General features: G+C 45.6%; 54 protein-coding genes and 2 pseudogenes (2 of these 56 running past the window's edge). 22 read left to right on the top strand and 34 right to left on the bottom strand.

Going from position 1 to position 57,671, the window contains the following annotated elements; translation table 11 throughout:
- The 5 genes from B2337_RS08770 to B2337_RS08750 all read right to left on the bottom strand — a co-directional run.
- Positions 1 to 1,300, bottom strand: the 5' portion of a protein-coding gene (locus B2337_RS08770) for an amidohydrolase (protein WP_292413324.1). Its footprint begins 698 nt before the window's first position; 1,300 of the gene's 1,998 nt are visible here — the first part of the coding sequence; its start codon is at positions 1,298 to 1,300; its stop codon lies off the left edge, out of view.
- Between the two features lie 82 nt (positions 1,301 to 1,382).
- Positions 1,383 to 2,066 (bottom strand): hydrolase, encoded by a 684-nt coding sequence (locus B2337_RS08765; RefSeq protein ID WP_292413322.1) that lies wholly within the window; start codon positions 2,064 to 2,066, stop codon positions 1,383 to 1,385.
- 71 nt (positions 2,067 to 2,137) lie between these two features.
- Positions 2,138 to 2,539 (bottom strand): RidA family protein, encoded by a 402-nt coding sequence (locus B2337_RS08760; protein WP_292413320.1) that lies wholly within the window; start codon positions 2,537 to 2,539, stop codon positions 2,138 to 2,140.
- A complete protein-coding gene (locus B2337_RS08755; protein ID WP_292413318.1) occupies positions 2,539 to 3,438 on the bottom strand; it encodes a pirin family protein in 900 nt (299 codons plus the stop codon). Before B2337_RS08755 ends, B2337_RS08760 begins: the two co-directional genes overlap by 1 nt.
- A gap of 16 nt (positions 3,439 to 3,454) precedes the next feature.
- A complete protein-coding gene (locus B2337_RS08750; protein WP_292413316.1) occupies positions 3,455 to 4,051 on the bottom strand; it encodes a helix-turn-helix transcriptional regulator in 597 nt (198 codons plus the stop codon).
- A 393-nt stretch (positions 4,052 to 4,444) separates the two neighbouring features.
- On the opposite strand from B2337_RS08750, the gene B2337_RS08745 reads away from it, so the two are divergent.
- Positions 4,445 to 5,341 carry a LysR family transcriptional regulator gene (locus B2337_RS08745; RefSeq protein ID WP_292413314.1) on the top strand — a complete coding sequence of 299 codons (897 nt, stop codon included), beginning with the start codon at positions 4,445 to 4,447 and terminating at the stop codon, positions 5,339 to 5,341.
- Positions 5,342 to 5,407: 66 nt separating this feature from the next.
- Here B2337_RS08745 and B2337_RS08740 read toward each other — a convergent pair whose 3' ends face one another.
- The 9 genes from B2337_RS08740 to B2337_RS08700 all read right to left on the bottom strand — a co-directional run bounded on the left by B2337_RS08740 (position 5,408) and on the right by B2337_RS08700 (position 15,206).
- Entirely contained in the window at positions 5,408 to 6,046 is a 639-nt protein-coding gene (locus B2337_RS08740) for a response regulator transcription factor (protein WP_292413313.1), read from the bottom strand.
- Between the two features lie 4 nt (positions 6,047 to 6,050).
- Entirely contained in the window at positions 6,051 to 9,077 is a 3,027-nt protein-coding gene (locus tag B2337_RS08735) for a sensor histidine kinase (protein ID WP_292413312.1), read from the bottom strand.
- Positions 9,078 to 9,142: 65 nt separating this feature from the next.
- A complete protein-coding gene (locus tag B2337_RS08730; RefSeq protein ID WP_292742514.1) occupies positions 9,143 to 9,907 on the bottom strand; it encodes an alpha/beta hydrolase in 765 nt (254 codons plus the stop codon).
- Positions 9,908 to 10,122: 215 nt separating this feature from the next.
- On the bottom strand, positions 10,123 to 10,743 hold the full coding sequence (gene ycaC / locus B2337_RS08725) for an isochorismate family cysteine hydrolase YcaC (protein ID WP_292413309.1): 621 nt from the start codon (positions 10,741 to 10,743) through the stop codon (positions 10,123 to 10,125).
- A 389-nt stretch (positions 10,744 to 11,132) separates the two neighbouring features.
- Positions 11,133 to 11,732 (bottom strand): NAD(P)H:quinone oxidoreductase, encoded by a 600-nt coding sequence (wrbA, locus tag B2337_RS08720; protein WP_292413307.1) that lies wholly within the window; start codon positions 11,730 to 11,732, stop codon positions 11,133 to 11,135.
- A gap of 73 nt (positions 11,733 to 11,805) precedes the next feature.
- Positions 11,806 to 12,150 carry a nuclear transport factor 2 family protein gene (locus B2337_RS08715; RefSeq protein ID WP_292413305.1) on the bottom strand — a complete coding sequence of 115 codons (345 nt, stop codon included), beginning with the start codon at positions 12,148 to 12,150 and terminating at the stop codon, positions 11,806 to 11,808.
- 39 nt (positions 12,151 to 12,189) lie between these two features.
- The gene (locus tag B2337_RS08710; protein WP_292413304.1) at positions 12,190 to 13,200 is read right to left on the bottom strand and encodes a zinc-binding alcohol dehydrogenase family protein; all 1,011 of its coding nucleotides are present in this window, start codon (positions 13,198 to 13,200) and stop codon (positions 12,190 to 12,192) included.
- A 16-nt stretch (positions 13,201 to 13,216) separates the two neighbouring features.
- Positions 13,217 to 14,182, bottom strand: a complete 966-nt coding sequence (locus B2337_RS08705) for a TIGR03571 family LLM class oxidoreductase (RefSeq protein ID WP_292413302.1) — start codon at positions 14,180 to 14,182, stop codon at positions 13,217 to 13,219.
- Between the two features lie 52 nt (positions 14,183 to 14,234).
- Complete coding sequence (locus B2337_RS08700; RefSeq protein ID WP_292413299.1) at positions 14,235 to 15,206, bottom strand: zinc-dependent alcohol dehydrogenase family protein; 972 nt, start codon at positions 15,204 to 15,206, stop codon at positions 14,235 to 14,237.
- A gap of 448 nt (positions 15,207 to 15,654) precedes the next feature.
- On the opposite strand from B2337_RS08700, the gene B2337_RS08695 reads away from it, so the two are divergent.
- The 3 genes from B2337_RS08695 (at position 15,655) to B2337_RS08685 (ending at position 18,862) form a co-directional block, all read left to right on the top strand.
- A complete protein-coding gene (locus B2337_RS08695) occupies positions 15,655 to 16,608 on the top strand; it encodes a serine hydrolase domain-containing protein (protein WP_292413298.1) in 954 nt (317 codons plus the stop codon).
- Positions 16,609 to 16,745: 137 nt separating this feature from the next.
- Complete coding sequence (locus tag B2337_RS08690) at positions 16,746 to 17,231, top strand: REP-associated tyrosine transposase (protein WP_292413297.1); 486 nt, start codon at positions 16,746 to 16,748, stop codon at positions 17,229 to 17,231.
- Positions 17,232 to 17,452: 221 nt separating this feature from the next.
- Positions 17,453 to 18,862, top strand: coding sequence for a TonB-dependent receptor (locus B2337_RS08685; protein WP_292413296.1), 1,410 nt, complete (start codon positions 17,453 to 17,455; stop codon positions 18,860 to 18,862).
- A gap of 68 nt (positions 18,863 to 18,930) precedes the next feature.
- Here B2337_RS08685 and B2337_RS08680 read toward each other — a convergent pair whose 3' ends face one another.
- Positions 18,931 to 19,497 (bottom strand): CGNR zinc finger domain-containing protein, encoded by a 567-nt coding sequence (locus B2337_RS08680; RefSeq protein ID WP_292413294.1) that lies wholly within the window; start codon positions 19,495 to 19,497, stop codon positions 18,931 to 18,933.
- Positions 19,498 to 19,603: 106 nt separating this feature from the next.
- Between B2337_RS08680 and B2337_RS08675 the strand changes: the two genes are divergently transcribed.
- Positions 19,604 to 20,755, top strand: coding sequence for an alpha/beta fold hydrolase (locus B2337_RS08675; protein ID WP_292413293.1), 1,152 nt, complete (start codon positions 19,604 to 19,606; stop codon positions 20,753 to 20,755).
- Positions 20,756 to 20,885: 130 nt separating this feature from the next.
- On the opposite strand, the gene B2337_RS08670 is transcribed toward B2337_RS08675, so the two are convergent.
- On the bottom strand, positions 20,886 to 21,482 hold the full coding sequence (locus tag B2337_RS08670; RefSeq protein ID WP_292413292.1) for a TetR/AcrR family transcriptional regulator: 597 nt from the start codon (positions 21,480 to 21,482) through the stop codon (positions 20,886 to 20,888).
- Between the two features lie 250 nt (positions 21,483 to 21,732).
- Between B2337_RS08670 and B2337_RS08665 the strand changes: the two genes are divergently transcribed.
- From B2337_RS08665 to B2337_RS08625, 9 genes are all read left to right on the top strand, one after another.
- The gene (locus B2337_RS08665; protein WP_292413290.1) at positions 21,733 to 22,977 is read left to right on the top strand and encodes an efflux RND transporter periplasmic adaptor subunit; all 1,245 of its coding nucleotides are present in this window, start codon (positions 21,733 to 21,735) and stop codon (positions 22,975 to 22,977) included.
- 6 nt (positions 22,978 to 22,983) lie between these two features.
- Positions 22,984 to 26,166 (top strand): efflux RND transporter permease subunit, encoded by a 3,183-nt coding sequence (locus B2337_RS08660; protein ID WP_414673668.1) that lies wholly within the window; start codon positions 22,984 to 22,986, stop codon positions 26,164 to 26,166.
- The gene (locus tag B2337_RS08655) at positions 26,159 to 27,541 is read left to right on the top strand and encodes an efflux transporter outer membrane subunit (protein ID WP_292413286.1); all 1,383 of its coding nucleotides are present in this window, start codon (positions 26,159 to 26,161) and stop codon (positions 27,539 to 27,541) included. Before B2337_RS08660 ends, B2337_RS08655 begins: the two co-directional genes overlap by 8 nt.
- Before the next feature lie 250 nt (positions 27,542 to 27,791).
- Positions 27,792 to 28,226, top strand: a complete 435-nt coding sequence (locus B2337_RS08650) for a hypothetical protein (protein ID WP_292413284.1) — start codon at positions 27,792 to 27,794, stop codon at positions 28,224 to 28,226.
- Between the two features lie 184 nt (positions 28,227 to 28,410).
- Positions 28,411 to 29,046, top strand: a complete 636-nt coding sequence (locus B2337_RS08645; RefSeq protein ID WP_292413282.1) for a hypothetical protein — start codon at positions 28,411 to 28,413, stop codon at positions 29,044 to 29,046.
- A 301-nt stretch (positions 29,047 to 29,347) separates the two neighbouring features.
- A complete protein-coding gene (locus B2337_RS08640; protein ID WP_292413280.1) occupies positions 29,348 to 31,456 on the top strand; it encodes an EAL domain-containing protein in 2,109 nt (702 codons plus the stop codon).
- A 33-nt stretch (positions 31,457 to 31,489) separates the two neighbouring features.
- Positions 31,490 to 32,275: a nuclease-related domain-containing protein gene (locus B2337_RS08635; RefSeq protein ID WP_292413278.1), complete on the top strand. Its 786-nt coding sequence runs from the start codon at positions 31,490 to 31,492 to the stop codon at positions 32,273 to 32,275.
- Positions 32,276 to 32,335: 60 nt separating this feature from the next.
- Positions 32,336 to 33,079, top strand: coding sequence for a dienelactone hydrolase family protein (locus B2337_RS08630; RefSeq protein ID WP_292413277.1), 744 nt, complete (start codon positions 32,336 to 32,338; stop codon positions 33,077 to 33,079).
- A 139-nt stretch (positions 33,080 to 33,218) separates the two neighbouring features.
- Entirely contained in the window at positions 33,219 to 33,554 is a 336-nt protein-coding gene (locus tag B2337_RS08625) for a hypothetical protein (protein WP_292413276.1), read from the top strand.
- 98 nt (positions 33,555 to 33,652) lie between these two features.
- Here B2337_RS08625 and B2337_RS08620 read toward each other — a convergent pair whose 3' ends face one another.
- The 8 genes from B2337_RS08620 to B2337_RS08585 are packed head-to-tail and all read right to left on the bottom strand — an operon-like array spanning position 33,653 to position 41,856.
- Positions 33,653 to 34,603 carry a hypothetical protein gene (locus B2337_RS08620; RefSeq protein ID WP_292413275.1) on the bottom strand — a complete coding sequence of 317 codons (951 nt, stop codon included), beginning with the start codon at positions 34,601 to 34,603 and terminating at the stop codon, positions 33,653 to 33,655.
- Complete coding sequence (locus B2337_RS08615) at positions 34,600 to 35,670, bottom strand: VWA domain-containing protein (RefSeq protein WP_292413273.1); 1,071 nt, start codon at positions 35,668 to 35,670, stop codon at positions 34,600 to 34,602. The genes B2337_RS08620 and B2337_RS08615 overlap by 4 nt, the downstream gene beginning before the upstream one ends.
- A 6-nt stretch (positions 35,671 to 35,676) precedes the next feature.
- Complete coding sequence (locus B2337_RS08610; protein ID WP_292413271.1) at positions 35,677 to 36,465, bottom strand: MotA/TolQ/ExbB proton channel family protein; 789 nt, start codon at positions 36,463 to 36,465, stop codon at positions 35,677 to 35,679.
- A 2-nt stretch (positions 36,466 to 36,467) separates the two neighbouring features.
- Complete coding sequence (locus B2337_RS08605; RefSeq protein ID WP_292413270.1) at positions 36,468 to 36,611, bottom strand: hypothetical protein; 144 nt, start codon at positions 36,609 to 36,611, stop codon at positions 36,468 to 36,470.
- Positions 36,611 to 38,617 (bottom strand): PEGA domain-containing protein, encoded by a 2,007-nt coding sequence (locus B2337_RS08600; protein WP_292413269.1) that lies wholly within the window; start codon positions 38,615 to 38,617, stop codon positions 36,611 to 36,613. Before B2337_RS08600 ends, B2337_RS08605 begins: the two co-directional genes overlap by 1 nt.
- Entirely contained in the window at positions 38,604 to 40,046 is a 1,443-nt protein-coding gene (locus B2337_RS08595) for a hypothetical protein (RefSeq protein ID WP_292413268.1), read from the bottom strand. The genes B2337_RS08600 and B2337_RS08595 overlap by 14 nt, the downstream gene beginning before the upstream one ends.
- A 9-nt stretch (positions 40,047 to 40,055) precedes the next feature.
- Positions 40,056 to 41,240 (bottom strand): hypothetical protein, encoded by a 1,185-nt coding sequence (locus B2337_RS08590; protein WP_292363970.1) that lies wholly within the window; start codon positions 41,238 to 41,240, stop codon positions 40,056 to 40,058.
- Between the two features lie 43 nt (positions 41,241 to 41,283).
- The gene (locus B2337_RS08585) at positions 41,284 to 41,856 is read right to left on the bottom strand and encodes a hypothetical protein (RefSeq protein ID WP_292413267.1); all 573 of its coding nucleotides are present in this window, start codon (positions 41,854 to 41,856) and stop codon (positions 41,284 to 41,286) included.
- Positions 41,857 to 42,247: 391 nt separating this feature from the next.
- Between B2337_RS08585 and B2337_RS08580 the strand changes: the two genes are divergently transcribed.
- Both B2337_RS08580 and B2337_RS08575 read left to right on the top strand, forming a co-directional pair.
- Positions 42,248 to 42,976 carry a dienelactone hydrolase family protein gene (locus tag B2337_RS08580; RefSeq protein WP_292413265.1) on the top strand — a complete coding sequence of 243 codons (729 nt, stop codon included), beginning with the start codon at positions 42,248 to 42,250 and terminating at the stop codon, positions 42,974 to 42,976.
- A gap of 253 nt (positions 42,977 to 43,229) precedes the next feature.
- Complete coding sequence (locus tag B2337_RS08575; RefSeq protein ID WP_292413264.1) at positions 43,230 to 43,949, top strand: SDR family NAD(P)-dependent oxidoreductase; 720 nt, start codon at positions 43,230 to 43,232, stop codon at positions 43,947 to 43,949.
- Positions 43,950 to 43,959: 10 nt separating this feature from the next.
- Here B2337_RS08575 and B2337_RS08570 read toward each other — a convergent pair whose 3' ends face one another.
- On the bottom strand, positions 43,960 to 44,415 hold the full coding sequence (locus B2337_RS08570) for a hypothetical protein (RefSeq protein WP_292359699.1): 456 nt from the start codon (positions 44,413 to 44,415) through the stop codon (positions 43,960 to 43,962).
- Positions 44,416 to 45,131: 716 nt separating this feature from the next.
- Between B2337_RS08570 and B2337_RS08565 the strand changes: the two genes are divergently transcribed.
- Positions 45,132 to 45,503 carry a DUF4870 family protein gene (locus B2337_RS08565; RefSeq protein WP_292359701.1) on the top strand — a complete coding sequence of 124 codons (372 nt, stop codon included), beginning with the start codon at positions 45,132 to 45,134 and terminating at the stop codon, positions 45,501 to 45,503.
- Positions 45,504 to 45,627: 124 nt separating this feature from the next.
- Positions 45,628 to 47,034, top strand: a complete 1,407-nt coding sequence (gene dacB / locus B2337_RS08560; protein ID WP_292413263.1) for a D-alanyl-D-alanine carboxypeptidase/D-alanyl-D-alanine endopeptidase — start codon at positions 45,628 to 45,630, stop codon at positions 47,032 to 47,034.
- 118 nt (positions 47,035 to 47,152) lie between these two features.
- On the opposite strand, the gene fae is transcribed toward dacB, so the two are convergent.
- The 4 genes from fae to B2337_RS08540 all read right to left on the bottom strand — a co-directional run bounded on the left by fae (position 47,153) and on the right by B2337_RS08540 (position 49,953).
- The gene (gene fae / locus B2337_RS08555; protein WP_292413260.1) at positions 47,153 to 47,704 is read right to left on the bottom strand and encodes a formaldehyde-activating enzyme; all 552 of its coding nucleotides are present in this window, start codon (positions 47,702 to 47,704) and stop codon (positions 47,153 to 47,155) included.
- Between the two features lie 140 nt (positions 47,705 to 47,844).
- Positions 47,845 to 48,753 carry a KPN_02809 family neutral zinc metallopeptidase gene (locus tag B2337_RS08550; RefSeq protein WP_292359705.1) on the bottom strand — a complete coding sequence of 303 codons (909 nt, stop codon included), beginning with the start codon at positions 48,751 to 48,753 and terminating at the stop codon, positions 47,845 to 47,847.
- A 493-nt stretch (positions 48,754 to 49,246) separates the two neighbouring features.
- Positions 49,247 to 49,537 carry a hypothetical protein gene (locus tag B2337_RS08545; RefSeq protein WP_292413259.1) on the bottom strand — a complete coding sequence of 97 codons (291 nt, stop codon included), beginning with the start codon at positions 49,535 to 49,537 and terminating at the stop codon, positions 49,247 to 49,249.
- 107 nt (positions 49,538 to 49,644) lie between these two features.
- Positions 49,645 to 49,953 carry a CBS domain-containing protein gene (locus B2337_RS08540; protein WP_292413257.1) on the bottom strand — a complete coding sequence of 103 codons (309 nt, stop codon included), beginning with the start codon at positions 49,951 to 49,953 and terminating at the stop codon, positions 49,645 to 49,647.
- A 322-nt stretch (positions 49,954 to 50,275) separates the two neighbouring features.
- Here B2337_RS08540 and B2337_RS08535 point away from each other — a divergent pair, with 322 nt between their 5' ends.
- Genes B2337_RS08535 through B2337_RS08525 form a run of 3 tightly spaced genes read left to right on the top strand, consistent with a single transcriptional unit; the run spans position 50,276 to position 51,542 of the window.
- A complete protein-coding gene (locus tag B2337_RS08535) occupies positions 50,276 to 50,755 on the top strand; it encodes a hemerythrin domain-containing protein (RefSeq protein ID WP_292413255.1) in 480 nt (159 codons plus the stop codon).
- 25 nt (positions 50,756 to 50,780) lie between these two features.
- The gene (locus tag B2337_RS08530; protein WP_292359713.1) at positions 50,781 to 51,137 is read left to right on the top strand and encodes a hypothetical protein; all 357 of its coding nucleotides are present in this window, start codon (positions 50,781 to 50,783) and stop codon (positions 51,135 to 51,137) included.
- 30 nt (positions 51,138 to 51,167) lie between these two features.
- Positions 51,168 to 51,542: a hypothetical protein gene (locus B2337_RS08525; RefSeq protein ID WP_292413253.1), complete on the top strand. Its 375-nt coding sequence runs from the start codon at positions 51,168 to 51,170 to the stop codon at positions 51,540 to 51,542.
- A 617-nt stretch (positions 51,543 to 52,159) separates the two neighbouring features.
- Here B2337_RS08525 and B2337_RS08520 read toward each other — a convergent pair.
- From B2337_RS08520 to B2337_RS14450, 5 genes and pseudogenes are all read right to left on the bottom strand, one after another.
- Complete coding sequence (locus tag B2337_RS08520; protein WP_292359717.1) at positions 52,160 to 52,408, bottom strand: hypothetical protein; 249 nt, start codon at positions 52,406 to 52,408, stop codon at positions 52,160 to 52,162.
- A gap of 353 nt (positions 52,409 to 52,761) precedes the next feature.
- Complete coding sequence (locus B2337_RS08515; protein ID WP_292413250.1) at positions 52,762 to 55,056, bottom strand: ATP-binding protein; 2,295 nt, start codon at positions 55,054 to 55,056, stop codon at positions 52,762 to 52,764.
- Positions 55,053 to 56,069, bottom strand: coding sequence for an ABC transporter substrate-binding protein (locus tag B2337_RS08510; RefSeq protein WP_292359720.1), 1,017 nt, complete (start codon positions 56,067 to 56,069; stop codon positions 55,053 to 55,055). The genes B2337_RS08515 and B2337_RS08510 overlap by 4 nt, the downstream gene beginning before the upstream one ends.
- A gap of 112 nt (positions 56,070 to 56,181) precedes the next feature.
- A pseudogene (locus tag B2337_RS14455) lies at positions 56,182 to 56,556 on the bottom strand (methyl-accepting chemotaxis protein); the annotation flags it as partial.
- A gap of 159 nt (positions 56,557 to 56,715) precedes the next feature.
- Positions 56,716 to 57,408, bottom strand: a pseudogene (locus B2337_RS14450) (PAS domain-containing protein); the annotation flags it as partial.
- Between the two features lie 232 nt (positions 57,409 to 57,640).
- Between B2337_RS14450 and B2337_RS08500 the strand changes: the two are divergent.
- Positions 57,641 to 57,671 carry the start of a YkvA family protein gene (locus tag B2337_RS08500; protein WP_292413246.1) on the top strand. The gene runs 356 nt beyond the window's last position, so 31 of the gene's 387 nt are visible here — the first part of the coding sequence; its start codon is at positions 57,641 to 57,643; its stop codon lies off the right edge, out of view.

Here is a 57,671-nt window from a genome sequence, read left to right as displayed (position 1 = left end):
GCGCTTTAATACGTTCAAGGTTGTGTTCGCTAACTGTCTCAGCGTGGTCGATAATAAAGCGTGTCTGGAAGGGAGTTTTGCCGTTGACTCGCTCAAAGACACTAAGGAAACGGTCGATTGACTCGTCATAGGTGGCGTGAATACGAAACGGCCACTTATTGGTTGCCAGCAATTCTACGATAGGCTCAAGTTCGCTCTCCATATGAGGCGCCAGATCTGGGCGCGGCTCCAGAAAGTTTTCGAAATCAGCCGCCGACCAGGTGAGGTTTTCCCCGGCGCCGTTCATACGCAACATTGCAGAACCAGCGCCCGGCGCAGTCATCGCGACCCAGCGTTCATAGTCAGACAACTCATCATCCACATTTTGAGCAAATAGATTGTAGGCGATTCGTACTGTGAGTTGATCTTCGTCGTGCAGCCGCTGAATAACGTCATAATCTTGTGGGTAGTTCTGCCCTCCGCCGCCCGCATCAATGACGCTGGTTATGCCAAGGCGGTTCATCTCGCGCATGTAGTGACGCGTTGAATTGATCTGATCCTCGATGGGAAGTTTCGGGCCTTGTGAAAGTGTGGAATACAAAATAAGCGCTGAGGGTTTCGCAATCAGCATACCGGTGGGCTCACCTTTCGCATCCTTCTGGATCAAGCCGCCCGGTGGATTTGGTGTATGTTTGGTAATTCCTACCGCTTTCAGGGCGGCGCGGTTCAGCAGTGCACGTGAATATAGATGGAGAACAAAAACCGGGGTCTCAGGCGCCGCTGCGTTGATTTCATCAAGTGTCGGCATTCGCTTTTCAGCGAACTGAAATTCCGACCAGCCTCCTACTACTCGCACCCATTGTGGTGCGGGTGTCCTGTCAGCTTGATTCTTCAGCATGCGAAGTGCGTCCGATAGCGAGGGCACGCCCTCCCAGCGTAATTCCATGTTGTAATTCAGCCCGCCACGAATAAGATGTGTGTGACTGTCATTCAAGCCCGGAATCACCCGCTTTCCTGCAAGGTCGATAACTTGAGTTTTATCGGTTGCCAGGCGCATTATTTCCTTAGTCAAACCTGTTGCAACAACTAATCCCCTGCCGATAGCAATTGCTTCAACTTCCGGGTTTGTTCGATCGAGGGTTGTAATGCGTCCATTCATTAAAATCATATCAATCATTTTGCCCTCCTCCTGTTGTTGAGCTCCTACCCATCGCGGTCCGAGCAGGGCAAAAAGCCCTGCTGTTGACGCGCCTTTAAGCACTTTCCGCCGAGCGGGAGAATCAATCAGGGGGTTCTGTTTTGGTTTTGAATCATCAGACATAGATCCCTCTCCTAGAAGTTTCTAAGTTGTGTTGAGCAGGCGTTTTCCCTATGCAAAGTACTTACGCCTCCTCGATTGTTATTTATTGAGCTGGTACAGGATCGAGTAGCGGACCATGTTTCACACGTTCATCAGCCTTGTGAACCATGGTGTAGGCATAGTCAACACCCATGCCATAAGCACCAGAGTGCTCTTTCACCAGTTCCATCACAGCATCATAAGTATCGCGATGAGCCCAGTCGCGCTGCCATTCAAGCAATACTTGTTGCCATGTAACAGGCACCACACCTGCCTGAATCATTCGCTGCATCGAATAATCATGGGCGTCTTTTGACGTACCCCCAGACGCATCTGCCACCATATAAATTTCATATCCAGCATCGTGCATCGCAGATAAAGCAAAGGTGTTGTTACAGACTTCGGTCCACAGACCGGAAACAACTACTTTGTTACGTCCATTCTTCTTCAGAGCGTCACGTACTTTCTGGTCATCCCAGGAGTTCATTGATGTCCGTTCCAATATCGGAGAATCTGGGAACACCGACAGCAGCTCCGGGTAGGTGTGGCCGGAAAAGGACTCCGTTTCCACAGTAGTAATGATGGTAGGGATATTGAAAATCTTCGCCGCTTTGGCCAGACCGACGGTGTTATTTTTCAAAGTCTGACGGTCAATGCTCTGAACGCCAAACGCCATTTGTGGTTGTTGGTCGATAAAGATTAATTGGCAGTTTTGCGGGGTTAATACTTCAAGTTTTGGGTTACTCATGTTGATTTCCTTTAGGTTTACCAATGTTCAGGATCATTGATTTCATAATTTTCAAATTCTCATGCTTGTGGTCAGTGAATAATCGCAGTTACACGAATTTCGAAGCGCATTGTCGGCAAACCCAATGCCTCAACACCCAGCTGTGTCCAGATCGGTGCGTGGGAAGGCATGTACTGTCGGTAAAGTTTGACAATGGTTTCGTTGACTACTGGAGGAAATCCGCCGACATGGTAGGTGTTGACGTGAATAACATGCTGCCAGGTCGCACCTGCTGCCGCCAAGACCAACTCAATGTTGCGAAAAGCGGCGGCAATTTCTTCTTCGATAGCTTTGGGGATTTGCAAGTCATCATTCCAGCCACCCTGACCGGATGTCTCTACCCGATTCCCGATCTTGACTGCGGTTGAGAAATGCAGGGTTTGGCGGAAAGTCTCACCAAACCCCGGTGTGACGATAAATTCAGGCTTTTCCATCACACAAACCTTTCCGGTGACATAGGTGGGGCTGGCTCTTCAGGCAGTGGGATGAACTCTGCATCATCGGCATCCGGCAGTTTCATCTTGCCCGCCTTCCAGTCTGCTGCAGCCTGTGCGAGTCGATCTTTCGATGAGGAAACAAAGTTCCAATAAATGAATCTCTCACCGATGGGCTCACCACCAAGAACCATCACATTTGAATGTTCTAATGCTAGTAAACGTGATGCTGCCGAGCCGAGCACTAACATCCTGCCGCTCTCGTAGCGCATTCCACCCAACTCCACCGCACCGGTCGCTATGTAAAGCGCACGCTCGCTGTAACCGTCTGGAATCTCAGCAGTCGATCCCGGTGACATGTCGAGATGTGCATAGAATAACGGCGAATGTGTTTCAGCACTGGCAGTCAAACCATAGGCGCTACCGGCAATAAGTTGCCCGACCACACCTTTATCATTCCATTGCGGTAAATCGCTTCCTGCATGGTGAGAGAAGGACGGAGCACTCTCCTCGTGTTCAACTGGCAGTGCGACCCATGCTTGTATTCCATGCAGGTGATCGCCATGTGCCCGAGCGTGTTCGAACCGCTCGCTATGTGTAATGCCTCGTCCCGCAGTCATCCAATTAACTTCCTGAGGGCGGATTGTCTGTTCGTAGCCAAGACTGTCGCGATGCATTACCTCGCCTGAAAACAGGTAAGTTACGGTTGAAAGGCCAATATGTGGATGAGGACGAACATCGATGCTCCGATCCATACCTGGCATGATATCGAGGGGCCCCATATGGTCAAAAAAGATAAAGGGGCCAACCATACGATGCTTTGCAAACGGCAGGACGCGGCCAACTTCCAAGCCGCCACCAAGAGCGCGACGTCGTTGTTCAATGACAATTTCAATCATATGATTTGTTCCTGACCTAGGCAGCTTGTTTGGATAATGCTTCAGTAAACGCCGACGATGACTGAGAGCTGGCACTATGCAGCTTTCGCCAGCTTTGCGGCGACATGCCCGTTTTGAGTCTGAATACACGGCAAAAATGTGATTGGTCGTAGAACCCATTACTGAGTGCGATTTCACTCAAGGATAACCTCGTACACATCATTTCCTTCCTTGCGGCCTCTATTCTTAAGGCAGTGACATACTTCTGCGGAGTGACACCTGTCGTGTGTTTGAATGCGTGGGAAAAATGACTCACACTCAAATCCAGTAGGGAAGCGAGTTCAGTTGTCCTAATACAATGTTCGAGATGATCCTTTATGTAGTCGTTTACACGAGAGATCTGCCAACGAAGCAAGCCTCCCGTGTTTTTAGATGGCAAAGCTCCATTCTCACTTTCAACTGCCAGTAAGTTGATTGCCTGATCCAGAAACATTGAAGCGATGTCAACATCACGATGGATGACTCGCTCGGTCTCCTTCAATAACATCAGCAGTTGCCTCGACTGTTCCATACCGTTAGCAACCAGAAAGTCTGAGTTGTCCAATAAGTTAGCTGTGCTAGCATTGCGGTTCATAGATCACACTCCATGGATTGAATAAGATCCTGCTGGCATACTTAAGTCGTCGCATTGAGCACAGGATGATGTTTTTACGACGTCTCAAACAGGCCCAAACGAGTAGGCATTAACCAACACTAAAGAGGTGGTAATTCATGGCTATTCAGGTTGGCGAGTTGGTAGGGCTGGTGGTCAGTCAGTACGAGCACCGGGTCTTCGGGACGAAGAAGAGAAGTCAGGCCGTTACAAAAAGTCATGAATATATCCTCCGTTTTCATTGTGAGTGAGATAATTTTTTCAGGAGACACACGTTAGTGAAGACGTTTCCTTGAATAACATTGTGCTGTGCCTATACTCGATTCGGTAGTACCATTCGGGGGCAAGCTGTGTCGCTAATTGGGGAACGCTGAAATGGACATGGAAGAGCTAGAGACCTTCGTGCAAGTAGCTGATGCCGAGGGGATTTCGCCTGCTGCACTCCGGCTAGGCGTATCCAAGTCGATCGTCAGTCGTCGGCTCGTCCGGCTAGAAGCAGAACTTGGTGTCCAGCTGCTTGCACGAACCACACGCGGAGCTGCTCTAACAGAAGCCGGAGCCATATTCCGAGTCTATGCTGCCAGAATCTGTAACGAGATCGATGAGGCTAAAGAGACGATTCTGCCCGCCGGTGACCTTCGCGGCCGCTTACGTATTTCTATGCCACAGTCTTTCGGCTCGACGCATTTCGCTCCCGTACTTGCGGAAATGGCGCGACGTCACCCCCAGCTTTATATCCAAAGTAGCTACACTGATCGCAGAGTAGACATGATTACTGAGGGGTTTGATTGTGCGATCCGAGTGGGCTACCTTCAGGATTCCAACTTGATAGCCAGACGCATTGGACCTATCTATGGAAAGCTCGTCGCGAGTCCGGAATATATCAAAGCGCACGGGTCACCTGAGACGCCTGAAGAGCTCGTTACCCATCAAGCCCTGATGCAGGGCACCGAAGCCTGGAAACTCATGGATGGCAATAAGATTATCACCGTCCATCCACAGGGTCGCTTTAAGGCCGACAACGGCGCGGCGCTGGTAGCAGCAGCAATAGCAGGACTTGGTATTGCTAATCTCCCGAATGGCCTTACCGATGAGTATTTAAACTCGGGGGCGCTTGTTCCGATCATGACCCGCTATCCACTACCTCCAGCAGGTGCATATGTGATCCGACCACCAGGCCAGCATCCCGCTCGAAAGGTTCGGGTTCTTACCGAACTCCTGATCGAATATTTCGACCAGCCTCCGCATATAGGTGGAGCTGCTTCTACCTGAGTGGGGCATTGACTATGCCAGGTGATTACTTTGATCTCTGGTGATGCCCACAACAAACCTATCAATCTATTGAGAAAAATCGATAATTCCTCGCTGAATACCAATAGTCACTGCATGCGTCCGGTTATGAGCTGTCAGTTTTTCCATAATGTTCCTGAGGTGCCCTTTAACCGTGTCCTCGCCTATCGCCATCGCGAGGGCTGCCTCCTTATTCGACAAGCCGTTGGCGACATGTTGGAGTACCTGAACTTCTCTGTTGGTAAGACCATTCTGGTCCACATAAGCGGCTAACTCAGCCGCAATCTCCGGCGGGAAGCGACGTTTCCCGGCCGCCAATACGCGAATGGTTTCAATAAGTTCATGGCGCAACGAGCTTTTCAAAAGATAGCCCCGCGCGCCTGCTTTGATAGCTTTTAAGGTTCTGATATCCCCACGGTAGGTAGTAAGCACAGCGATACAAGCTTGCGGGAACTCCGAAATGATGGAGCTGATTGCGCCAATACCATTAAGTTCAGGCATTTGCACGTCCATAAGGGTGACATCTGGTTGAATTTTTCGGTATAAATGGATTGCCTCCAGACCGTTAGAGGCTTCCCCCACCAGAATAATATCTTCAGAACTTTCTATTAATGATTGAATGCCCTCCCTTATCAAGGGATGATCATCTACTATCAAAACAGTGATGGGCCTATTGGTATCTGCCATAGGTTTACCCTACTCTTTTCGAATGGTTTTGTTTTTCGTCAACATCATTTTCATAGGCAAGTAAGCCAGGTAATGAAAGTTGTATGTGTGTACCGTCATTACCGTTACTAACGATCATCAGGCTTGCGTCGATTCTACCGGCCCGTTCGTACATGCCTCTAAGTCCGCCATGTTCAGGCCTCCCTTGTATTCGCTGATAAAGTGGATCAATGCCAACCCCATCATCAACAACAAGCATCTCGAAAGTGCGTGGAGAATATATGAAGGAAACTCTAATCTGAGTAGCCTCTGCGTGGCGAAGCGCATTGAAGACTGCTTCTCTCCCTACCTGATAAAAAACATCACGAACTTCATTTCTAAGTACTCTTGGTTCGCCCTTATTACTAACCTGATAGATCGCAGAAAAAGGGGCGCCAGCCTCCAGCTTTAAAGACTGAAACGCTACGGCTAAATCCTCAGTTGGAGCCATCTGTCCACGCAAACCCGTAATTCGGTCTCGACCCTCAGCAATGACATGCTCGGCCCGGTCCATCGCCTTTTCCATGGAATATCGGGCATGAGATTGCTGAGGCAGACTATTAGCGATAGCCTGAAAGCTGAGCATCATTCCCTGAACACTTTGTAGCAAGGTGTCGTGCAGTTCGCGCGCGATGCGCTCGCGCTCCTGAAAGCGCTCTTCAAGACGGTTTCTAAGAATTGACTTTTGTCGATGCGTATAAGCGCGGGACATCCATAACACAAGCATGAGAATTGTTAACAAAGAGAGCAGCTGGAACTCTGGGCGCAGATAGAAAACTTGTGGAACAATTATATTTAAAGCCTCATCAGGGAGATGTAAATGCCCATTTTCACCAAGTGCACGTACCTGGAATTCGTAATTCCCCGGACGCAGACGTGTGAAAACCGCTTGCCTTGAGCGTCCAGCGTCGACCCATTCCGAGTCATGACCGTTAAGCCGGAATTGAAAGCGCATGGCCTCTGGCGCAAGCAGGTTCAATGCTGAATAGGTAATCACGAGTTTATCCGGCTCAGTTGATAACCGAACGGGCGCGGCGGTGATATCTAAGTCAACGCCATCGACTGTCAACTCCTTGATTTTAACGACGGGTGGCTGTGCCATTCCCCTTGGTTGGTATGGATCAACGCGAACAACCCCATTACCGGTGGAAAACCATAGCATGCCTTCTTGCGTGAAGACCGCTGTGGGCACCGGCATTACCTTATACAGGTCCATAGGCAGCCGGCCGATGTGATCATGCGAGCTGTACATGAGTGTGTCGCCACCGGCTATTACGCGTTCGATCTCAGCTGCGGGCAGTTTATAGATGCCACCACGGCTATGTACCCAGATATCCATCCCGGATTCTTTTTTGTCTTTTTCAGCTGGCACAGCGACTAACCCGTAGATATTCTGAAATGGCCCAGCAGCCGGCAGCTCAAGGGAATGAAACCGTCCGTCCTTGAAATATGCCAAGCCATGCTGGCCACCTATCCATGTGCGTCCGCGCAAATGCAACATTGCTGTGACATGGCCAATGTTCAAACCTTGCTGATCACTCCAGTGAGAGATCTTCTGCTCATCAACAGACACGAGAAGATTATCCCGGTAGCCGAACCACAGCTTGCCTGCTAAATCTCGTGAGGCAGTGACAGGCATCACTTGCCGATTGGAATCACTCACTGGCTCTATGCGTCGCCATTTCTGATCAGACCAGACGAAAAGACCCGCCCGGTTAATTGAGACCCATATATCACCATTCTTACCAACCGCTATGGCCCTTACCGCAGATTCGCGGGCAGACTCGACCGGTAATGCCGCGATGTGCCGTAGTTCGTCGTCTTCAAGCGAAAAAATCCCCCGGTGCCCACCAACCAGCAAGCCGTATTCCTGACTATTTATCAATGTGGTGATCGGCATGTCCAACTCAAAGATGGCCGGACTATTCTCACGGATGTTCCCTAGCTGGCCATTATCTGAGCCAATCCATAACGAACCAGTACCATCCACCGCCAACGCGTGACCGCCTGGCCCCCCGGGCAAAGCGAAGGGAGTCATTGTTTTTCGTGTGAGTCTATCTAATCCCGAATCCGTCCCCACCCACAAAGTGCCATCACGGTCGATAAACGTAGCCATGACATTATTAGAGCTGAGTCCGTCACGAACCGTGAATGAGTTAATTACACCCTGCTCTTCGATAGACCTGGAGCGCGCCCCGGCAGCAATGTGGTGCACACCGTAGCCTAGCGTGCCGAGCCAAGCGCCGCCCTGTTGGTCCAGAACAATACTAATTGAGCGTGAGGAAGGTGTCTCTTCAACCTCAATATTGTCATAAGCGTTTTTTTTCAAATGGAGCAAATGATCCTTGGCACGATCAGTTATCCATATATCGCCTGCAGAGGATGACGTTATTTTGCTGATTGATTGGCTATTGGTGCTGATTTGTGTGAACGACGATACCCCTGGAGAGAGCATATATAATTGCTCTTCGCTTGCTGCCCAGACATAGCCATCTTTATCTACGTGAACCGCTTGGGCATGAGGTTCATTAAACCCCTCCTCCTTACCAACTGAGTGCCAATTTGTGCCGTCATGTCGGGCGAGACCACCATTCGTTGCAGCCCAAACTTGTCCTCGCTGGTCTTCGGCAAGGCTGAAAACCACCCCGCCCGGGAGACCTGGGTCAATCGGTTGAATCACTCCATTTGCCTTGATCAAGCGGACTCCGCCGGCACGCAAACCTACCCACAGGCCATCGGTGGAGCTTAGCAGCGAAGAAACCGCACCGAGCTGCTCACCGTTAGCAGGATCGAATTTCTCAAACTCAAAACCATCGAAGCGATATAAGGAATCCTGAGTACCTAACCAAAGGTGTCCATCAGCAGTTTGTTCAAGCGCTAACACAGAGCTGGGGCTTTGGTCGCTGCCACTCCAGCGGCGATGATCCATTTCGTCAGAGATGCTTGCCAATACACTTGAGCATAGTAAGCTTCCAAGTAAGAGACTCAGCAGCAAACTCATATATTTCCGCATGGAGTACCACCTCCATAATGCGCCATCACACGCTTTGAAATGTTGGCCTACAACCACTAGAGGTATCAAAACCTACCTACCTGCTGTTGGAGCCATTCAATAATTTGATCCGCTACATGCTCCCAGCCCGGCTGCATCATAAGCAAATGCCCATAACCAGGAAACGAGATGTAGTCAGTAGGCGCTAACGAGCGTCTCTGATGATAATAATTGGCTAAAATTACAGAACTATTTACCAAACGATCGTCACCACCAGAAATCAATAATAACGGCCCTCGTTCCTGATTAAACAACAATCTGCTTCCCAGTCCCAATGATATTGCGATCATTAGTTTTCTTGGAATCTTAGAAAGAATTTTATTATAGGGTAGTTCTATTGTGTGTGGCGACACCGGATGTGCGATATGCCGTAAAAACTGCGCTGACGTCATTTGCACAAAGCATATGCCATTCAACTGATCAGTTTTTGCAGTAACTATATGTAACAGTGAACGTAAATTCGGGAAAGATCGTTTTGGCGGTCGTGAAGCAATTGCGACACCGGCTAAGCCAATACCTCGGTCAAGCAGCAGTTGAACGACCATTCCGCCCAGTGCATGGCCAATCAGAATTGGTGGTGAAGGTAAGGCCGTTATCTGGAGCGCATAGAAATCTACCAGACGTGTTAATACATCTTTACCATTCAAGATGTTATACCACCCTAGTTCACTTTGGTCTGGTAGCGAGAGTAGACTGCAGGTATATCCGCAGGCCTTGAAATGACCCTCGAACTTTTCCCATATCACCGGAGCTAACAAGTCGCCTGGAACAAAACATATATAGTTGCCCATGATCTGAAATCAGTCCCGCCCTACATGCATCTGATAGCGATTTATCTCAATCTCCAATTCTATTGCTGCTAACGTCTCGCAGTTGATTCGATACGCCGCTCTGCCTTGGTGATACTCAGATGGCTCCAGCCCAGGCATGTTCACAAGTATTGGACGCCAAGATAGGAACCTCAAAGAGGTTGGGCGGTATGCTCACCATTAACGTACTCAGGAAGTTATTTCTGTTGTGAGTCGAAGCTCTGCATCAAATTAGCGTAATGGGGGACATGGCTAGCGAGAATTCCACCAAAGCCCTCAATATCGTTGCGCCAATCACGATGTAATTCCCCTGCTACAGCAAACCAGTTAACAAGTTGAGCGCCGGCAGCCTGCATTCTGCTCCATGCACCATCCCGTGTTACTTGGCTGTGAGTACCCGACGCGTCAGTGACAACAAACACATCAAAACCTTCTTCAATTGCTGATAGCGTTGGAAACGCCACGCAAACCTCTGTGACAATGCCTGCGATGAGCAACTGTTTCTTACCCGTGGCTTTTACCGCATTTACGAAGTCTTCGTTGTCCCAAGCGTTTATCTGGCCGGGACGAGCAAAATAAGGCGCATCAGGAAATGCCGCTTTGATCTCCGGAACCATGGGACCATTGGGGCCATCTTCGAAGCTGGTGGTTAGTATGGTTGGAATATTGAAGAACTTGGCGATGTCTGCCAAAGCCAGAACGTTGTTCTTGAACTCATCAGGGGAGAAATCTCGCACCAAAGTAAGTAGTCCAGCCTGATGATCTACCATCAGCAGGGCTACGTCGTTTTTATCCAAACGTTTATATTGAAAAGCCATCGTCATTTCCCTTTAAAGTTACTGGTTGAGTTTTCCGACCAGAAGTACCCAATCTTATGAAATACCAAATTGAATACCGTGCATGCTGAATGTTGCGGATGGTGTAAGAATTCATTTCGAGCTCTGAATCACACCCTAAATTAAGTCTCAGTTATCGTGAAACTCTAATGCACCCACCTTAGCTAAACACCGCCGCTGATTATTGGATGAAAATGAGATTTTTGTATGGTTGTGTGATTATCGAAAGTTTAGGGTAGCGTAGTACAACTACCCATAATCTTTCGAACAAGTGCTTAAACCGATTGGCTTGGCAAGAACATTAATTCGTAAAACGCAAATAGAAAGTCGCTTAAGATTCTATTTCGTTCCAGCGAAAGCGAATTGAACATCTAGCTTTTGAGTTTAACCGCAATGGTGGCGACATATTCGCCCTGGTGGCGGGCAATCTCCAGCTCACGATCATCAGGTTGCCGAGAGCTATCAGCGCCCGCAATGGTCGATGCACCATAAGGCGTACCGCCACTCACCTTCGAGATATCAAATAGCGCGGGCGTGGTGTAGCCGATCGGTACAATAACCATGCCGTGGTGCGCCAATGTGGTCCAGGTAGAGGTAATGGTCATTTCCTGACCGCCCGTTGTCCCGGTTGAGGTGAACACGCTCGCTACTTTACCTGCCAGGCTTCCCTTGGCCCAAAGACCGCCAGTCTGATCGAAGAAGGTACGCATTTGCCCTGACATATTGCCGAAGCGGGTTGGCGTACCGACGATGATGGCATCATAGTCACTCAGCTCTGCTGGCGTCGCCACTGATGCGTCCTGGTCGACCTTTCCACCTGCTGCCTTGAAGGCTTCGTTATCCATGGTTTCAGGGACACGTTTCACAGTGACCTCTACGCCATCGACGCTACGAGCGCCCTCAGCAACTTTGTTCGCCATGGTTTCGATATGACCATACATGGAGTAATAGAGAACAATTACCTTTGTCATTTTCGCTTCCTCTTTAGATGAAAAGTGTTTTTCGTTTGCTTTGCCCGTCCTTCGGGCGATGAGCGCAATGTGTTTACTGATTCAAAACGATCGAGAAGCTTGCTGTCTGACGCGTGATGAAGCCATTGGTCACTATGAACGTATCAGTTCCAAATTCGACCTTTGACCTGCCAGACTCACATGCCCATTCCACATAAGCCAAATCTTCGTGGATCACAGCCACGTCAGTGCGCCATGTTGCGTCGGGGAGATCATTCAACAACCTGGCATACATCTCCGCGATCTCTTTCGGTCCACGATAAGTGTCGCCATTCACCACGACCACGGCGTCTTTGGCATAGTGGGTTGATACTTTTTCGGCATTCTGCTCACCCAAAGCGGCTTCATGACTGGCAAGAACTTGTTCGGTCGTCGGCATAGCGTTCTCCCTCGTATAGGGTTTGGTGGTTGCCTGTTTTCAGCTCAGTGAAACACTGAACACCCTTTTTCCCACCGCCGTTCCTGCACGAAACTCCTTATGCGTAGCTTCCAGAGTTTCAACATTGAGACTGCGTACTGGCCCGTTCACTGTGCTCTGCAAAACCCCGTCATCTATTAGCTCTGCAACGCGTTGAAGCAAGCGCCCTTGCTCGTTCATGTCATCTGTTTCAAACAGGGATCGGGTGAACATCAGTTCCCAGTGAATTGAGATACTCTTGCGTTTGAATCCCCGGATATCCAATTGTTCAGGATCATCAATTAAACAGAATGCACCCTGAGGAGTTAAGATGTCAGCGCTTTTAGCAAGATGCTCTCCACTGGCCGTCAAGCTCGCGATGTAGTCGACCGAGTGCACGTTCACCTTGTTGAGTTGCTCACGCCAGTCGGCGCGGGGATCAATGACGTGGTGAGCCCCCATGGAACGCGCCCATTGAGCACTTTCTGGTCGAGATGCCGTGGCAATCACCTTTAGATTGGCGACCTTGGCGGCAAGCTGCGTCAGGATTGATCCAACGCCTCCACCGGCTCCAATGATCAGAATTGATTTCTGCTGTGTTGGCGGCGCTAACTGGACCTTAAGTCGGTCAAATAAAATCTCCCAGGCAGTGATGCTGGACAGTGGAAGTGCTGCTGCTTCCTCATAGCCAAGGCTTGAAGGCATATGACTGATGATTCGTTCATCAACTGCCTGGAATGCGGCATAGGCGCCGTCTCTCGAAATGTTTCCGGCGTACCAGACTTTGTCGCCTGGTTTGAAGCTCTGCACGTTATCTCCGACGCTGTGTATCACCCCGGCGGCATCCCAGCCAAGGATTCGTTTGTCACCTGTAGCCATGCCATCCCTGACTTTGTAGTCCACAGGGTTTGCAGCTACCGCCTTTACCTGCACCAATACATCTCGCGGACCGAGTGTGGGCATCGGGACATCAATCTCGATAAGACGGGTGGCATTTTCGCCTACTTCATAGATCGCCGTGATTGATTTCATCCTATGGTCCTTTACTTTATTCATGTGAGGGAAAATGTGGCAGCACATGCTCTGTAATCTCTTCAATCACCTCTAAAGCGGGTCTTGAGCCATACTTTAGGTTGAGTGCGACATGTGCGATACCCGCTAATCTGAGCAGGGCCAGAAGTTCCTTCAGGCGGTTACGTCCAACTCTATAGCCAAGGTGAATAGGAGTAGCTGCTGCATTCGGATCGCTGGTGAGATCCAAATAGAGAGACTGCATGACTGGTTTTATCCGCCCTTCCCTTGTGCTATCGACAGCCTCATTCCATTGATTCACAATCATCTTTTGCTCTGGCGGGTTTCGGTGATACGTCATCCAACCGTCTGCGTTTTTGGCCAACCAGTCTAGGTTCTGTTGAGCGAAACCTGTAATTAGAATAGGCACGCTGGAACCAACGCTTGGCTTGGGCAGGAGTTCAAGAGGATAATCCAAGGTGTTTCGAATGTCCTCAATAGGTCCTTCGTTCAGGTACAGTCCTCGAATATCCGTCAGTCGAGTGCGAAAGTCCTCCCCTCTTATGGCGTGTTCATATCCGTATAGAGAAAACTCGACTGGACGGTCGCCGGATGCCACGCCGAACAGAAACCTTCCCCCCGAAAGAACGTCAACGGAAGCGCTCGCCTTAGCAAGGTCCACCGCTGCCCGCAGTGGCAGAATCACTGAACCCGTGCCTATTGCAATACGGTGGGTTACCGCAGCAACATAAGCAGTGAAGACCCAGGCATCATAGATCTGGCCTACATCACCAAAATATGGGTCACGAACCGGAACATCACGTGTCCAGAGAGCAGCGTAACCCGCCTCATCTGCAACACGAGCCAGTTCCAGCTGATTTTGCATTTTTGGCAGATCCCCAGAAAATGCTTCTATAGGAAAAAAGATCCCCAGAGTGAGATGGCCTTTCCGGAAGGTTCGGCGAAATCCGGGATGTTCAGAGAAATCGTGTTCGATTGTCATAATGAATATGCTCAGTTGACCCTAAAGGTGAAACTAGCAGGGCGTATTTTGATCAAGAGACTGAAATGACCACTTTTCCTTGAAGCCGCTTGCCATTGACCTCTCCTCGCTCCAAAGCGGTGTGCGCTTCTGGGATTTGTGCAAGAGAGAACTTGGCACCAATAATCGGGCGGATCTGGCCGCTTTCCAATAATGTCTTGAGAGCCTGTAATTTGCCCCGGTTTTGGCGAGTAAATACAAAGTGGTACTCTGCATTTACGCCCCAGGCTGCAATGAGGTTCTGTGGGGTGGCCAGATCGACAATGGATACAACTCGGCCGGCGTCACTGAGTACATTAGGTGACTGACTCAGCGTCTGCCCTCCAATTGTGTCGAACACCACATTTACACCTTTGTTGCCCGTCAGGCTGGCGATTTCCTCTATGTAGTTTTTGCTGGTGTAATCAATGGCATGGTCTGCGCCCAACTCGCGTACAAACTCCTGGTCACTGCCCCGGCAAGTCGTGTAGACAATTGCACCCATCGTTTTTGCCAGTTGAATCGCAATGGAACCTACGCCGCCCGCTCCTCCGTGAATCAGGATGGACTCGGCCGGATTCAATTTTGCCCGCGATACGAGGGCTTCCCAGGCTGTTCCGCCGACCAGCGTAGTGGAAGCCGCTTCTTCGTGTGACAGGTTCGCAGGCTTGTGAGTCACCAATGATTCCGGCACGACATTGTACTCAGCATAAGAGCCACCTTTTGGGCCAAAGATTTGGGGCGTGTAGAACACCTCGTCGCCCACTTTAAAGTCAGTTACCCCAGGGCCCACCTTTTCGACTACCCCGGAGACGTCATGTCCGGTAATGGCAGGAAGAGGAACATATTCCGGATAATCACCCCGGCGAATCTGGAAGTCGAGAGGATTGATAGCGGTAGCCATTACGCGCACCAGCAGTTCGCCGATACCCACTTCAGGTACTGCCACATCCTGCAGCTCAAAGCTTTCAGGGCCGCCAAATGATTTCAATATTACTGCTTTCATTGAATATTCCTTTTTTCGATATAACGAAATTATGTGTTGAATAACACAGAGACTGTCACTTACCTTAACTAAACATCACCTCTTGTTATTGGATGAACGTGCGAGTTTTGTATGATTGTGTGATGGATAAAAGAGGGTCGAAATAAACAAAGACCTATGATGTGATGTGCAGGAGTAATGACGACATTGAAATGTTTTACAACACCAAAAGGCTTCATCGTTTCAATAAAAAACTATCGACGTTGGCGTTTAAAGTGGATTTTCAAAACGGCTGATTAGTGTCTCAAGTATTAGCAGCGTTTCATTTATTTTTTTTGGGTTAAGCTAAATTATTAGATGAATGAGTAGTCCTACTGAATGATTGACTGTTATCAAAACCAAATAGGATTGTCTCTTGCCAAAAATCTCCCTACGAAAAATTCTAGTCACCAGCACAGCACTACTAACCATGGCCCTGACGAATGGGACCGCCCTGGCAAAGCCTGATTTGAAACCAATTACAGTAAAGGCGAAAAGTCTCGAACAGCTTCATTCGTTGGTGATACATCAAAATGGTGAACGAGTATTCGCTAATGCTTTTCGTGGTGCTGCTCTCAATACGCCTGTTAATATCAAGTCGGTTTCAAAGACCATTTTGGCCCTGCTGACGGGGATCGCCATAGACCGAAGCATCATAGAAGGACCGGATCAACGTGTATTGCCGCTTCTTGGAAAAGATAATTTTGGGGATGATCGGGACAAGCTGACTATCGACCATTTATTAACTATGCAGAGCGGGCTGAAGAGCACATCAGGCCGGAATTATGGGCCATGGGTCAACAGCAACAACTGGGTCGACTTTGCTCTGAATAGTCCCTTAGTGAATAAGGTTGGTGGCCAATTCAGCTACTCCACCGGCGACTGGCATATTCTTGGGGCGGCACTCACACAAGCCTCCGGGTACAGCCTGCATCGTCTGGCACAAGACTGGTTGGGGAATCCGCTTGATATTGTTATTCCACCCTGGGTTGCCGATCCGCAAGGGCGTTACATGGGCGGTAACGAGATGACAATGAGTCCGCTTGGACTGGCTAGAATTGGCGACATGGTACTAAATGGTGGAAAAATTGATGGTCAGGATGTGGTCAGCCCAAATTGGCTTAAAACGTCCTGGCAGCCTCGTGGTCGGTCACCCTTTTCAAATGATCTGTATGGTTATGGCTGGTTCCTGACGGAATATGCGGGTCAACAAGCAGTTTATGCTCGGGGATATGGTGGTCAGATGCTGGTTCTTGTTCCAGAACTGCAGTTATCGATTGTTATAATCTCTGACCCCACTCTTCCGGCCCGCAGTGATGGTCACTTTGGTGACTTGGAGCAGTTGCTTGAGAGCATTATCGAGACTATCGAAAATGGCGGATGATAGGATCTCAGGTTGGGCTGAAGAACGAAGCCCAACAATTTATAAATGACATAACATTATCGAATCGTTGGGTTTCGCAAGCTCTGCCCAACCTACCCTACATTTATTTATTTTTATAATCACATGGATGGTGATTGATGCAATATCGACGGGCTTTTGTTGCCGGTGGTAAGTATTTCTTTACAGTTAATCTGCTGGAACGAGATAAATCATTATTTACTGATCATATTGATCTGCTTAAAACTGCATTTTGCAGAGTTAAACTCACCCACCCTTTTGATATTGATGCGATCGTGGTGTTACCCGATCATCTGCATACTATCTGGACACTCCCTGAAAATGACGCCGATTTCGCCACACGTTGGCGTTTAATCAAATCACATTTTTCTCGCGGCCTTCCCTCTACCGAGCTAATCAATAATTCACGAAAACAAAAATCTGAACGCGGCATCTGGCAGCGCCGTTATTGGGAACATTTAATCCGTGATGATTTGGATTATCAAAGACATGTTGATTACTTTCATTACAATCCGGTGAAACATAGTTATGTGGATAAAGCAGTTGATCGGCCTTATTCCAGCATTCATCGGTTTATTGAGAAAAATATCATTTCAATTGATTAGAGTGTTGGTGAAACGATGATTTTTACCAATATAGGGGAACATTGAGTTGTTGGGCTTGGTGTCTCAGCACAACCTGCTAATTAAATTCATCGATTGCTCGCCAAAGCCTAATTTGTGTTCATGCCCAAAGGCGTTACAATCGAAACACATCAACTTTGTTGCTAACTCACAAACACTGCGGCATCACTTCAAACGCAATACAACAATCTCTAAGAGTGGTTATGGAAAATAAAATCTTATCGACTGGCGCTAAGGCGCTTGCAGTAAACCTTGATGCTATCCGCTATGGTTCATTTGCTGAAATAGGTGCGGGTCAGGAGGTAGTTCGCTGGTTCTTTCGGGTTGGCGGTGCAGCAGGGACGATTGCTAAAAGCATCTCGGCTTACGACATGAAGGTCAGTGATGATATTTATGGCAAAGCCTCCCGGTATGTCTCGCGTGAGCGTCTGGAAGACATGCTTGAGCATGAATATAACTTGATTGTGGATTGTTTAAGCGAGCAACGTGGTGATAACACGGCCTTTTTTGCATTTGCTAACACAGTATCCGCTCGTAACTATCATGGCACCAACGAATGTCATGGCTGGTTGGGGATTCGTTTTCAAACTGAACCTCATGCCGCGCCAAGTGAAATCATTATTCATGTCAGAATGCTCGATCATGAAAACGCGCTGCAACAGGAAGCCCTGGGTATTTTAGGTGTCAATCTGGTTCATGGCGCATTTCATCTCAGCCAAAACCCGGACATGCTGGTGAAATCACTGCTGGATAATTTGACTACTGATCGTATTGAAGTTGATATGGTCGACTTTCATGGTGATGCTTTCCTGCATGTTGATAACCGCGTCATCAGTCTACGACTTGTTCAGCTTGGCTTGAGCGGTGCAGCGATGTTTTCGGCAGATGGCAAAGTGCTGCAACCTTCAGAACATTTGCGTAAGAAGAATGTACTAGTCGAACGGGGCCGTTTCCGGCCTGTTACTCACGTCAACATTGATATGTTGAATGCGGCCAGAAAACAATTTGAAGCCGAGGATGATTCCGGCCCGGAAGATACTATTTCTATCATGGAAATCACTATGCATCACCTGCGGGATGATAATGATAGTGTCGATCTCGAAGATTTTATCAGTCGTGCCGAAGTGTTAGAGGCCACCGGTCATACCGTGATGATTTCGGACTATCCTGAATACTACCGTCTGGCCACCTATTTATCCCGTTACACCAACCGTCGAATTGGTATGGCAATGGGCGCGCATAGCTTGATTGACCTGTTTGACGATCGGTATTACGCAACATTACACGGCGGTATTTTGGAAGGCTTTGGCCGGCTGTTTAAGAATAACGTCAAACTCTATATCTATCCTTACAAAGATGCGGCGACCAATACCCTGTTTAAAGTCGACAATCTCAACGTGGATGAAAAACAAACCTATCTATACGACTATCTGAAACAAGGTGATCACATCAAGCAGATTGAAGCGTTTAATGAAGATTATCTGCACATTTTTTCACCGGATGTACTGAAAATGATCACCAGCAATCAGATGGGCTGGGAGAAATTAGTGCCTGACGTGGTGGCACAGAAAATCAAAACACAGCAGTTATTTGGTTACAAAGCTGTTGAGTAGATCATAGGTTGGGCTGAATATTTCTGCCCAACCATTCAGATATTTTCTAAACCAGCCAGTTACTAAGCTTAGGATTTTACTTTTCGATAGTGTTTGGAGACCTTCGCCCTATTCCCACAAGTGTCCATACTGCACCATCTGCGTTTATGACTGCGTGAGTTGTCGACAAACATCAAAACACAATCCGGATTTAAACAGCGTTTAAGATACATTCTTTGCTCGCTGGCGAGCAAAGTAGCGACTTCGAATGCAAACAGGCCGATAAGCTCTTCCGTTGAGCTATAGGTTTTTGGATTATTTAGCTGATACCCCTCAGAGGACATCTCAAGCTGATAATGCGTTTTGTAGTTTTTCAGGTCGTCATTCAGCGATGTAATAGCTTCGTCATCCAGGCTTTCATTATCAATAATCCGGGTAAGAATATGTCTTGCCTTTTTCCTGAATTCAAGCAATTTTCCTAGCTCAACCCCCTTGCCGAGATCAGCGTCAATGTTGGCTTGATCCAGCCATTCCATCACATCACTGTCGGACATCAGTAAATCCATTAACTCCCCTTTTACATTGACTTCAGTATTAATGAAATCAACACCCAGGTTGTTACCCACAAATTCGTATTTCTGTTTCACTTTATTCATATAACCACTATACATGCATTTGACAGGTTAGTTAAGTGCTGTTAATTTATAACCTGTATAAATAATTTATACAGGTTAGTTTTTTATTTTATAACAGGAGATGACGATGAAAAATCATGTATTAAGTAGTTATAACCAGAGCGCGCATTGGAATAGAACAAAATTTACATGGGGGAATGTGTTAATAGATGGTGGAGAACGCGATAACAATGGGAAAACACATATTTCAAATATGAGCCAGGGAGTGATGGCATGGCTGACAAAGACTGGGAAAATGATGAAGCGTCTGCCGTTTTTATTGCTGTTAACCCCTCAATTGGCGTTAGCCACACAAGCTGAGGCTCATAACAAATCGAATGAAGTGACTAAGCCCTACTCCGCTGAGAGTTCACCAGTGAGTTATGGTTATGAAACGGTAGAGGGACTGGATATCTTTTACCGGGAAGCTGGAAAAAGAGACAAGCCCGTTCTTGTTTTGCTTCATGGCTTTCCTGCTTCGTCACATATGTACCGGGAGGTTTTGGCTGGTCTGGCAGAAGATTACTATTTAATTGCGCCTGACTATCCTGGTTTTGGCAATAGCAGCTTTCCCGCTCCTGAAAGTTTTGACTACACATTTGATAATCTCGCCCGGGTGATGGAGCTGTTTTTAGCACAAAAAGGCATTGATCAATTTTCAATGATGATTCAGGACTATGGTGCTCCCGTGGGCTTCAGACTGGCGGTAAAACACCCTGAGCGTATTCAAGCCATCATTACACAAAATGGAAATGCCTATAAAGAAGGCTTGTCGGTAGAAGGTTGGGGACCGATATTCGACTACTGGAAACAAAAAACGCCAGAGCTGGAAACGACGATTGCTGAAAACGTTTTCACATTTGAGGGAATGAAATGGCAGTTCACGCATGGAACTCAACAACCGGAATTCGTCCTGCCAGATAATTGGGTATTGGCTTATGCTAATCTGACTAAACCCGGACAAACCAGGGCTCAGTTGGATCTGTTTTATGATTACCAAAACAACGTGTTGAAATATCCCGAATGGCAAAATTACTTGCGTACTCATCAACCGCCAGTACTGGTGGTATGGGGCAAAAATGATGCTTTTTTCCCTGAAGAAGGGGCTGAGGGATTTAAAAAAGATGTGAAAGATATCGACTATAACATTTTAGATACCGGACACTTTGCGCTTGAGGAAGAGGCCCCGTTTATCATCAACAAAATCCGGGGGTTTTTATCTTCAAGAAATATTCGTTAGTTCTTTTATTTATGACCGTGGATTTCAAATGTAATTATTGGGCAAGGATGCCCTGTTTTTGCTGTTTTTCTGTTTTTGCCGTTTTTAGTTTTCTATTAAGTTAAGAACCATACTTAAGCGAAACATTTGATCATGCGCTGTTTGACTTTAGCAAACCAGAAACCAGTAGCAAAAAGCCATCTACCGCTCGGCGTGATGCAGCGTGTGGGTCCTCTGCATTAGCAATCCATAAAGATGCACCAAACAAGGCACCATTAATCAGACGTGCCATCGCCAGCGAGTCAACGTCTCGCAAAATGCCCTCTTCCATCAGCTTTTCAATACTGAGCTGTGTACTGCGAATACAACAGTTTTTACGTGGCCACTGCGAGGGATCACCTAATACAGCAGGACCATCTAAAAGCGTGATGCGTTGAATTTCCGGTTCACATGCCATATTGAGATAGGCGATGGAGCCATTGATAAAGGCATCCCAGGTGGTAGGACTCTCCGACTTTATAGCGGACAGACGTGTCGTCATTTCTTCTTCAATCTGTTGAATGACGGCTAGAAGTAATCCTTTTTTACCGCCGAAATGATGGTAAAGCGCGCCACGTGTTAAGCCGGCTTCTGCCGTCAGATGGTCCATGCAACTCTCCGCGAAACCATGTTGAGCAAAAGATTCTCTCGCAGATTTAATGAGCTTAGCCTGGGTTTCGGCAATCATCTCTTCACGTCTTTGTGCCATTTTTTTCTCCAAATCTTTTACATACGTAGCGCATGCAATTTGACATACAGTACGTATGCGAAATACTATACATCACATACGTCTCGTATGAGTAAGTATTTCCGCACTAATTTTAAGGCAATTATACATACGTTACTTACGCTATCAGACATACGAAACGTATGTTAGTTGCCATATGACAGAAACAACCGGGCAAGCCTTTTGTAGCAACGTCCTGAAACGAGTGGAAACAACATGGAGGAACAAGATCATGAGTACAAGAAATACCATCAGAATGTTTATGTTAGGAAGTATTTCCGCAATGGTGTTGTCCGCCTGTGGGAGTCCGGAAGCTGCTGGCCAGCCAGAAGAACCCGCAGCTCCTCAGGTCAGTGTGGCGCAGGTCGTTAACGAACGAATCACTGAATGGGATGAATTTACGGGTCGCTTACAAGCACCGCAAACGGTCAATCTTGTACCACGCGTATCCGGTTATATCGAACAAGTACATTTCCGTGAAGGTGCTTTGGTAAACAAGGGTGATTTATTAGTACAGATTGACGCAAAGCCTTTTGCGGCCGAAGTCGCCAGACTCAAAGCTGACCTGCAAAGTGCACAAAGCGCCGCAGAACTGGCTGAAAGCGAATACCAAAGAGCAGAAAAACTGAGCGTGGCACGCGCGATTTCTGAGGAGCTGCTTGATACCCGTTTAGCTCGTAAACAGCAAACCGCTGCAAGTGTTGCCTCTGTGAAAGCGGCACTGCATCGTGCTGAGTTGGATTTAAGCTATACCCGTATTACCGCACCTATTAACGGCCGTATGTCGTATGCACTGATAACGGTAGGTAACTACGTTAATGCCGGTCAAAGTCAGTTAACCAGCTTAGTGTCGACCGACAAAATGTACGCCTACTTTGATGTCGATGAGCAAAGTTATCTGAAATATCTCCGCTTAAGTGAAGACGGAAAACGGGCTGATACCCGTGATGCCACAGCAAATCCGGTATATATGGCCCTGGCCGACGACAGCGATTACCAGCACACGGGCAACATTGATTTTGTCGACAATAGTGTGAACCAGCAAACCGGCACGATCCGGATTCGCGCCACTTTTGCCAACAGTGACAATAGCCTTCTACCAGGCTTATTTGCTCGTATCAAATTGGTCGGCAGTGACTCCTATCAAGGCATTCTGATTGATGAAAAAGCTATCGGTACAGATTTGAACAACAAGTATGTGCTGGTCGTGACTGCTGAAAATCAGTTGGAATACCGCGCAGTTAAGCTGGGGGAAAAGGTAAACGGGCTGCGAATTGTGCGTGAAGGTTTATCTGCAAATGACAAAATTGTTGTGAATGGCTTACAACGCGTGATGCCGAATATTCAGATAGAACCCAAACTGGTGGATATGGCCACTAAAGAACAATTAGCAGATTTGCGTAAAACTCAACAGTTATTGGATAAAACCAACACCGAACTGGCTGCTGAGACTGACAACACAGCAGATCAAGGATAAGGAAAGATCATGTTCTCGCAATTTTTTATCAAACGCCCTATTTTTGCAGCGGTTATTTCACTATTCTTTTTAATAACCGGTGCTATTGCGGTCTGGCAGCTGCCGATCACCGAATACCCGGAAGTAGTTCCCCCTACTGTGGTCGTAACGGCTAATTACCCAGGAGCTAACCCTAAGGTAATTGCTGAAACGGTGGCATCGCCATTGGAGCAGGAAATTAACGGCGTAGAAGAGATGCTCTATATGTCATCTCAATCCACCTCCGATGGCCGGATGACACTGACTGTGACATTTGCCATCGGAACCGATGTTGATTTGGCCCAGACGCAAGTTCAGGCACGGGTGGATCGTGCCATGCCAAGGTTGCCACAGGAAGTGCAACGCTTAGGTGTCGTCACCGAGAAATCATCACCCGATTTAACCATGGTGGTGCATTTAAGCTCACCGGACGATCGCTACGATATGCTCTATTTGTCTAACTATGCGCTTTTAAATGTCAAAGATGAACTGGCACGGATTGATGGTGTGGGTAATGTAGAGCTATTCGGCGCTGGTGATTACAGTATGCGGATCTGGCTGGATCCAAATAAGGTGGCGGCATTAGGCTTATCTCCATCACAAATTACGGCAGCAATTCGCGAGCAAAACCAGCAGGCTGCCGCCGGGAGTTTAGGTGCACAGCCCAGTGCTGAAGCAGAATTTCAACTGCTGATCAATGTTAAAGGACGGTTATCAACCGTTGAAGAATTTGGCAATATTATTATCAAGGTCGGCGACAACGGTGAGGTCAGTTACTTAAAAGATGTCGCCCGTATTGAGCTGGGCGCCTCCACTTATGCACTGCGCTCGTTATTAAACAATAAAGATGCCGTCGCGATTCCTATTTTTCAGGCATCCGGTTCTAACGCGATCCAAATCTCTGATGATGTACGGGCGAAAATGGCGGAGCTATCAAAAGGCTTTCCGGACGGTCTGGCCTACGATATCGTCTACGATCCGACGGTATTTGTACGCGGCTCTATTGAAGCGGTAATAAAAACCCTGCTTGAAGCATTGCTGCTAGTCGTTTTGGTGGTCGTGCTGTTTTTGCAAACCTGGCGCGCGTCGATTATTCCATTGGTTGCCGTGCCGGTCTCATTAATAGGTACCTTTGCTTTTATGCATTTGTTAGGCTTTTCGCTTAATGCCCTATCATTATTTGGTTTGGTATTAGCCATCGGTATCGTCGTCGATGACGCTATCGTGGTGGTCGAAAATGTAGAACGTAATATCCGGGAAGGCTTATCGCCGGTTGCGGCTACACAAAAGGCGATGACAGAAGTCACCGGACCTATTGTTGCTACCACCCTGGTTCTGGCAGCGGTGTTTATCCCTACCGCCTTTATGTCAGGCTTAACCGGACAATTTTATAAGCAGTTTGCCTTAACCATTACGATTTCTACCTTTATCTCGGCGATTAACTCGTTAACCCTCAGCCCTGCCCTGTCTGCACTGTTGTTAAAAGCACCTGGCGAGAAAAAAGATCTGTTAACACGTGCCATGGACAAACTCTTAGGCGGTTGGTTATTTGGTCCGTTTAATCGTTTCTTTGCTCGTCTATCCAAAGGCTATGGTTGGTTAGTTAAAAAGGTGATTCGCTTTGGGGCACTGGTTGGCATTATGTATGTTGCAATGCTTGGCTTAACCGGTATGCAGTTTGCCACTACTCCTTCCGGATATGTGCCAGGGCAGGATAAACAATATCTGGTGGCCTTTGCTCAATTGCCAGATGCGGCGTCGTTGGAACGCACCCAGTCAGTGATTAAAGAAATGTCGAGTATTGCGCTTGAACAACCTGGCGTCATCAGTTCTGTTGCATTCCCTGGCCTGAACATTAATGGTTTCACCAACAGTCCGAACTCGGGCATCGTGTTTACCACCTTAAGCGATTTCAACGAGCGTACTGATCCATCCATGTCGGCTGATGCGATAGCTGCAGCGTTGAACCAGAAATTTGCCGGTATTGAAGATGCCTTTATTGCTATCTTCCCTCCTCCGCCAGTACAGGGTCTTGGCACGATTGGTGGCTTCAGGTTGCAAATACAAGACCGCGCTAGTCACGGTTACGAAGAGCTCTACAACGTGACTATGCAGGTTATGCAAAAAGCCTGGGCTACACCTGAACTGACCGGCATCTTCTCCAGTTATCAGGTCAATGTGCCACAACTGGATCTGGATATCGACCGGACTAAAGCCAAGCAACAAAATGTGGCCATCGATGAAATATTTCAAACACTGCAGGCTTATATGGGCTCGGTCTATGTCAACGACTTCAACCAGTTTGGCCGTACCTATCAGGTGAATATGCAGGCTGACGAGCAGTACCGTCAGAACGCCTCACAAATCAGTCAGTTAAAAGTGCGTAACGGTAATGGCGAGATGGTTCCACTGGGTTCCTTTATCAATGTAACTGATACCGCAGGTCCTGACCGGGTCATGCATTACAACGGCTTCACCACGGCTGAAATTAATGGTGGCCCCGCCCCCGGTTACAGTACCGGTGAAGCTCAGGCTGCCATTGAAAGAATACTGGCTGAAACGCTGCCCAATGGTATGACCTATGAATGGACAGAGCTGACCTACCAGCAAATTCTTGCCGGTAACGCCGGGGTATTTATCTATCCTTTGGTGATTATGCTGGTGTTTATGGTGCTGGCAGCCCAATACGAAAGCTTAAGATTGCCATTGGCGATCATTCTGATCATTCCGATGACCTTGTTATCAGCGTTAAGTGGCGTATTAATTTATGGCGGGGATAACAATATCATGACCCAGATAGGATTAATTGTTCTGGTGGGGCTGGCGACCAAAAATGCCATTTTAATTGTCGAGTTCGCCAAAGAACTGCAGGATCACGGCATGAGTGCAATGGAAGCCATTTTAGAAGCGGGACGTCTCCGGTTACGACCGATTTTGATGACCTCTATTGCCTTCATTATGGGCGTGGTGCCAATGGTATTTTCAACCGGTGCCGGTGCCGAAATGCGTCAGGCAATAGGTGTGGCGGTGTTCTCCGGCATGATTGGTGTCACCTTCTTCGGATTAATCCTGACGCCTCTGTTTTATTACATGCTGGCTAAACGTGGCGAGAAAAGAACACTGCCATCGTCAACTGCAATAACCGATAAGGTGGAGACTACACATGCGTAACTCACTCAAACTTACGACAATTGCCGTGTTGGTGATGTCATTAAGCGCCTGTGCTGTGGGGCCGGATTATCGGGCTCCTGCAAAAGTAGCAGATATAAATATTAATAGCCCTTACCAGCAAGCAGCGTTAGCACAAAGCTGGTGGCAAGCCTTTGATGATGAATCACTAAATCGGCTGATTCAACGTGCCCTGAACGAAAACCGAACTTTGGCGCAAGCCAGAGCCAATGTAGACAGAGCGTATGCTGTGTTTCAAGATGTTGATAATGACATTCTGCCAAAAGGCACGCTGGATGCCGGCTATCAGGCCAGTGAAAACGCTATGTTGCAGCCGAATAATGACAATGTTATCACGCGGAGTTATAGCACCGGTGCCAATTTAAGTTGGGACTTGGACTTGTTTGGCAAATTACGCCGCGCCGCAGAAGCCGCAGAAGCCCAAGCTCAGCAGGCTGATATTTTGTGGCGCGACGCACAAGTGCAGTTAATTAGTCAGGTAGCAATCAGTTATGGTGAATACCGTGGTGCTCAGCTGCGTTTAGATGTATCAAAACAAAACCTGCAAAATCTTCAGCAAAGCCGTGATATTGTCATGGCTCGACTAGAGGCCGGAATGGCTTCAGAGCTCGAGCTGACACAAATTGACGTGCAACTGCATCAAGTGAATGCTTCTATACCGGCCTATCGCGTAGCCCTGTTAACTGCAGATGCCACTTTGTCCGCTTTGTTAGCACAACGGCCCGGCCAGCTGGATCTCGATGATGTACCCCGTTTACCGCAGTTAAAACAACCCGTAGCTGTTGTTGAAGGTGAAAACTACCTGCGTTATCGCGCGGATGTGGCTAGCAGCGAGCGGTTATTGGCAGCTAGAACAGCAGAGATTGGTGTGGCTACCGCCGATTTATACCCGAATGTATCGATAAGCGGTTTTTTAGGCTTTTTATCTGGCCCCGGATTATCGCTGGGTAGCGATACTAAAAGCTGGTCGATTGCCCCCAGTTTAAGTTGGCAGGCAGCCGATTTAGGATCCGTCAGGTCGCGTATTCGTCAGGCTGAAGCCAGCTCACAAATGGCACTCGCAGAGTTTGAGCAGCAAGTGTTTAACGCGATTAATGAAATGCAACTTGCTCTCAATAGTTACAACCTGAGTCGTGAACAGCAATTAAGCACCGAGCTACAGTGGCAGGCCAGTAGCAAAGCGGTAGAGATTTCCCGCGAGCGTTATGATGCTGGTACTGGCGAATTTCTCGACCTGCTCGACTCAGAACGAGAATTGCTACGCAGCCGCGATCAGCTGGCACAATTGCAACAACAAAGCTTTATCCGTTTAGTTGAGATTTACCGAAGTTTTGGTGGCGGGATACAGTTGATTTAGTACTGGTTGTTATAGCTTTTATTCCGAGAGCGATTTCTCCAGCAATTTGCGTATAACGGAACATTTTTGATTATTGGAAAGTTTGTCTCTGCTGAGACGGCAATTGATTGCCTATCGACGGCAAAAATTGCCTGTGGTGAAAACTCACTCTGCTGCACTTCACTTATTAGAATCTTCAGCATTCGGCTCATGGAACATGTTTTGCTTTATATCAGGTGGACTCTCTTAAAACATAGGAATGGATTCAACCATGATCATTAATAATGTAGTCAATCAACAAAACCTCAGCCAAAAGCTGAACAGTAATTTGTATAACGACTCAGTCTCTTTCACCAGTATTATGCAATCTCAGACGGAACAAGCTCAGCAAACCGATGCGATTGATGCTAAAGATCGTGATCAAACTGATTTTACAAACATGACTCGGCAAGAGTTGTTTGATTGGATGAATAATCAAATCCGCAACGGAAAAATGACGTTGGACGAGAGCTCACCTTTCCTGGGGATGACAATGAAAATATCGGTAGAAACAGGACGCCCCATTAACATGGCTACTGACCCAACACGCATCAACTTTATTGAACGTGCTCGCTTGGGAGTAGATGGTGCGCTTTCGCGTAACGATCAACAGCTAGCCAATAGATTACAAACCGTATTGGATATCATGCAGAAACATCTGGCGTAGCTGGATAAATTGGCTGCGTAATTATGGGGCTTATGATAATCCTTAACCGACTATTGGAATTTGCTGGTATTTGTTTCCCACAGTGGCCGAACTCCCGGATTAATTTGTTAGGCTTTGTGCATCGCAGGTTTCAAGGTATCCTCTGCTCTGCTTATTTTTATCTGACACAAGGGAATCCAACTCGATGAGACATTTTGCATGGCTGCCTGCCTTTATCCTGCCCATTCTGCTCACCGGCTGTGGCTATGATGAATTTGAGGGCAGATTTATCAGTGCGGATGGTAATGTGAGTTATGAGTTCCAGCCGGATGGGACGCTGGAAATCATTCAGGGAGAAGATATCACGACGGCTGATTATCAATATAAAAGCCGTGAGCAAACCATTAAATTGCTCGGTGCTCAGGAGTTACCTACTGATACACTCGCTGTTGAAGATGAAAATCATCTGCAAAGTGGTGATCTCATCCTGACTCGCGGTGTTGATTATGCGATGTTGACTGACACTACCTGGATAGGCAGCCAGGGCCAATACACATTTGCGTTAACCTTCACCATGACTGAACAGGGCTTGGAAACCGTTTCTGAGCTAGTGTCTTATTATGATGAAAATATGATGTATTTGTCACAGACTGATGACAGTATTACCCGCCTCGATGGCAATAAACTGTTTCTTGATCAAACTCAATACACCGTTTCAGACGTGACACGGGATAGTTTCAAAATATCAATCGGTGAAAACAGTATGGTGCTTGAAAAACAGCCTAAAGGCACTGAAATCACGATTCGCGATGGTTATCAGGCGATAGATGATCAGCTCTGAGCATTTTCATTTCCTGTTGAAAAATAAAGCAATGGCAACAAATAAAACAACACTTAAAATCCCTGCTTTTGAGTCGATATATTCAGCATGACCAACGGTATTATCGCCTTGCAGATGTCGATTGAGTCACATCTTTGAATATGAATTATCCTAACCATCCAGATAGTTAGGAAACTAAATTGCCTGTGATTTAAATTCTGTGTAAATATACTTGGGAAAACAGGTACAAGGCGAAATAATGGATATTATCTTTCAGATTATCAGCCTGGAAAACCTGATAAGCTGAACAAAGGAGCCAGGGTTGAAGGAAAGATTGTTTTTATGGATGATAGCGACAAGAAACAGCTTTGTAGCACTTTTACCTTTGACTTTCCTGCGTGTTATCGGTGAATTAATCCTGAATTTACCCTGGCCAGACTATCAACAATCAATGGATCTCTGGTTCGGCACAGAATGGCGTGTTCTGTTAAGACAAATGATCGACAGTTCTTTTGCATTATTTGGATTGTTGTTAGCCGTTATTGTCTCGGTACAACTGGTTTATCGTCTTCCCAGCTCGACCCGGCAAAGAGAAATTGCCCCTCCCCTGATGGTCGCAATTAGTGCGGTCATTAACTATCTGATCATAACCGTTTTACTGCCCAATACTTCTCCAATAGAGTTCAGTGCGGATATCATGGTTTTAGGTATTGTCATTGGAATACTCTCAGCAGAATTCATTATTTTTGCTGTTAAACGCCCTTATCTCGACCTGCTCAACTTGCCTGTGGATTCTGATACCACCTTTTATCACGCTATGCGTATGAGCCCTTCCATCATTTTCATTGGCATCACCTTTTTTATGTTGGGTTTGGCCCTGGCGGCAACACCTGCCTTTCCAAGTATTTCACAGCTGATTATCGACTGGGCAAACGCTAGTGGCAATGCCACCTGGATAATCAGTACGTTTTCTGTGTTGGTCAATCAGTTGTTCTGGTTTTTTGGTGTTCATGGCAGTGTTTTTCTGGAAGGAACCGCTCTGGCACAAGGCGCTTTAAATGGCACGGCTACTGGAGAACTCAATTCCAACCTTGCTTTAATAAAAGTGCTGTTCAGTAATTTTATTTTGTTAGGGGGATCAGGTGCTACGCTGGGTTTAATCATCGCCATTTTTATCGTCACAAGACATGGCACTCAGAATAAAATTGCCAAAGTGTCTGTTATCCCCTCTGTATTCAATATTAATGACATTCTGATCTATGGACTGCCAATTGTCTTAAACCCGTTTTACCTCATCCCGTTTATTTTAGTACCGCTCCTGCTTATGGTGATTACGCTACTGTCAGTTCAGATTGGTTTTATTCATATCTATAACTCTGCGACTGTAACCTGGACCACTCCGCCTTTGATGTCAGGCTGGTTGTTAACGGAGTCCTGGCGAGGCGTTGTTCTGCAATTTATGTTAATTGCTCTCAGCACAGTGTGCTATTTGCCTTTTGTCAGAAAAGCAGAAAAAAACCATCGACAAAAAACCGTGGAAGCATTTCAACTGGCATCAGATACGATTATTAAGGTGGGCCATAACAGACAAAGAATTGTGTCCAGGCAAGATAAGGTTGGCATGATCGCCCGCGATCTGATTGTGGATCTGCAAACAGCGATAAAGCAAAACTCACTGACACTGGCCTATCAACCCAAACATGATCGTCAGGGTAACGTCGTCGGTGTTGAGGCACTGCTCCGCTGGACACATCCCCGATACGGCATGATCTCACCGATTGTCATTGTCACGGTGGCCGAAGACGGTGATCAGATAAATCAACTTGGCAGATGGGTTATTCAACAGGCCTGTGCCTGTAAAGCCCGCTGGAATAAAGCCGGTTATCAGGCATTGACTATCGCCGTCAATATTTCACCCAATCAGTTAACCGACAAAGATTTACCGTTTTATCTGATGAAATATATTCAGGAATATGGCATCACCGCTGAGGAAATAGAGCTTGAAATCACTGAATCATCCGAGATCCCCGATACCAATCTGACCGATATCATTTTGCAACAACTTGTCGATACCGGTGTGCAGCTGGCAATGGATGATTTCGGTATGGGCTATTCATCGTTACTCTACATGCGCCGTTTTCAGGTGAATGCGATCAAGATTGATGGTTCCATCACACGCGATGTGCTGCTCAACGATACCAATGCCGATATTGTCAGGACGATATGCTCGCTGGGGCAGGCCCAGAAAGTTCATGTGGTTGCCGAATATGTTGAAACCGAAGAGCAGCGCGAGGCGTTGGCTGAAATGGGCTGTGACCTTTTTCAGGGGTATTACCATAGCCCACCAATAGCCGAAGCGGATTGTATCAATTACTTCAAAATGCAGTTTGATATCGCTGCCAAGCAATTTGAGCTTAACTATAAGGTATGATTGGCTGACACCGTTATCTGGGGGTGACACAAAATGGATTTTTCACCAGTGTTTCAATCACTCTTCAACTTCTGGTATTTCATTCCGCTTTTTATCCTGCTTGCTGTTTTAAAATCAGCCTGGTTCAAAGGCCTATTCGGCGAATTTATTGTCAATGTTTTTGCTCAATGGAAACTGGATAAAGACACATATCATTTAATTAAAAATGTGACGCTGCCGACACAAGATGGCACAACTCAAATCGACCATATCATAGTGTCGGTGTATGGCGTATTTGTGGTAGAAACCAAAAACCTTCGAGGTTGGATATTTGGTTCTGCCAATCAGAAAATGTGGACACAGCAAATCTTTAAACATAAAAACAAATTTCAAAATCCTTTACACCAGAATTATAAGCATACTAAAACCTTACAATCGCTTTTAAACCTTGAAGAAAACCAGATACATTCGCTTGTGGTCTTTATCGGTGACAGTACGTTTAAAACCGATATGCCTGAAAACATCACATACGGTATGGGGTATATCCGCTATATTTTGTCCAAAACCGATAAAGTACTAAATCCAAGGCAAGTGCTGGATATTACTCAGGCCATCGAAGCAGGTCGTTTAGAACGATCCTTTAAAACAAATCGTGAACATGTGCGTCATGTTCAAAGCATTATTGCTGAAAAAAAACACCAGCATCTTTGCCCGAAATGTGGCAGTGAAATGATCTTAAGAAAAACAAAAAAAGGGGTTAATGCCGGCAAGCAGTTTTGGGGCTGTTCTGAATTTCCAAAATGTCGCCTGATGCTTCCCGTTAGCCAGGAAATCATTTAGTCATTGAGTCGTTGTACAATAGCGGTTTTATTTTCCAAATAACTTTTCAAGGGAGCTTTCATGAAAATCCAAAGCCATTTTGCCGATCTTGATACACCCACCGGTGTGATGCGTACATACATTCACCGCCCTATCGGCGAAGGCAGCTACCCTGTCATTTTGTTTTATTCTGAAATTTTCCAGCAGACTGGTCCGATTGAGCGCGCTGCCAGATTAATGGCCAGTCATGGCTATGCCGTATTAGTCCCTGAAGTGTTCCATGAACTGAATCCTATCGGTACGGTATTGGGTTATGACGATGCCGGTCGTGATAAAGGCAATGCCGATAAAGAAAACAAAGATGTGCAGAGCTATGACACTGACAATGAAGCGTTAATCAAGTATGCCAAGCAACAATCCTGGTGCAATGGCCAGTTTGGAGCGATGGGTTATTGCATCGGCGGCCATCTGGCCTTCCGTGCAGCTTTGCAACCCGAAATCAAGGGTACCGCCTGTTTTTATGCTACCGATTTACATATTCAGAAAATCCCGAATAAACCGGGTCAACACAGTATGGAACGTCTTGCTGATATCAAAGGTGAATTACTGATGATTTGGGGTAAGCAGGATAATCATGTGCCATCAGAAGGCCGAACGTTGATTTACAGCAAATTGAATGAAACCGACATTCCGTTTACCTGGCACGAATTTAATGCGGAACACGCCTTTATGCGTGATGAAGGTGATGGCGGGCGTTATGATGCTCAAACAGCACAAATCGGTTATCAACTGGCGTTGAATTTGTTTGGCAGAACGTTGCGCTAGACGCAGCGTTCCCACGCAGAGCATGGGAACGAGGTTAACAAAATTAAATGAATACAGCTGGCTCCCATGCTCTGCGTGGGGGCCTCTTTAAGTAATTCTCACGGTCTCTCATATATCACCCAACCGAACTGTTTATCTAATGCAAAACACCACTAAATCGGTATATACCCTGTTCAACTGGAACATTCTGATCCTGCCAACCGATGAAGAAATCTTTGTTGGATTATGCAGTCGGCCGGAGACAGTACCGCCATTTGCACCACCTGATGCAGCAGATGATTTACTGCCGTTTATTTTGCAAAACAGCAGTTCCATCACTGAGTTTAATGATAAAACCGGGGTTGGCTTCGATAAAGATGGCAGTCGTTATGTGGTGCTTGGTAAACCGTCAGATCCGACAAACATGATTCGCTTTAGTGTCGGGCAGATGATGAAGCCGGATGAGATTCGCTGGAAGTATGAGTTTATTGATTAGGCCATTTGCGTTCCCACGCAGGAGCATGGGACGAATTTGCTGACTTTCTGACTTATACTGGCGCTCAAAATCCACCATGAGTCATGCATTACCAAAGTCTACGGTGGTAACGCAATATAGGTACCATCATTACGTTTAGTCAATTCCCGCATCAGTATGCTGTATCTGTCGGTGCTGTTCATTGATAAAAAGCCGACACCATGAATTCTGGCCAGTCGTCTTCCATCACTGAGTTGTCTGTTCTGTCTGGTAATTCTATCGATTACCGGATCATAGGATGAACCAGTGTAATCATCACCAAATACATAAATGGACGTGGTGATATTGGGTTTGGCATATTTACGCAGTGCCGTTTCGACACCTTCGACGGGACTGCTATTGGATACCACTGACCAGTTTTGAAACATTCGGATAGCACTGTTTCTGGTGGAAGGTGTATCAGGCATCCAGCGACCATCATAACCCGAGATCATGGACGTCCCCATATCATTAAGTATCTGAAAACCTTTTACTTCGGGATGTATATTCAATACATTTACCACTTCCTGGGAAACCCGTGACCAGATCTGTTTCATACTGCCGGAAGTATCGATAATAAACACGACATAATCACTATCAACCGGTATGCCACCGACTTCTTCAGAACGCTGATCGGCCGGCTTTCGTGGTGTCGGCAAGGCAGCTTGTTTTAACCGCGATTCCACCAGACTCATTCCACTAATACTTTCTTCCAGCGCTGCATTCTGTTGCTGTAGAGCTTTAAGTCGGCTTTCCAGCGACGATTCGGCCTGAACAATAGATTGCTGTTCACTGGTTAAGGCATCAAGGGTAGAAAGCTCCTGCTGAATTTGCTCACTGATTTCGGCTGCCGAGTTTTCAAGGCCAATCAATGATGCCAGTAAACTGCTCACATCATCGGCACCGGCAATGGATACATCCACATCGGTTTTGGCGATCAGGATCAGCATCACCACCGCACCAAACCCACATGAAATCACGTCCAGAAAAGACAGACTGAAAATATCCAGACCTTTTTTCCGATATTTCATGGCCAGTTACTCGCCGGGCTGATCAGTAATCCGCCGGTAGTGGCAGCCCAGACCCAGTATTGATTGACCGCATCAGGATCACCTTCCAACGGCAGCATAATGACATCAACCTGCATGCCACGTTTACCACTTTCATTAATGGTTTGCTGAAACAGTTTTACCCGACATTCTCCGGAAATCGTCTGGGCATTTCCGGTCAGCGAGCTGCAACTGGAAAACGGATTCAGGCTGCGATATTGCGATTCGCCTTTGGTCGGCAATCCATCGGTAATGACATATAAGTTGGAGGGGGAAAACTGATTAACGCTATTCAAGCCTTTTTGAAGATTGGTCGCGCCTTCAGGAATAACAGTATTCAAGTCACGTAATATAGATGTTGCCGTTTGTGGTGAACTGGCTTTTTGCCAGCCTTGCTGATCACCTAAAATCCTGGCGTCTTCGCTAAAAGCGACCACCAACACGTCACTGTTTTCCGGTAAGCGAGCTAATAACCATTGCACTACATTTTTGGTTCTCAACCATTTTGCAGCGTTCTGTTTATTCTGCTGTGAACTGCTTTTGGTGCGGATAATATCAATCAGTTTTTCATTGGTCATCGAAGCGCTGGTATCCACCAGTATGGCAATTTTAGGCCCCTCAACCTTGAGGCCTAACAAATAGTTTTCTTCATTTATTCGCGGTGCTTCTACCAGATCAGCCTGCTGTTTGGGTATTTCAATCGAGGTAATGCTTGATTTAAGTTCTTCTAACGCACTCTCTGAGCGTTGCACCTCTTCGCTCTGGCTGGCGAGTGTGGATTGCTTTTCATCCAGTTGTTTTTTTAATGCCTGATAACGGGCATTTTCGCTGCTGAGTTGTTGGCGGATCTGTTCCAGAGTCGATCCAGCATCATCTCTGGCCTGTTCCAGCTGACTGATATCCTGTTTAAGATTGTCTATTTCAACCGGTGTTTCATCAATTTTCTGCTTGACCAGCATAAACACCAGAATAACTGCGCCGAGGCCACAGGACATGATATCCAGAAATGCCAGACTGGAACCTTCGGCTTTTTTGCGTCGGTAAGCCATTTTCTGTTAACGAATACGTCTCAGCAGGAATTTGTCGCAATAGCTTTGCGTATCGACAATCTGACTGTCCTGCAAACGCTGCAACTGATGAAACAGAAACATCAGAAAGATACTGATAAGCAAGGCCACTAATGTCGAATTAAATGCCAGCCCCAGACTATCGGTCATACCCGAAATATCACCGGCAAGCGCCTGATCAGCTTGCGAAAGCGCCTGACCGATACCACGTACTGTGCCGATAAAGCCGATTGAGGGAATGGCCCAGATCAGATAACGGATCATGGTGTTTTCGGAATCCTGCCTGACGGCCAGGGCTTCCAGGTTACTTTCAATCGCATCCGACAAGTTTTGAACGTTGTTGGTTGAACTGTATCGCCATAAAGATGAACGTAGCGTCTGCACCAGAGGTGAAGACATGCAATCCTGAGGAATCTCGGTATCCAAACGATGGATAATATGGTTCACATCAAGTTCTTTATGCCCCGTGTTTTCAATTTTCTCTTCATCACTGCTTTGCGGATCTTCAATCAAATCGACGCTGTACAGATATTTGGTTTTCAGAATCTCACGATAAGCGTTGGCAATGAGAAAACAGCCCCACATCATTAATATAAAACAGATTTCCTGCTCGTAATCTTTGATGATAACCACAATATTGCGAGGCGAAGACTGTTGCTGTTGCAAGGCTAAATCAATTAATTGAGCGGCTTCAGGCCGGATATAACCGATATACATCATATGCACCACAATGATCGATACGATCAGTGCGGCAAAGCTTTTCATCAAGTCACTCATTATTAAATGTCCACCGGGAAGGAAACGGGAGAGTTGAGGCTGATCACCGACTTACCGCCGGCCCAGGCGTTATGAATCATCAATGTCAGGATCACCACCAGCACGATCGAGATGCCTATTAACATGGCTTTTTTTAAACTCATCATTATTCATTTCCTCCATTCAGAAAACGTCCGACTCTGAAACCAAGCGTATCACGGGCCTGCTCGGCACCGCCCCGGTAAGATGCTCTTAATTCACTTAACGAACCTGAGCGCCAGTTTGCACCTTTTACGACTCGCATGCTGATTGTCGTACTATCCAGTATATGTGGATAAATAGTATCCAGCTTGGGTGCCGTGAGTGAATAACTGTCATGTGTCCATTCACTGACATTGCCGCCTAAGTCGTAAAGCCCGGACTTTTCCCGACTAAAACTTTTCACCGGAGCGATTCCGGCAAAACCATCATAATATCTGGGAACGTACAGGCTGACACTGCCTTTGGCAGCTTCATCGGCGATATTTACGGCTTTGGTTGGAATTACCCGTTCATTGCCCCAGACAAACAAAGTCTGTTCTGGTTTGCCTGCTTTACGGGCCAGCCATTCCCACTCGGCTTCCATCAATAAACGGTACCCATCGGCATTGATATTAATACGATTTAACTGATTTCCCTGCACATCATAAATCGGGGTTAAACCTTCCTGCTGACTTAGCCAGTTACAGAAATTAACCGCTTCCAGCCAGGTCACATTGGTGACGGGTAATTGAGCATCGCCGGATTTAGTGCTATCAAACTGCTGATATTCGGCATGGGTGACTTCATTTGTGCCGGCATAAAATGGTCGATTGAGCCTGACCTGTTTTAGAAACTCGTTGGCACGCTGCCCCGGCTCATCTCGCCCTGCTCCCATTTTGATAATGTCATTGGGAGAAAATAAAGCCATTTCACCACCGGCTTTGTTTTTATATTGTCTGGGGGCTTCGGCTTGTTTAGCCTGTGCTTCCGGAATCAGCGTTACTGAAAGTTTCTGCGCTTCAGCAGCCGATGGTGTAATAGATTTCTCGACCGTTCGGTAACCCTTCAGACTGAGCTGAATATCGTGAGAAACTGCCTGTAAATCCAATTCAATAGGCGTATTACCCATGGGTTTACCATCAACCGTGACTGTCGCCGGTGGTGTAGAAAGCACTTCTACCTTGCCCATTTCAGGTTGTAACGTGATATCGAAGCTACGTTTTTCATTAGTCGACAGTGTGAAGGTTTCGCTCTGGCTGAAAAATCCGGGTTTGGCATAGGTCAGCCGGTGTGATTTACCGGCTTCAACTGAGATGAGTTGGGAGTTTTCAATTCGTAAACCATTTAATGTCAGCTGACCACCGGAAGGTTTAAGGTTTAAATGCACACCAGCCGTTTCCGGTGATAAACGATAATTTCTCTCTAACTCGGGTTTACTATTTTGTATCTCAATGGTTTCTTCGGTGGTTTCATATTTTGCCAGTGACACTTTGACAGTATGCAAGCCACCTTGCAGCGGCAAGGTCAGCGGTGTCTTACCCGCTTCCGTCTCGTCAATGGTCACCATGGCACCACTGGGAACCGAATTCACCGTTAATTCGCCATGCAAAGGTTGCAATTCAACATCCTGAGCCACTGTTTCACCGCGATTGAGTGATAAGTCGATAGTCATGGTTTGATAGTGAGGATGCTGAACCTTTAGCTGATGCTCTCCGGCTGGCAGTTCATATTCGAGAATATTGGCCACTGCAATAATTTGCTCATCCATCAACCAGGCGGTTTGATTATCTTCCAGCAGAGTTGAAAGCAGGATCTTGGCAGGTAATGGCGTGAGCGTAATGCGCAGGACTTTACCGGAATCAGTCTGCTCAATAATTTGCTGATAGGGATAAAAACCATCTGCAGTGACTTCAATTTCAGTCGTGTCGGCAAGTGAGTAAACCGAACCGAACAGCACCATTGCCAGCCAGGAATCGGCATTAATCGATACGTCAGTTGCATCATCCGGCTTAATTTCTATACGTGTACCACGGGAGGCAAAAATAATCGTCAATATAATCAGGAAAAACACAACAAAGGTTGTCAGCAACCAAAGATACATTCTGTGCTGACGTTTTCTGGCAAGCTCCAGCTGCTGGTTAAATGGGCTCATCACACACCAGCGTCAGACTATAACGACTGACATCATAAGGAATGGTGACTTCAACCAGCTTGGACTTGAACCCCGGACGTTTGCCTTCAAAGGTATATTGACCGGGCTTGAGCTGAATCTCTTTTGCATCAATGACGCCAACATTACCCACCCCGCGCACCTGAATATGGGTTTTATTATCCGAACGCACTTCTACCGGGATGGTTCTGTTCACAGCCGTTAACACATTCTCAAGTTCGCGACGTTTAGTGGTGAGCGACGGGCTTTGATTACGATAGTTGGTGGCCTGGTTAATTGCCGAACGCGCCTGTTCACTGAGTTGACCATTTGACAGGCGATAAGGTGTTTTAAGGTAGTCATCAATCTTATTATTAAGTGACAAAATAGCATTTGCCATCGCCAGCTTGTCTGTTGCTGTCTGGTTATTAGGAGTTTCCTTAATAACCTGTTCAAGGTTGGTTTTGACAGTCTGCCAGTCGTCTTTTGTCTCGGCTTGTCTGGCGTTGCTCAGCGCGGTCTGAACCCGCTGATTTTTTTCGTATTGCAGTATCGCCGAATTGACATCACTGATCTCGGCGCGATTAGGGTGAATATTTCTTGCCTGATTGAGTGCTATTTTAGCCGCATCAATACGACCATTTTCAATTGCAGTATAGGATTGAGCGATAAAAGACTGAAATTTTTGATTATCAAGGGTGGAATGTAACGTTTGAGCGCGCTGTTTCAGGGCTTCACTTTCCGGTGTTAACGTTAATAACTGATTGATTAATGTCAGTTCAGTTTGCAGATCATTTTCCACTTTCGCCACATTGATTTGCTCAACTAACGACGCAATTTCAGGTAACTGCTCGATTCTTTCAGCCAAATCAGTTGCTTGCTGAGAACTTGTATCCAGCATTAACGCTTTGGAAATAGCCAGTTTTGCCGGCTGGTATTGGTTGTTATCAAAAGCCTGCCGGGCATCCTGGATGGCAGTTTTAAATTGATCCTGGCTGTCAGTAATTGTCGTTTCTGCAAGTTTAATAAGTGTATCCAATGTGGCTTTCGCCTGAGCATATTTCGCTTCACCAAACTGTTTGATTGCCGACGTTTCTGTGGTGTTCAAACGCTCAGCCAAGGCTTTATCCCATTGTTGCAGTTCAATCTTGTTCAGCTCGGGCTTCAGTGTGTTTTCATAATGAGCATAGGACTCAAGATAAGCCTGCCGCAGCGTTTCATTATCCTGCGCACTCTCCGTTACCACTGGGATATCCACAATATCCAATGTCTGCGACGATTCGGCTTTGCTGCTGTCGTGTATGGTTTTTGGCATCGAAGCCCAAACAATTAACAGCACACACAACACACTGAGCAGCAAAATGATAATCAGTGTTTGGAAAAATAGCTTTCGTTTGGCAAGTTTAGCTTCAGCGATTTTCTGCGTGATCATGCTTATCTCTTACAGCTGAACATCTGGCGTGGCTTCCAACTGATACATGCGATTCAAAAATGCACGCCATTGACGGAACTGCTCATCGATATCACCGGTTAACTCAACTGATTCTTCTTCATAAGTCATCACCTGGGGAGCCATTTCCAGATTAATAGACTCTCCCAATTCATTTAATGCATCCTGATGAAACTTGGCTTCTTCACGTGATTTAAAGCCACTGGTCAGCAGCACGGCACCACCAATCCCCCCTGCAACAGTAGCAATATCTCGGGCAAAGCGAGGGTCATTGGAATTGCCTGATGTAGCGGCAGCCACCGCGGCACCGATTAAAACTGCCCCGCCTATCATTTTCCAGATGCTTTTTGTTTTGGCTTCTTTACGCAGCTGCATTTCAGCCGCACTGGCTTCCTGCCACGCCAGATAACTGTCATCCATTTGCTGTGAAAACGCGCTGTAGTTCTGTTGCAGATTATCGATAAACAGCTGTTCTCTGACCTGAACCGATTTCACCCGTTCAAACATCGGATCAGCATCACTCGGCATACTCACCAGTTTGATTTGCCGACCGCTGGTATCCAGATGCTCCATAAACGCCTGTTCGTTAAAACTGGCAGCAAAACGTAAATCGGCAATATTCTGCAGTTGAGCAAGCTCGCGTTGCTGTTGCTTGAGTAAGGCGTCTACAATCGCTTGAGCGGCTTCGGCAAAAGCCGGATCATAAGGATCTTTGCCATCATTACGAGGATTTTTGTAGAAACCTTCATTTACCTCGTGATCTATCGTTTTGTTGAGCCACTGTTTACCACTGGCATCCACTACATTAAGTCGAAACTCAACTTCCTGACCAGTAGATTCGATAATTTCGCCCACCGTATATAAATCACCTGAAGCCGTGCTATTCGGTGCAACACGTACGGCACCAAACTTACCGGTTTCATCCAGGGCAGTTTTTAACTTATAGGCAAAACGATTGGCTTCAGCTCGTCTTAATTCCGGCCAGATACCTTCTTCTTCATAATCGGCGGCTTTATCTGAAAGCCCCGGTGAAAAGACCGGAATGATGACATCCAGTTTAATTCCCTGATAAGGGATCTCTTTGGGTTCATCCTGAGCTGAGGCAAGCTGTGGTCCGGTTTTCACATCACCGGCACTACCGGAGGTCGTCGCGCAGCCCGTAAGTACATGCATCATAATGATCATGTAAATCAGAAATTTAGACGGTGATCTGAAATTTTCAATCTTCAACAACGCTCATCCCCTTATATTTGCGATACTCATTCCAGAGTTTCTTTTTGATTTCCGGATCCTGTTCTGCTTCTGCCGCCACTCTGATTTGTGAAGCGATGGCATCATCATTATTGGCTGATGGAATATCTTCTGGAATAGCACCATTATTCGCGGCAGTTACCGGAACACCAGATTGGCCATTAACAGTGTCTTCTTCATAATCTGTTCCACTCATTTCAGGTGGCATTGATTCCTGAGTTTCCGGCTCGGTTCCCTGCATATCCTGACTGGCGACTGAGTTATTATTGCCATTGCTGCCTTCAAGTCCACCGCCTCCCTGATCGGCACCATTGCTACTGTCAGCAGATGTATTATTGGGATCGGTTAATTTGCATAACTCGAAGCGGTTAAGTGAATCAAAAAAAGCTTTTTCCATTAATGCTATCCGTTCTGCCCTGGTAAGCTCCGGACTATCAATGTAACGAATATCCGCTTCACCACAATCATCAGCTGGAGTTGCCACCTCCTCCGCATGAACCGTGATAAATCCGGGCACCAATAGTGACAGGAGCAGGCTCAACAGTTTATTCCATGCGAATAAACTCAAAAAATCCAGATAACACTTTGAAAGTTTTTTCATAGGAACAGGCACGAGTCCGTTAATAGTGTTTTAGAAAAAATAGAACAGCAGAGTCAATATGGCTTTTATATGCATTTGTCAGCAGATGACAGGGATAAGTTTTCACTGCTTTTTACAGCCTACATTTTGAGGCGACATATCATGGTATCTCTAAGCTGTCCCTGGCTTTTTTCATAATAACAATAAAGCACTATATATGAATGCCGACTGAATAGGCTGGCCAGTGAATCCGTTTATAAAACCTTGCATATTGATCTCAGGAATTGCTCCCAACGTAACCCGCTATTCTGTCTGCTAAAGTAGCATCATTTTTATGGCAGGGTGTTCAAAAATGAAATGGGCAGTGTTTGTCGTTATTTGGCTTTTCAGTTATCAGGTATTGGCACAACCGGTTCAATACGAAGTCAATGGAGAACAATTTGAAAGCTACTATGTCAGTCCCGCTGATGCTGCACCATTAGTCATTCTGATTCATGACTGGGATGGCATTACCGATTATGAAATTAAACGTGCCAATATGCTGTATCAGGCTGGTTATGCCGTTATTGCAGTTGATATCTACGGAGCCGGTATTCGGCCAGCTGAAATAGCAGACAGGCGCCATCATACCGGAGAATTGTATCGGGATCGGCAACGTATGCGGGATTTAATCAATGGGGGCATCAACCAGGCAAAACAGCTCGGCGCGGCCACCGATAATGCGGTGATGATCGGTTATTGCCTGGGCGGTACCGCAGTTCTGGAAATGGCTCGCTCTGGTTCACCAATGAAGGGTTTTGTTGCCATTCATGGTGGTCTGGGGACGCCAGAAGATCAGGATTATAAGCATGTTCAGGCTGAAATTCTGGTGCAGCATGGTGCAGCGGATGCCAATATCTCTATGGAAGAATTCAGCATGTTGAGTATGGCCATGGAAAAAGATGGTGCCCCTAATGAAATGATTGTTTATGGTGGAGCTCAGCATTCATTTACCAAAGCAGGAAACCCGCATTTCGATGTACATGCAGATGAAAAATCCTGGCACCGTCTGTTAAGTTTTCTGAATGAGAAACTGCGTTAGATTCGCCAGTTCCAGCTGTTATCTTTCATAGCCATCATTGCTCGAGGCTAATTTTTACCCAACATGACGACAATGCTGTTGTGGTGTCGATGTTTTCAATCAGTCATCTCCAATGCCAAAGTCGGAAAAAATAATGTCAGTACTCTGCAGTGTGGCTGAACAATAAGCTAGAGAACTGTTTTATTGAATCCTGCAGAAAATAAAATTCACTTTTCACACACAAATTTCACACTATTTAGCGGATACTTGATAAATGAAAACATCCGCTTTGGTGATTGGTGGCAGTGGGCAAATTGCTCAGGCCATTATTGATAAACTTTTAACTTACTTAAGGGCAGAAAACATTGTTGTTATCAGCCGTGGACTTCCACCTGATAAGTTTTCCGAAGTTATCTGGCATCAATCGAAATATGACGAGGCCAGTATGAACAAACTGGCCATGCAGTTTTATGATGAACAGCGTAATTTTGAAAAAGTCTTTATCTGTCACGGTGTATTACATGATGGTGACATAAAACCTGAAAAACGGCTGGAAGAACTCTCTGCAGATTCGATCAGCCACATCCTGAATATCAACACCATAACGCCAGTGCTCTGGCTGAAACATCTTTTACCGGTACTTAAACAGTCAATGAACTGTCAATTAATCATCTTCAGTGCAAGGGTCGGTAGCATCAAAGATAATCATGCAGGTGGCTGGTACAGCTACCGAGCCAGCAAAGCAGCGTTGAATATGCTGTTAAAAACGACGGCTATTGAATATACACGTCGGGCCAAACAGGTAAAATTAATTGCCTTTCATCCAGGTACCACTGATACCCCGCTTTCCCGCCCGTACATTGCCAACGTGCCCGAAGACAAATTATTCAGCCCTGACTTTGTAGCCGACAGACTGTTTGAGATATTAAAAAACCTGCCTGCTGACGGTGAATTGTCCTTTGTTGACTGGCAAGGCAAGTCGATTAAATGGTGATATGTACGCTTCAGCCATCTCTTTTCTGTTCTCGTGCATCCAGTCGGGCATACGCTTCTTTTTCATGATGGATATCGCTGATCAATCCACGATGCATGGCGACAGAAATGGCTTCCTGATTCTGAAATCGCTCGCCATCTTTAAATAGCAGGTCGAGTAAATCCCTTGCTGGCATATCAAGATATTTAGACAGCTTTTGGGATTCATTGGAAAACTTCTCCAACACTTCCGGATGTTGCTGCTGAACATTCAAAATCGCCAGATTATCAATGATAGCAAGCTCTTTTGCTGTTGCAGGACTCAGCCCATTATCCTGTACAAACCGTAAACTGGTTAAGCCGGTCAGCTGATGAAAGGTATTTTGTACCAGATTAAGGTCAGCATCGCGTCCTGCTAACGCCACCCTCAACCATTTCAACCGATGTCGGGCCAGAATGATCATGCTTTGTTCGATCTCTTTGCTCATAGAGCTCAGCTCCTTTCAATGCCTGTTACCTTGTTAGCACAGCAGAACCATTTCAGACAAGTCATAAAGGTCCGATCCGGGACATGTGAATTTTCTCAAGCTACCATTCAGTGATGTGATCTCTGTATATTATTTCCAACAAAAAAAAGTTTTAATGAATTGAGCGGCTAATATGCTGTAAACACGAATGATTTCCATTTTCCTTAGTTTATACAGGCAAAGTTTCCCAACATAAAGGGAATTATTCATTTACTGTGACGTACAAAAACTTGGTAATAATAAGCACATAAATTACTGCTTAGACACACTCTAAAAGTAAATTTAATATCGTTATATTCAGGGAGATAGCATTATGGCGAGTTATTATCTGGATTCAAATCCCAACCTGACCAGCAACACATGTGAAATTCATCGTGTTTGTCCTGAAACCTGTCCAAACCTCCTCCGTTCTGCAGACTGTATTGCACTGGGAGACCTACCCGATTGTAAAACGGCAATTTACGTAGCAAGAAGAAAGTACTACAACCGGGCCCAGTATATTAATGCCTGTGAGCAATGCTCAAACGCTATTCCTCATTAATCCATACTTAATCGACCTGGTTCTAGGATCCCCCCTTCCCCACTTTAGTTTTTTTCCATTGTTGTTAAATTTAAACTTTTGATATCTGCCCGCAAAAAGATTTATCCTTTGCGGGCAGATTATCAAGGAACTCAACATGTCTGAACCAAGCGTTATTCCAAATTCCGAAAAACCAATTAATCCTGTTCCCAATCAAGCCAAAACACTGACAATCGTGATTTATGCTCTGCAGGCCGCATCATTTATTGTCGGTTTGACGTTTTTAGTTGCAGTTATCATCAATTACATCAAACGCGATGATGTAAGAGGCACCTGGCTCGAGTCACATTTCCGCTGGCAGATCCGTACATTCTGGTTTTGTTTGCTATGGGGTCTGATCGGTGCTTTATTGAGTGCTGTCGTTATTGGTGTTTTTATTCTGCTGGCAAATGCCGTCTGGGTAATTTACCGTATCGCCAAAGGCTGGATAAATGTAGCCGACAACAAACCGATGTACTCTGAAAGCTGATATGAAAATGCCGTTAAAGTGAGGGAGTCACTTTGACAATGGCATTTTGAATTTAAATCAAATGCCATTTTTCATGTTAGGCTTTGCAGTCTTTCAACGCTAACCTCTCGTATAACTGGATTGTATGACCAAATATCTCACTCTCGCATTGCTGCTTTTTACTGCTACTCCTAGTCAAGCGACACAAGTTTTCACTGACCCTGGCCTGAATGGTAAACCGACACCCGAAGGGGCCGATATCGCCGTATATGTCGTGGATTCTGCCAATGGTAAAGCGCTTTACTCGGAACGCGCCGAGCAATTCCAGCAACCCGCCAGTCTGCAAAAAATCATTACCGGCCTGGCTGCTCGGTTAACACTTGATAAAGATTTCCGTTTTGAAACAACGGTAGAAACATCAGATAAAGATATCATTATTAATTTCAGTGGTGACCCGACATTCACTCGGACGCATCTGCGTGTTCTGGTAGAAAAACTCAAACTAAAACAAACGACAATTGAAGGGAATCTGTATTTAAACGGCGGTGCTTTTGACACGTCAGAACGCGCTATTGGCGTGCCGTGGGATATTATGGGAGTCTGTTACAGTGCTCCTTCAAGCAGTATTACCATGAATGGCAACTGTGTTTACGGAAAAATTGAAGGCACCACACCGGCTCCGGTAAAAGCATTAAGAGCCAGTGGCTCTCCCTATATCAATATCAGTGCTGACGATATCATCATCCGGGAAGGTTTGGAGAACCAGAACATAGATTGTGACCTCAAACTTACCGCAGATAACTGGAATCAATATTCACTCAATGGCTGTGTAGGATCGCATCGCTTGCCAGTCAATTTCCATCTGGCCGTACAAAACACCACCATGTACCTGAGCAAGGTTTTGCAGGAAGAACTCGATCGCGCCGGTATCCGTCTGAAAGGGAAAATTATCCGCAACGATAAGGCTACAGGTACGGTCATTGCTCTGCATCAATCGGAACCATTACTGAAACTGATTGATGTCATGATGAAACGGTCTGACAATCTGATTGCTGACAACCTGTTGAAAACGGTTGGCCGTGTTTATTACAAACAACCCGGCAGTTATGAAAATGGTGCAGCCGCTGCCAAGGCAGTACTCAAAGACAAAGCCAATATTGATTTGTCACGCGCTATCATTCTGGATGGTTCGGGTTTATCGAGAAATAACCGCGTCACCGCAAAACAATTGATGCAGGTCGTACAATTTATCTTCAGTAACAAAGAACTGGGATTAATCGAAACCCTGCCAGTGGCAGGCCAATCAGGCACCCTGCAGTATCGCAGCAGTTTGGTTAATGCACCGTTGACCGGAAAAGTGACGGCAAAAACCGGTTCCATCTATGGTGTGTACAATCTGGCCGGTAAAATCAACACTAAATCTGGTAAGTCGTTATATTTTGTTCAGTTGCTTTCCAATTATCATTCGGATAGTGATAACCGTAATGTTGCCCGCAAGCCATTAAGAGATTTTGAACGCGGTTTCTATGAAAAGTTATATAACGATAATTAAAATTCATCTTGGAGAGCAACTCTCAGATATTAGGGTCTGTTGTTCTTTCAGACCCTAGTTATAAAAAAAACCCTCTTTGCGCACACAAAGAGGGTTTTTTATTGCATAAAGCGTTAGCTTACCAGGCAGATTCACCCGTTTCAGGATCATACATTTCATGGTGGATCTTGTTACGGTTGGCGCTCAGTTCATCAATCGTCGGTGACCCCGACATAGCACGTTTAATTGCCAGCTTCATGGCTTCGTAGTTAGTACGATACAGATCCTTACGATCCACATCCGGGTTTGCTGCCGCATCCGGGGCAATCCAGATCATCGCTACAATACATAAGTCATCGGCATGTTCTTTTGGTATCACACCTTCGATAACACTATCCAATACGGCATCAGCAATTGCCGACTGTACCGGACCACCAAACAAGGCGACATAACTTCCTGATTTAATTGTGACTTTAGGCACAATCATGGTGGCTGGTTTAACTTGCTGGTTGGTCGCGCGAATGGCAAACATACGTGTGTGCCCTTCAGTCTGTCCCATCAAATTAGCAAAAGCCTGACCTGCAGGTCCTTTGGTACTGCCAATCAAAATTTCCGGCATTGCATCCGTGCCTTGATCTTCACTGGCAAAGACGGTGGCTTCTCCGGTTCTAAACCATACGGGTTCTGACATTGTTACACTCCAAATAATTATTAAGAAAAAACGCGCCATTCTATGTTGATGCTATCCAGGCCCGCAAGCAATAATCCTTAAGGCGTAATTCCCCCTGTTAGCCAATATGCGAACACTGGGAGTTCATACCCAATAGGGTCCTAACCATTTGCAAAGGTATTACAACTTGCAATATCACCCGATTCAAAACCGGCTTTAAACCAATGCATCCGTTGAGATGCACTGCCATGGGTAAACGAGTCCGGGCTGACATAGCCTTTGGATTGTTTTTGCAGGGTGTCATCACCGATTGCGCTGGCTGCACGTAAGCCTTCTGCGATATCTCCGGTTTCCAGCAACTGTCTCTTTTCGTTGGCATGATTGGCCCAGATGCCAGCAAAACAATCCGCCTGCAGTTCCTGTTTCACTGAAAGTTTATTGGCATCTACTTCACTTAATTTACTGCGCGCGGCGTGAACCCTGGACGATATGCCCATCAATGTTTGAATATGATGTCCCACCTCATGGGCAATCACATAGGCCTGCGCGAAATCTCCCGGGGCACCAAAACGGTTTGCCAGTTCATCGAAAAAATTCAAATCCAGATAAATCTGCTGATCGCCGGGACAGTAAAAAGGCCCGATGGCTGATTGGGCTGTACCGCAGGCTGAACGCACCACCCCACGAAATAATACTAACCGCGGTTCCTGATAGCGCTGGCCGTTATCTTCAAAAATATTGCTCCAGGTTTGTTCTGTATCCGCTAAAACTACGGAGACGAACTCAACCAGTTCCTTTTCTTCCGGAGATTCATTTAATGTTGTTGAGGATGCTGTACTGGTTGGACTTTCACCAAGACCAACAACATTCAATATATTGCCAAGGTTACCGGTAAATAAGCCATAAGCCACTACTCCGACAATTAACAGCAAGGTGCCTTTAAAACCAAGAAAACGAAACATCAGTGGCAATAATCTTAAGCCACCACCGCCCATACCACCTGCACGAGAAACACGCATTGAGCGCCTATCCTCAATATTACTGCTCTTAGGTCTACCCTTCCAACGCATAATTGATTCCTTTAAAAGCAGATTGAATTTTTGATGGGGTGACTGTTTTCTGAATGCCAGAGTCTGTTCCGCTATGTGAATAACATAATCATAATTTATACGTTAGAAGCTGAAGGAAATATTTTCTTCAGCAAACGATATTTCAGGGCCTGACAGGCATTTACCCCTTGCTATTTCACACCGTATTCACTTTACGGGCAGTACTTTGTTCTGCAGGTAATCTTAAGAGTAAAGGCAATGTGCGATAGTAAAGCTGAAGATAAAATAAAAAACATTCCGGAAAGTCGACGACTGCCTTGCAGAGGCTGCACGGCGGATTGTAAGAATTACGCTTTTTGTGAAGGGAAACCGTGGAGACAGGAGCCACAGGGGGGGCAGGCGGACAAAAAAATTCATTAACAGCCACAAAAGCCCGGTAAACCGAATGCGGTTACCGGGCTTTTAATGTTCCGTTTCATTACCGGCTATTTTGTCTACTGGTTGGCTAGTCCAATCAATATTGCTGGCTTATGCCCTGCTCTGCAGCCTCTTCCAAACCAGCCGGGTCCTCATCAGGGTAAGGTTCGTTCAGATCATCATCATCTTTGTTACGGTTCATTTCATCGGTTGATTGAGGGTTATCGGCATCTTGACCTTCCTCATCACCATAAGGGTTTTCACTCCACTCAGGATCTGCATTGAGTTCATTATCCTGGCCTATGCGTTCTTCCTGCTCATCTGAGCAGCCAGATAACATAATCGAAGCGAAAGCAAATGTTATGGTAAACATGATGGTTTTTAACATAGTCACTCCTTACTGATTAATTGATAAATAATGGTCATATAAACTTTTTACTCCGGCGACCTTTGGTTATGACTTACTAAAGTTGATACCAGTGAAATTAAACAGGTTTACCACAGGCACTGGTGAGCCTGCTTTTCATTCATTGGCTGTGTGACATCATTTGCGGGGTCGTCTTCATAACTTTCAGGAATATTCGCCGTAATCACTTCTGCAACCGTTGTCTTGTATATGTTTTTGCCATCAGATACAGCGTGTAAAATAATATCTGTAGCGCTAATGGTTCCAATCAACTCATCATCACTGGCGACGACAAGATACCCGACATGCTCCTGATCCATTATTTCTGCTGCCTCTCTCAAACTGACAAAACCAGGCACCGTCATTACTGATGAATTCATAATCTGTTTTTCGTTCATCCCAAATCTCCCGATTAAACATTCAGCGATAAATGAATAGTCCATGGTATTCAGCAAGCCCTATGCCAGATGACAAACAGCCTGGTTTTTAACATATTTCATGAGCTCCGGCAGAGTCATGCAACTCGGCAAACACAAAACCTATAATTTTTTCTCTGTATCTCAGTAATTTTTACCCATATTACATTTTGTTTTATAACGTCATCACTTTTACAACATAGATCAATATCAGCAATGACAAGCCTTCGCATAGGATTCATTATCACGGGTATACATATTGCAATACCGTTCTATCTTTTATTGAATCCAACAGGACAAAAATATGACTGACTCGCAAGTGCAAGTGCAGCGTACAGATGCCATAAGCTTGTTAAAAAACGATCACCGTAAGGTTGAAAAGGCCTTCGCTCAATATGAGGAATTAGGGCCATACGCTTATATTGGAAAGAAAAATCTGGCGGATGAAATCTGTGCTGAACTTATACTGCATACACAGTTGGAAGAAGAAATTATTTATCCGGCTTTTCGTAAAAAGCTGGCTGACTCGACCGATCTGGTCGATGAGGCGCTGGTTGAGCATGACAGTGCCAAACTTCTGATTAGAGAAATTCAACAAATGCAGGCTGACGAAGAACTGTTTGATGCCAAAATCAAAGTGCTTTCGGAATACATTGAACATCACGTCAGGGAAGAAGAAAAAGAAATATTTCCTTTAATGAAAAAAAGCGACGTGGATCTGCTATCACTTGGCGAGAAGCTTGCTCAGCGCAAACAACAGCTAAGCTCTGAGCATAAAGTCTAATTTAAATAGCCGTTATTGGTGATTTATGGCTAACAACCACGCAAAAAAAGCATCCATGGAGTGGGCCTCCCTGAAAAAGGAAGCATCGGTATTTCCGATCTATTCAATGCGTAAAGCCTGGCATGTGTTGGAAAAGGAAATCTATGGAATGCCGAACGCTGATAGGAAGAATAAGAACGAGTCGGTTTTGCTAGGCAAAATTGAAATCGGAAATCTGACGGTTCTGGATCCACGACTGGGAAATCTAATACATCGTCTCGAATATACCCGCTTAAGTATTGAAAGCATCCAGTCACCGCCCACAGTCATGATCCTGGAATATATTCAGGCATGTGAGAGGGTACACCGGATTATCAACAATTATCGGAAACTCCCCAGCTAATTATCCAGGTAATCAAAAAAGGGAATATTTATGGCAAGACTGGTTAAATGCAAGGTTTGTGAATACCAAGTCGCTCGTAAGGCCAGAACATGTGTTCAATGTCATGCCCGAAACCCGGGATTAACGGCGACCGATTATCTGATTTACTGCATGTTTATCGTCATTATTATTGCGGGCATCATGCTGAGCTACAAAATCACTTTCAATGACCAGTTGATTAGAATTAAGGATGTCGAAGCTGCCGGATTTGAAAAACAGTATCAACGTCAAACATTAATTCAAAATGCTGAAGTTGGCTGGGTGGGTGAATGGCACAGTGAACGTATCGAAGTTTACCAGTTTGCCAATATTAGAGCCGTTGACCTAGGGGTTGTTTATCTTTCTCGCCGCCTCTGTTGTGACTGAAAATGCACTAATCAAGACGCGAGGAGTGCCGTTTAGTCGTTCTAAATAAATGACGAGCAACACAGAGTGGTGCATTTTCAGCCACAACCCGTAGGGCTGGGACTATTTTTCCGCCCTACTGTGTTGAAAATGATTTATGTAGAGTAACTACACCGCATCATTTCCGCCTTGTTGGACGAAAAAATTAGCCTCCAGCAGTGGGGGTGAGAAAGAGAAACAGCCCCTAGAGTTTTTCCAAACATGCTGCCCCGGACAATGTATTCGGATGGACGGACGCCTGCATTCATAAAAACATCATTCTACTAAGTGAAGGGCGCAATGCCTGCCAGATACTTAAACAGCTATAAAAAATGTAAGTCTTTATCTAACGGGAAAGTTCCGGATTGCTATTGCGAGTCTGAGGTTTGAATTTCAACATCTAAGCGGATATCAGGATCTGTATTTATGAGGGATGTTTCAGGAACAAGCGTTAAGATTATCAAACACATTGAAAGGTAATGAAAACGTAGCGTCACATCCTTGAATGAATTTTCCAGCCGACACTGAGAAATCGGCCAGAAAATCTTTCTTCCACTAAATACACTACATTCTCATTAAACTGATAAATCTAGAGGATACTATTGGCCTTGTTCCCTGGCAGGGTCACCTTCACCCATTTCATGGGCAGGATGTTTAGCATTTTCATCATCCGATTTGTTTTTGTCATACGCTTTTTTATCTGGCGTCACTTTTTTATCATCTCTATCGACATTGTCATATGTCTGTGACTCACCTTTAGCATCATGTTTATCATGATCGCCAGCGAGTACAGGTGTCGCGATAAAAGCTGTCGCCAAGGCCGTTGAAAGAAATAGTTGTTTAAACATTTCATTCTCCTATTTTAATTATCGGCATACTTTTTAGTGAACTTGATGACTAAAAAAATCTATCAAAGAAAGTGCCGATGAAGCTTTCCTTGTAACAAGCTCCATCGCAAACCTTGTGCCAGATTTATCAGGAGCGGTTCAGGAATAAACAGTACAGCCAAATATACTATTTAATATCATAAACTTAAAGCTTAAATATAATGTTATTGTTCACTATAAAACTGGCGTGTTTATTATGAAATTTTCATGCGAGCACAGTGAATTAATCATGTAATTTTTACAAGATAACCGGAAAACTTTCAGGCTAAGCGGGTTGGATTGCCACCAACAGGCTATAAACGATAATCCACAGGTTAAGCAGGTGACACATCTAGCGCCATTCTAACTTTATTCGCCAGTTCTTCACGACTGTAGGGTTTAGATAATAACAACACACCAGGATCCAGTCGGCCATGGTGCACAATAGAGTTTTCAGTATAACCAGAGGTATATAACACTCGCAGCCCGGGCCGTAACTTAAGTGCCTGTTCGGCAATTTTCCGTCCATTCATACCTTCAGGCAAAACAACGTCGGTTAACAGCAAATCAATAGTCTGTTCGGATTCAAGAATTTGCATTGCCTGCTTGCCGTCTGCAGCGGAAAGCACTTCATATCCCAGGCTTGTCAATTGCGAGATGACATACTCACGAACCAATGGATCATCTTCAACGACCAGTATCTGTTCATTTCCCTTCTTTAAATCGGTGGTAACAGACGACACGTTATCCGAAGGAACATTTTTATTGGTCGCAACTGGCAAATAAAGCCTGACTGTAGTGCCTTGTCCTGGTTCCGAGTAGATATTAACGTGACCATTACTTTGTTTGATAAAACCATAAACCATGGCGAGTCCCAGACCCGTACCCTTATCTTTTGTTTTTGTGGTGTAAAACGGTTCAAATACTTTATCAAGTATCTCTGCGGGTATACCGAAACCTGAATCTGAAATAGCAATAACGACATAATCCCCCGTATTAATCTCATGCTCCTGTGCATACCGATCGGGTAAATGCGTATTTTGTGCTTCTATGACAATGCGTCCTCCCTTCGGCATGGCATCTTTGGCGTTCAGGGCAAGATTCAGCAGAGCATTTTCAAATTGACCGGAGTCAATCAAGACCTGATGAAGCTGATCATCGGCCATTAACTGAATTGAAATTTCAGCCCCTACGGCCCGTTCCAGCAATGGCCATAGTTGCTGGATTAATTGCTTGATTTTTACCGGTTTTGGTTCAAGCGGTTGTTTTCGGGCAAAGGCTAATAAACTACGGGTTAACTCTGCCCCTCGATACCCCGCTTGCAGAATCATATCCGCTAACGGTTTGAGACGGCTGGATTCATCCAGTGACTCGGTAATAATTTGTGAATTACCAATAACGACCGTTAACAGGTTATTAAAGTCGTGTGCCACACCGCCAGTCAGCTGCCCGACAGCTTCCAGGCGTTGAGATTGACGCAGACGGTTTTCCAGTTCAATACGTTCGGTAATATCCTGAAAAGCACCTTGCAAGGCAGTGATTTCGCCTTCGCTATTACGTACAGCCTCACCAGATGAACGAACCCAAATCAGCTCCCCGGCAGAATTGATGATCTGCAATTCCACATCGAAAGGTGTTCCGTGCTCTGAGCAAGCATGAAACAGTTCTTTAACCCGAGATTGATGCTCTGGAATATAAAATGAAAACCCTTCATCAAGAGTAGGAGAATAGCCATTCGGTTTGCCATGAATGTTAGCCACCATATTGGACCATTTCACTTGTTTAGTCGTCATATCTATCGACCAGCCACCAAAACGGGTAACTCGACCCGCTATCTCCAGTAAATGAGCCTGTTTGCTTAACTCGCTTTGTTGCTGGAGGATCTGTTGATTCGAATGATCTTTTTGATCCAGAAGTGCATTAAAGGCAATTGATAACTCAGCCATTTCATCTTTGCCGATAACTTTTGCACGTGCTTTGTCATCGTTTTGAGACACTTGTTGTATGGTGCTGATAAGATTTCGGGTAGGTACAGCAATACGCTGATACATCATACTGAAGGCGATCACACACAACACGCCAAACAATAGCGTAGACAGTATAAACAGCAATAAAATACGATTTATATAGCTTTGAATGCTCTGCTGATTCTCCAGCATTAACTGATCTATCGCGCTCTCTATGGCAATGCCATGATCCGCTACCTGATTGATAAGCAGTCTCGATCTTAATGGCAGGGTCAATGGATTAATCCGGTAATCATTGCTTATCAGATCGATATTTTCCGGCAGTGTTTTATAGGCATCTTCAACTGATTTAATCAGTTGATCTATATGCCGCACTGCAAGCTGAGCATTGAATCCACCATTTTCCAGAGCGGTAAGATCGGCCTGAATCGCTCGGGCATCACCTAAAAAAATCTGCCAAAGTCTGTCATCGGGACGAAATATCAACACATTATCGCTGCCAACAGATAACGCATCGATTCTGTGTTTTATTGAGCCCAGGTAGCTCAGTTCATCCCGTTTTAATTCAACCTGATGATAACTCCAGGCACCTAACACGATTAAAAACAATAATCCCAGCAGGCTTGTACATATAAAAATAATGGCGATTTGAACCAGCTTCATGGCTGACTCTCATCAATCTGCATGGTGGGAATCTTGACTGAAAACGGCTGAATAGTACGCAACGGTTCCGGAGCAAACCAGGAAATTACATCCGTCTGTATGTCTGTTTCAGCAAGCCCTCTAAGTTTGGCCCATTGAATACTTTGATGAAGTTCAGCAATTAATGACCAATTCAGATTCAATTGATGCAACGCGGGCTGGTATTTGATGAGAGGCATTTCATCTGTATTGGCTTGCTCGCTATACATCTGCATCACGTTGTCAGTGTCCGACTGAATCAACCTGATTGCTTCAACATAGGCCTCAAGCAAATGCTGACAGTATTCCGGATTTTCCTCAGCCATCTGCCGGGTCGTCACCAATAACCATTTAGCACTGTATACATGGCTGCCATCTACTTGCTCAATTTGATCGGCATATTCATCAATATATCGGTTTGTCCATGGTTGCCAGGTCACAATGGCATCAACTTTTCCCTCAACTAATGCCGAACCCAGTTCCGTAACCGGCAAATTAATAAGCTCCACACTGTCGGCATCTAATTGATAAAAAACGGTATATAACCACCATAAATATTCGGCATTGGTGCCCTTACTAAGCCCTACCTTGCCTCCCTTCAGCGCATTGACTGTCTGTATATTCCTTCCCTTCAGCGTTAATATCTGGTTCATCCGGGTGGAGTGCAGGAGATTCCCTAAAATGACCGGCTCATTACCCTGACGCGGGGTATCCGCATTGGCTAATTTGTCCAGCGTAAAGGGGGTTGGTGCCATTAGAGCAAAATCAACTTTGCCTGCGAGCAAGTCATCCAGGTTTTGCTTTCCAGACTCGGAAAGAGACACTTCAAGATTTAAATGATGTTTTTGAAACAGATTGTTTTTACTGGCCACCAACGTCGGCAAATCACCCAGATAATTCACTCCAGCCAATTGTAATGTCGGTTCTGCAGGCTCTTCAGAGCGACAGGCGACAAGGAAGAAGACAAGTAAGCTTAATAATATTTTCAATCTCATGCTGTCTTCCATAATTGCGTTGGTGCATTTATAGTCTTTATTACGCCCGTTTAATGGCTAACTTTAATCTTTTCACGCACATTTGCAAAATAGACCTACAAAGATTTTCACCCTACAAAAGTGAAGAAACTGTCCGCGAAACATCCTCAGCACCCTGCAATATTTCCGTCATAACTGATGAAACGGCAGTCAGCTGTTCATTACTGTCCATAGCCTTTTGCTTCACACTATCCATTCTTTGTGTCACATCATGTGTCAGCATACGATTTTGCTTGACCACTTCTTTTATTTCATCAGTGGACTCGCTGGTTCTGGAGGCCAACTTTCTGACCTCATCAGCTACTACCGCAAACCCCTTGCCCTGCTCCCCTGCACGTGCCGCTTCTATGGCAGCATTTAATGCCAACAGATTCGTCTGTTCGGCAATATCGTTAATTGTAGAAACGATATTTTCAATGTTTTTAGATTCTTTATTCAACTGTTCAATGTTCGCCGACGTATCTGATACATCCTGCAGGATAGTATTGGACATTGCTACAGAGGTATTAAGTAAATCAACACCATTTTTGGCGATTTGAGAGGTTTCCTCCGCGGTGGAGAATGACATTTCTGCTGCACGCATTACTCTATCGTTATGTTCTATACGTTGGGTAATATCACTGGCAAATTTAATGACTTTTACAACCTGGCCCTGATCATCAAACACAGGATTATAAGAGGCTTCCAACCAGACGGATTGTCCGGAAGCTGTTTTCCTGACGAATTGATCGGAAAAGAATTTTCCCGAACTGATGTCTGCCCAGAAATGTGGATTTTCTTCATAAAACTGATCGAAACAGAAGATACGATGATGATTGCCAACCACCTGCTCTGATGTATATCCCACCACCGAAAGAAAGTTATCGTTGGCTTTTAAGATCTGACCATCAGGAGTGAACTCAATAATCGCCATCGAGCGGTTTAATGCACTAAACGCTGCTTCAAGATCGCGCATGTTGTTATGAGACTGAGTGACATCTGCTGCAATTTTAAGGATACCGGTAACCTTATTATCCTTGTTAGTTATCGGAAAATAGGAAGCTTCCAACCAAACTACTTGCCTGGATTTAGTGAATCGTTTGTACGTACCCGACTTTTGTTTACCATGAGTAAGTTGCTCCCAAAAACTTTTATATTCAGCAGACTGGATATAATCCTCATCACAAAATATCTGATGATGCTTGCCAATCAGTTCAGATTTTTCATAGCCCACAACGGATAAAAAACTGTCGTTAACCTCTTCGATAATTCCTTTATTATCAAATTGGATGGTTGCCACTGATGACTGGATTGAATTCATCAGACTATTCATTTCATTATATTTACTGTATGTCTCAGCTAAATCTCTTTTTAATTTTTTATTAAACATCTAAACCCATCCAATTTTTATAATGTGATCAATATGAATAAACACCAACTAATCACTGCATTTTGTAAGGAATTAAAACGGATTTATTGTGAATTTTATGTCAATAAAATTAGTGTCTTAAAAGAGTGCATTTGCATTACTGACTATTGCTGAATATAAAGCCATGTTGAAAAATACGTTAAAACAGTTTGCCA

The organism is Methylophaga sp. UBA3192 (genome assembly GCA_002363955.1).
Lineage (GTDB): Bacteria > Pseudomonadota > Gammaproteobacteria > Nitrosococcales > Methylophagaceae > Methylophaga.
Note: the sequence above shows the minus strand (reverse complement) of the source record. Positions and strands in the feature narration are given on the sequence as shown.

Excerpts from the sequence above, each read along its gene's own strand:
- B2337_RS08765 (WP_292413322.1), bottom strand. The coding sequence starts at position 2,066 with ATGAGTAACCCAAAACTTGAAGTATTAACCCCGCAAAACTGCCAATTA.
- B2337_RS08760 (WP_292413320.1), bottom strand. The coding sequence starts at position 2,539 with ATGGAAAAGCCTGAATTTATCGTCACACCGGGGTTTGGTGAGACTTTC.
- B2337_RS08755 (WP_292413318.1), bottom strand. The coding sequence starts at position 3,438 with ATGATTGAAATTGTCATTGAACAACGACGTCGCGCTCTTGGTGGCGGC.
- B2337_RS08750 (WP_292413316.1), bottom strand. The coding sequence starts at position 4,051 with ATGAACCGCAATGCTAGCACAGCTAACTTATTGGACAACTCAGACTTT.
- B2337_RS08745 (WP_292413314.1), top strand. The coding sequence starts at position 4,445 with ATGGACATGGAAGAGCTAGAGACCTTCGTGCAAGTAGCTGATGCCGAG.
- B2337_RS08740 (WP_292413313.1), bottom strand. The coding sequence starts at position 6,046 with ATGGCAGATACCAATAGGCCCATCACTGTTTTGATAGTAGATGATCAT.
- B2337_RS08735 (WP_292413312.1), bottom strand. The coding sequence starts at position 9,077 with ATGCGGAAATATATGAGTTTGCTGCTGAGTCTCTTACTTGGAAGCTTA.
- B2337_RS08730 (WP_292742514.1), bottom strand. The coding sequence starts at position 9,907 with ATGGGCAACTATATATGTTTTGTTCCAGGCGACTTGTTAGCTCCGGTG.
- ycaC (WP_292413309.1), bottom strand. The coding sequence starts at position 10,743 with ATGGCTTTTCAATATAAACGTTTGGATAAAAACGACGTAGCCCTGCTG.
- wrbA (WP_292413307.1), bottom strand. The coding sequence starts at position 11,732 with ATGACAAAGGTAATTGTTCTCTATTACTCCATGTATGGTCATATCGAA.
- B2337_RS08715 (WP_292413305.1), bottom strand. The coding sequence starts at position 12,150 with ATGCCGACGACCGAACAAGTTCTTGCCAGTCATGAAGCCGCTTTGGGT.
- B2337_RS08710 (WP_292413304.1), bottom strand. The coding sequence starts at position 13,200 with ATGAAATCAATCACGGCGATCTATGAAGTAGGCGAAAATGCCACCCGT.
- B2337_RS08705 (WP_292413302.1), bottom strand. The coding sequence starts at position 14,182 with ATGACAATCGAACACGATTTCTCTGAACATCCCGGATTTCGCCGAACC.
- B2337_RS08700 (WP_292413299.1), bottom strand. The coding sequence starts at position 15,206 with ATGAAAGCAGTAATATTGAAATCATTTGGCGGCCCTGAAAGCTTTGAG.
- B2337_RS08695 (WP_292413298.1), top strand. The coding sequence starts at position 15,655 with ATGGCCCTGACGAATGGGACCGCCCTGGCAAAGCCTGATTTGAAACCA.
- B2337_RS08690 (WP_292413297.1), top strand. The coding sequence starts at position 16,746 with ATGCAATATCGACGGGCTTTTGTTGCCGGTGGTAAGTATTTCTTTACA.
- B2337_RS08685 (WP_292413296.1), top strand. The coding sequence starts at position 17,453 with ATGGAAAATAAAATCTTATCGACTGGCGCTAAGGCGCTTGCAGTAAAC.
- B2337_RS08680 (WP_292413294.1), bottom strand. The coding sequence starts at position 19,497 with ATGAATAAAGTGAAACAGAAATACGAATTTGTGGGTAACAACCTGGGT.
- B2337_RS08675 (WP_292413293.1), top strand. The coding sequence starts at position 19,604 with ATGAAAAATCATGTATTAAGTAGTTATAACCAGAGCGCGCATTGGAAT.
- B2337_RS08670 (WP_292413292.1), bottom strand. The coding sequence starts at position 21,482 with ATGGCACAAAGACGTGAAGAGATGATTGCCGAAACCCAGGCTAAGCTC.
- B2337_RS08665 (WP_292413290.1), top strand. The coding sequence starts at position 21,733 with ATGAGTACAAGAAATACCATCAGAATGTTTATGTTAGGAAGTATTTCC.
- B2337_RS08655 (WP_292413286.1), top strand. The coding sequence starts at position 26,159 with ATGCGTAACTCACTCAAACTTACGACAATTGCCGTGTTGGTGATGTCA.
- B2337_RS08650 (WP_292413284.1), top strand. The coding sequence starts at position 27,792 with ATGATCATTAATAATGTAGTCAATCAACAAAACCTCAGCCAAAAGCTG.
- B2337_RS08645 (WP_292413282.1), top strand. The coding sequence starts at position 28,411 with ATGAGACATTTTGCATGGCTGCCTGCCTTTATCCTGCCCATTCTGCTC.
- B2337_RS08635 (WP_292413278.1), top strand. The coding sequence starts at position 31,490 with ATGGATTTTTCACCAGTGTTTCAATCACTCTTCAACTTCTGGTATTTC.
- B2337_RS08630 (WP_292413277.1), top strand. The coding sequence starts at position 32,336 with ATGAAAATCCAAAGCCATTTTGCCGATCTTGATACACCCACCGGTGTG.
- B2337_RS08625 (WP_292413276.1), top strand. The coding sequence starts at position 33,219 with ATGCAAAACACCACTAAATCGGTATATACCCTGTTCAACTGGAACATT.
- B2337_RS08620 (WP_292413275.1), bottom strand. The coding sequence starts at position 34,603 with ATGAAATATCGGAAAAAAGGTCTGGATATTTTCAGTCTGTCTTTTCTG.
- B2337_RS08615 (WP_292413273.1), bottom strand. The coding sequence starts at position 35,670 with ATGGCTTACCGACGCAAAAAAGCCGAAGGTTCCAGTCTGGCATTTCTG.
- B2337_RS08610 (WP_292413271.1), bottom strand. The coding sequence starts at position 36,465 with ATGAGTGACTTGATGAAAAGCTTTGCCGCACTGATCGTATCGATCATT.
- B2337_RS08605 (WP_292413270.1), bottom strand. The coding sequence starts at position 36,611 with ATGATGAGTTTAAAAAAAGCCATGTTAATAGGCATCTCGATCGTGCTG.
- B2337_RS08600 (WP_292413269.1), bottom strand. The coding sequence starts at position 38,617 with ATGAGCCCATTTAACCAGCAGCTGGAGCTTGCCAGAAAACGTCAGCAC.
- B2337_RS08595 (WP_292413268.1), bottom strand. The coding sequence starts at position 40,046 with ATGATCACGCAGAAAATCGCTGAAGCTAAACTTGCCAAACGAAAGCTA.
- B2337_RS08590 (WP_292363970.1), bottom strand. The coding sequence starts at position 41,240 with ATGATGCATGTACTTACGGGCTGCGCGACGACCTCCGGTAGTGCCGGT.
- B2337_RS08580 (WP_292413265.1), top strand. The coding sequence starts at position 42,248 with ATGAAATGGGCAGTGTTTGTCGTTATTTGGCTTTTCAGTTATCAGGTA.
- B2337_RS08575 (WP_292413264.1), top strand. The coding sequence starts at position 43,230 with ATGAAAACATCCGCTTTGGTGATTGGTGGCAGTGGGCAAATTGCTCAG.
- B2337_RS08570 (WP_292359699.1), bottom strand. The coding sequence starts at position 44,415 with ATGAGCAAAGAGATCGAACAAAGCATGATCATTCTGGCCCGACATCGG.
- B2337_RS08565 (WP_292359701.1), top strand. The coding sequence starts at position 45,132 with ATGTCTGAACCAAGCGTTATTCCAAATTCCGAAAAACCAATTAATCCT.
- dacB (WP_292413263.1), top strand. The coding sequence starts at position 45,628 with ATGACCAAATATCTCACTCTCGCATTGCTGCTTTTTACTGCTACTCCT.
- fae (WP_292413260.1), bottom strand. The coding sequence starts at position 47,704 with ATGTCAGAACCCGTATGGTTTAGAACCGGAGAAGCCACCGTCTTTGCC.
- B2337_RS08550 (WP_292359705.1), bottom strand. The coding sequence starts at position 48,753 with ATGCGTTGGAAGGGTAGACCTAAGAGCAGTAATATTGAGGATAGGCGC.
- B2337_RS08545 (WP_292413259.1), bottom strand. The coding sequence starts at position 49,537 with ATGTTAAAAACCATCATGTTTACCATAACATTTGCTTTCGCTTCGATT.
- B2337_RS08540 (WP_292413257.1), bottom strand. The coding sequence starts at position 49,953 with ATGAACGAAAAACAGATTATGAATTCATCAGTAATGACGGTGCCTGGT.
- B2337_RS08535 (WP_292413255.1), top strand. The coding sequence starts at position 50,276 with ATGACTGACTCGCAAGTGCAAGTGCAGCGTACAGATGCCATAAGCTTG.
- B2337_RS08530 (WP_292359713.1), top strand. The coding sequence starts at position 50,781 with ATGGCTAACAACCACGCAAAAAAAGCATCCATGGAGTGGGCCTCCCTG.
- B2337_RS08525 (WP_292413253.1), top strand. The coding sequence starts at position 51,168 with ATGGCAAGACTGGTTAAATGCAAGGTTTGTGAATACCAAGTCGCTCGT.
- B2337_RS08520 (WP_292359717.1), bottom strand. The coding sequence starts at position 52,408 with ATGTTTAAACAACTATTTCTTTCAACGGCCTTGGCGACAGCTTTTATC.
- B2337_RS08515 (WP_292413250.1), bottom strand. The coding sequence starts at position 55,056 with ATGAAGCTGGTTCAAATCGCCATTATTTTTATATGTACAAGCCTGCTG.
- B2337_RS08510 (WP_292359720.1), bottom strand. The coding sequence starts at position 56,069 with ATGAGATTGAAAATATTATTAAGCTTACTTGTCTTCTTCCTTGTCGCC.